Annotated in this window: 48 protein-coding genes (2 of these 48 only partly in view); 29 read left to right on the top strand and 19 right to left on the bottom strand. The window is 70.3% G+C overall.

The window, feature by feature from the left end:
* The 5 genes from EDD27_RS55910 to EDD27_RS34505 all read left to right on the top strand — a co-directional run.
* Nucleotides 1–1,933, top strand: the 3' portion of a protein-coding gene (locus tag EDD27_RS55910; RefSeq protein ID WP_206641788.1) for a serine/threonine-protein kinase. The gene continues 29 nt to the left of window position 1, outside the view; only the last 1,933 of its 1,962 coding nucleotides appear in the window; its start codon lies off the left edge, out of view; it ends in the stop codon at nt 1,931–1,933.
* Nucleotides 1,934–1,949: 16 nt separating this feature from the next.
* Nucleotides 1,950–3,758 (top strand): serine/threonine-protein kinase, encoded by a 1,809-nt coding sequence (locus tag EDD27_RS34520; protein WP_127936113.1) that lies wholly within the window; start codon nt 1,950–1,952, stop codon nt 3,756–3,758.
* A gap of 103 nt (nt 3,759–3,861) precedes the next feature.
* A complete protein-coding gene (locus tag EDD27_RS34515) occupies nt 3,862–5,058 on the top strand; it encodes a serine/threonine-protein kinase (RefSeq protein ID WP_127936112.1) in 1,197 nt (398 codons plus the stop codon).
* A gap of 246 nt (nt 5,059–5,304) precedes the next feature.
* A complete protein-coding gene (locus EDD27_RS34510) occupies nt 5,305–6,084 on the top strand; it encodes an electron transfer flavoprotein subunit beta/FixA family protein (protein WP_127936111.1) in 780 nt (259 codons plus the stop codon).
* Nucleotides 6,085–6,102: 18 nt separating this feature from the next.
* Complete coding sequence (locus tag EDD27_RS34505) at nt 6,103–7,056, top strand: electron transfer flavoprotein subunit alpha/FixB family protein (protein WP_127936110.1); 954 nt, start codon at nt 6,103–6,105, stop codon at nt 7,054–7,056.
* Between the two features lie 185 nt (nt 7,057–7,241).
* Here the strand turns inward: EDD27_RS34505 and EDD27_RS34500 are convergent, their stop codons facing one another.
* From EDD27_RS34500 to EDD27_RS34470, 7 genes are all read right to left on the bottom strand, one after another.
* Nucleotides 7,242–7,436 carry a hypothetical protein gene (locus EDD27_RS34500; RefSeq protein ID WP_164903914.1) on the bottom strand — a complete coding sequence of 65 codons (195 nt, stop codon included), beginning with the start codon at nt 7,434–7,436 and terminating at the stop codon, nt 7,242–7,244.
* Between the two features lie 345 nt (nt 7,437–7,781).
* Nucleotides 7,782–9,224: a sensor histidine kinase gene (locus EDD27_RS34495; protein WP_127936108.1), complete on the bottom strand. Its 1,443-nt coding sequence runs from the start codon at nt 9,222–9,224 to the stop codon at nt 7,782–7,784.
* Entirely contained in the window at nt 9,221–9,925 is a 705-nt protein-coding gene (locus EDD27_RS57110; RefSeq protein WP_127936107.1) for a response regulator transcription factor, read from the bottom strand. The genes EDD27_RS34495 and EDD27_RS57110 overlap by 4 nt, the downstream gene beginning before the upstream one ends.
* Nucleotides 9,926–9,948: 23 nt before the next feature.
* Nucleotides 9,949–10,713 carry a hypothetical protein gene (locus EDD27_RS57105; protein ID WP_127936106.1) on the bottom strand — a complete coding sequence of 255 codons (765 nt, stop codon included), beginning with the start codon at nt 10,711–10,713 and terminating at the stop codon, nt 9,949–9,951.
* A complete protein-coding gene (locus EDD27_RS34480; protein ID WP_127936105.1) occupies nt 10,710–11,609 on the bottom strand; it encodes an ABC transporter ATP-binding protein in 900 nt (299 codons plus the stop codon). The genes EDD27_RS57105 and EDD27_RS34480 overlap by 4 nt, the downstream gene beginning before the upstream one ends.
* 127 nt (nt 11,610–11,736) lie before the next feature.
* Nucleotides 11,737–12,978, bottom strand: coding sequence for an MFS transporter (locus EDD27_RS34475; RefSeq protein WP_338324677.1), 1,242 nt, complete (start codon nt 12,976–12,978; stop codon nt 11,737–11,739).
* 108 nt (nt 12,979–13,086) lie between these two features.
* Nucleotides 13,087–13,596, bottom strand: coding sequence for a TetR/AcrR family transcriptional regulator (locus tag EDD27_RS34470; protein WP_127936103.1), 510 nt, complete (start codon nt 13,594–13,596; stop codon nt 13,087–13,089).
* 53 nt (nt 13,597–13,649) lie between these two features.
* Between EDD27_RS34470 and EDD27_RS34465 the strand changes: the two genes are divergently transcribed.
* Nucleotides 13,650–14,813, top strand: coding sequence for a cysteine desulfurase family protein (locus EDD27_RS34465; protein ID WP_127936102.1), 1,164 nt, complete (start codon nt 13,650–13,652; stop codon nt 14,811–14,813).
* Nucleotides 14,814–14,828: 15 nt separating this feature from the next.
* Here EDD27_RS34465 and EDD27_RS34460 read toward each other — a convergent pair whose 3' ends face one another.
* A complete protein-coding gene (locus EDD27_RS34460; protein WP_127936101.1) occupies nt 14,829–15,890 on the bottom strand; it encodes a DUF695 domain-containing protein in 1,062 nt (353 codons plus the stop codon).
* Between the two features lie 67 nt (nt 15,891–15,957).
* On the opposite strand from EDD27_RS34460, the gene mnmA reads away from it, so the two are divergent.
* Nucleotides 15,958–17,046 (top strand): tRNA 2-thiouridine(34) synthase MnmA, encoded by a 1,089-nt coding sequence (gene mnmA, locus EDD27_RS34455; RefSeq protein ID WP_127936100.1) that lies wholly within the window; start codon nt 15,958–15,960, stop codon nt 17,044–17,046.
* Here mnmA and EDD27_RS34450 read toward each other — a convergent pair.
* Nucleotides 17,039–17,671, bottom strand: a complete 633-nt coding sequence (locus EDD27_RS34450) for an MBL fold metallo-hydrolase (protein ID WP_127936099.1) — start codon at nt 17,669–17,671, stop codon at nt 17,039–17,041. The genes mnmA and EDD27_RS34450 overlap by 8 nt on opposite strands.
* A gap of 24 nt (nt 17,672–17,695) precedes the next feature.
* On the opposite strand from EDD27_RS34450, the gene EDD27_RS34445 reads away from it, so the two are divergent.
* From EDD27_RS34445 to EDD27_RS34415, 7 genes are all read left to right on the top strand, one after another.
* On the top strand, nt 17,696–18,688 hold the full coding sequence (locus EDD27_RS34445; RefSeq protein WP_127936098.1) for a methionine synthase: 993 nt from the start codon (nt 17,696–17,698) through the stop codon (nt 18,686–18,688).
* A gap of 67 nt (nt 18,689–18,755) precedes the next feature.
* Nucleotides 18,756–20,948, top strand: a complete 2,193-nt coding sequence (gene ligA / locus EDD27_RS34440) for an NAD-dependent DNA ligase LigA (RefSeq protein WP_127936097.1) — start codon at nt 18,756–18,758, stop codon at nt 20,946–20,948.
* 543 nt (nt 20,949–21,491) lie between these two features.
* Nucleotides 21,492–23,567, top strand: coding sequence for a putative bifunctional diguanylate cyclase/phosphodiesterase (locus EDD27_RS34435; RefSeq protein WP_127941152.1), 2,076 nt, complete (start codon nt 21,492–21,494; stop codon nt 23,565–23,567).
* A 141-nt stretch (nt 23,568–23,708) separates the two neighbouring features.
* Entirely contained in the window at nt 23,709–24,008 is a 300-nt protein-coding gene (gatC, locus tag EDD27_RS34430; RefSeq protein ID WP_127936096.1) for an Asp-tRNA(Asn)/Glu-tRNA(Gln) amidotransferase subunit GatC, read from the top strand.
* On the top strand, nt 24,005–25,495 hold the full coding sequence (gene gatA, locus EDD27_RS34425; RefSeq protein ID WP_127936095.1) for an Asp-tRNA(Asn)/Glu-tRNA(Gln) amidotransferase subunit GatA: 1,491 nt from the start codon (nt 24,005–24,007) through the stop codon (nt 25,493–25,495). Before gatC ends, gatA begins: the two co-directional genes overlap by 4 nt.
* Before the next feature lie 2 nt (nt 25,496–25,497).
* Nucleotides 25,498–26,985, top strand: coding sequence for an Asp-tRNA(Asn)/Glu-tRNA(Gln) amidotransferase subunit GatB (gatB, locus tag EDD27_RS34420; RefSeq protein ID WP_127941151.1), 1,488 nt, complete (start codon nt 25,498–25,500; stop codon nt 26,983–26,985).
* A gap of 143 nt (nt 26,986–27,128) precedes the next feature.
* Nucleotides 27,129–28,472 (top strand): MFS transporter, encoded by a 1,344-nt coding sequence (locus tag EDD27_RS34415; protein ID WP_241564415.1) that lies wholly within the window; start codon nt 27,129–27,131, stop codon nt 28,470–28,472.
* Here EDD27_RS34415 and EDD27_RS34410 read toward each other — a convergent pair.
* The 3 genes from EDD27_RS34410 to EDD27_RS34400 are packed head-to-tail and all read right to left on the bottom strand — an operon-like array spanning nt 28,456 to nt 31,445.
* Nucleotides 28,456–29,964, bottom strand: a complete 1,509-nt coding sequence (locus EDD27_RS34410) for a tripartite tricarboxylate transporter permease (protein ID WP_127936094.1) — start codon at nt 29,962–29,964, stop codon at nt 28,456–28,458. The two genes, EDD27_RS34415 and EDD27_RS34410, sit on opposite strands and share 17 nt — an antisense overlap.
* On the bottom strand, nt 29,965–30,450 hold the full coding sequence (locus EDD27_RS34405) for a tripartite tricarboxylate transporter TctB family protein (protein WP_127936093.1): 486 nt from the start codon (nt 30,448–30,450) through the stop codon (nt 29,965–29,967).
* The gene (locus EDD27_RS34400) at nt 30,450–31,445 is read right to left on the bottom strand and encodes a Bug family tripartite tricarboxylate transporter substrate binding protein (RefSeq protein ID WP_241564414.1); all 996 of its coding nucleotides are present in this window, start codon (nt 31,443–31,445) and stop codon (nt 30,450–30,452) included. The genes EDD27_RS34405 and EDD27_RS34400 overlap by 1 nt, the downstream gene beginning before the upstream one ends.
* 130 nt (nt 31,446–31,575) lie before the next feature.
* Between EDD27_RS34400 and EDD27_RS34395 the strand changes: the two genes are divergently transcribed.
* The 3 genes from EDD27_RS34395 (at nt 31,576) to EDD27_RS34385 (ending at nt 35,894) form a co-directional block, all read left to right on the top strand.
* The gene (locus tag EDD27_RS34395) at nt 31,576–33,132 is read left to right on the top strand and encodes an ATP-binding protein (RefSeq protein WP_241564413.1); all 1,557 of its coding nucleotides are present in this window, start codon (nt 31,576–31,578) and stop codon (nt 33,130–33,132) included.
* Complete coding sequence (locus EDD27_RS34390; RefSeq protein ID WP_127936091.1) at nt 33,129–33,791, top strand: response regulator; 663 nt, start codon at nt 33,129–33,131, stop codon at nt 33,789–33,791. The genes EDD27_RS34395 and EDD27_RS34390 overlap by 4 nt, the downstream gene beginning before the upstream one ends.
* 330 nt (nt 33,792–34,121) lie before the next feature.
* On the top strand, nt 34,122–35,894 hold the full coding sequence (locus tag EDD27_RS34385) for a VanW family protein (RefSeq protein ID WP_127936090.1): 1,773 nt from the start codon (nt 34,122–34,124) through the stop codon (nt 35,892–35,894).
* Nucleotides 35,895–36,137: 243 nt separating this feature from the next.
* On the opposite strand, the gene EDD27_RS34380 is transcribed toward EDD27_RS34385, so the two are convergent.
* Entirely contained in the window at nt 36,138–37,217 is a 1,080-nt protein-coding gene (locus tag EDD27_RS34380; protein ID WP_127936089.1) for a PQQ-dependent sugar dehydrogenase, read from the bottom strand.
* A 38-nt stretch (nt 37,218–37,255) separates the two neighbouring features.
* Here EDD27_RS34380 and EDD27_RS34375 point away from each other — a divergent pair, with 38 nt between their 5' ends.
* From EDD27_RS34375 to EDD27_RS34350, 6 genes are all read left to right on the top strand, one after another.
* Nucleotides 37,256–38,164, top strand: a complete 909-nt coding sequence (locus EDD27_RS34375) for a 2-hydroxyacid dehydrogenase (protein WP_127936088.1) — start codon at nt 37,256–37,258, stop codon at nt 38,162–38,164.
* A 235-nt stretch (nt 38,165–38,399) separates the two neighbouring features.
* Nucleotides 38,400–41,012 (top strand): sensor domain-containing phosphodiesterase, encoded by a 2,613-nt coding sequence (locus EDD27_RS58000; protein ID WP_277750773.1) that lies wholly within the window; start codon nt 38,400–38,402, stop codon nt 41,010–41,012.
* A gap of 206 nt (nt 41,013–41,218) precedes the next feature.
* Entirely contained in the window at nt 41,219–42,958 is a 1,740-nt protein-coding gene (locus EDD27_RS34365) for an acetolactate synthase large subunit (protein ID WP_127936087.1), read from the top strand.
* Entirely contained in the window at nt 42,951–43,475 is a 525-nt protein-coding gene (gene ilvN, locus EDD27_RS34360) for an acetolactate synthase small subunit (RefSeq protein ID WP_127936086.1), read from the top strand. The genes EDD27_RS34365 and ilvN overlap by 8 nt, the downstream gene beginning before the upstream one ends.
* Nucleotides 43,476–43,498: 23 nt before the next feature.
* Nucleotides 43,499–44,482, top strand: a complete 984-nt coding sequence (gene ilvC, locus EDD27_RS34355; protein WP_127941147.1) for a ketol-acid reductoisomerase — start codon at nt 43,499–43,501, stop codon at nt 44,480–44,482.
* A gap of 237 nt (nt 44,483–44,719) precedes the next feature.
* Nucleotides 44,720–45,643, top strand: coding sequence for a hypothetical protein (locus tag EDD27_RS34350; protein WP_127936085.1), 924 nt, complete (start codon nt 44,720–44,722; stop codon nt 45,641–45,643).
* On the opposite strand, the gene EDD27_RS34345 is transcribed toward EDD27_RS34350, so the two are convergent.
* Nucleotides 45,628–45,987, bottom strand: coding sequence for an ArsR/SmtB family transcription factor (locus EDD27_RS34345; protein ID WP_127936084.1), 360 nt, complete (start codon nt 45,985–45,987; stop codon nt 45,628–45,630). The genes EDD27_RS34350 and EDD27_RS34345 overlap by 16 nt on opposite strands.
* A 78-nt stretch (nt 45,988–46,065) precedes the next feature.
* On the opposite strand from EDD27_RS34345, the gene EDD27_RS34340 reads away from it, so the two are divergent.
* Complete coding sequence (locus EDD27_RS34340; RefSeq protein ID WP_421916244.1) at nt 46,066–48,054, top strand: heavy metal translocating P-type ATPase; 1,989 nt, start codon at nt 46,066–46,068, stop codon at nt 48,052–48,054.
* Here the strand turns inward: EDD27_RS34340 and EDD27_RS34335 are convergent.
* Nucleotides 48,047–48,676: a class F sortase gene (locus EDD27_RS34335; protein ID WP_206641786.1), complete on the bottom strand. Its 630-nt coding sequence runs from the start codon at nt 48,674–48,676 to the stop codon at nt 48,047–48,049. The two genes, EDD27_RS34340 and EDD27_RS34335, sit on opposite strands and share 8 nt — an antisense overlap.
* Before the next feature lie 289 nt (nt 48,677–48,965).
* Between EDD27_RS34335 and EDD27_RS34330 the strand changes: the two genes are divergently transcribed.
* The 3 genes from EDD27_RS34330 to EDD27_RS34320 all read left to right on the top strand — a co-directional run bounded on the left by EDD27_RS34330 (nt 48,966) and on the right by EDD27_RS34320 (nt 52,049).
* Nucleotides 48,966–50,009, top strand: a complete 1,044-nt coding sequence (locus tag EDD27_RS34330; RefSeq protein WP_127936082.1) for a glycosyltransferase family 2 protein — start codon at nt 48,966–48,968, stop codon at nt 50,007–50,009.
* A gap of 280 nt (nt 50,010–50,289) precedes the next feature.
* The gene (locus EDD27_RS34325) at nt 50,290–51,129 is read left to right on the top strand and encodes a hypothetical protein (protein ID WP_127936081.1); all 840 of its coding nucleotides are present in this window, start codon (nt 50,290–50,292) and stop codon (nt 51,127–51,129) included.
* 35 nt (nt 51,130–51,164) lie between these two features.
* A complete protein-coding gene (locus tag EDD27_RS34320; RefSeq protein WP_127936080.1) occupies nt 51,165–52,049 on the top strand; it encodes an alpha/beta fold hydrolase in 885 nt (294 codons plus the stop codon).
* Here the strand turns inward: EDD27_RS34320 and EDD27_RS34315 are convergent.
* Together EDD27_RS34315 and EDD27_RS34310 are read right to left on the bottom strand one after the other, a co-directional pair.
* Nucleotides 52,042–52,890, bottom strand: coding sequence for a hypothetical protein (locus EDD27_RS34315; RefSeq protein ID WP_127936079.1), 849 nt, complete (start codon nt 52,888–52,890; stop codon nt 52,042–52,044). The two genes, EDD27_RS34320 and EDD27_RS34315, sit on opposite strands and share 8 nt — an antisense overlap.
* A 1-nt stretch (nt 52,891) precedes the next feature.
* The gene (locus EDD27_RS34310; protein ID WP_127936078.1) at nt 52,892–53,392 is read right to left on the bottom strand and encodes a SigE family RNA polymerase sigma factor; all 501 of its coding nucleotides are present in this window, start codon (nt 53,390–53,392) and stop codon (nt 52,892–52,894) included.
* A 169-nt stretch (nt 53,393–53,561) separates the two neighbouring features.
* Here EDD27_RS34310 and map point away from each other — a divergent pair, with 169 nt between their 5' ends.
* Both map and EDD27_RS34300 read left to right on the top strand, forming a co-directional pair.
* A complete protein-coding gene (gene map / locus EDD27_RS34305) occupies nt 53,562–54,329 on the top strand; it encodes a type I methionyl aminopeptidase (protein ID WP_127936077.1) in 768 nt (255 codons plus the stop codon).
* Nucleotides 54,330–54,545: 216 nt separating this feature from the next.
* Nucleotides 54,546–54,794: a hypothetical protein gene (locus tag EDD27_RS34300; RefSeq protein WP_127936076.1), complete on the top strand. Its 249-nt coding sequence runs from the start codon at nt 54,546–54,548 to the stop codon at nt 54,792–54,794.
* 405 nt (nt 54,795–55,199) lie between these two features.
* On the opposite strand, the gene dacB is transcribed toward EDD27_RS34300, so the two are convergent.
* Together dacB and EDD27_RS34290 are read right to left on the bottom strand one after the other, a co-directional pair.
* A complete protein-coding gene (gene dacB / locus EDD27_RS34295) occupies nt 55,200–56,744 on the bottom strand; it encodes a D-alanyl-D-alanine carboxypeptidase/D-alanyl-D-alanine endopeptidase (protein WP_127936075.1) in 1,545 nt (514 codons plus the stop codon).
* Nucleotides 56,745–57,159: 415 nt separating this feature from the next.
* A protein-coding gene (locus EDD27_RS34290) for a DUF1707 and FHA domain-containing protein (RefSeq protein ID WP_127936074.1) crosses the window boundary here: on the bottom strand, nt 57,160–57,671 show its 3' portion. Its footprint extends 43 nt past the window's final position; 512 of the gene's 555 nt are visible here — the last part of the coding sequence; its start codon lies off the right edge, out of view; its stop codon occupies nt 57,160–57,162.

The following is a 57,671-nucleotide window of genomic DNA, read 5'->3' as shown; positions in this document are numbered from 1 at the left end:
GCTGCTCAGGCGGCTCGGTGAAGGCGGGATGGGCGTTGTCCACCTCGCTGTCGACCCGCAGGGTCGGCAGGTGGCGGTCAAGGTCCTGCGCGCAGAGGTCGCCGGCGACGAGGTCGCCAGGCGGCGGCTTTCGCGCGAGGTCGAGACCATGCGCCGGGTCCGCAGCAAATACATCGCGGAGGTCGTCGACGCCGACGTCACCGGTCATCGCCCGTACATCGTCACCCGTTTCGTGCCCGGCCGCCCCCTCGACGAGATCGTCAAGGACGACGGCCCGCTCGACCTGCCCGCGCTGATCAGGGTCGCGCACGGGGTGGCGTCGGCGCTGGCCGCCGTGCACTCGGTAGGCGTGATCCACCGCGATCTCAAGCCCGGCAACGTCATGATCCTGGACGGTGACCCCGTCCTGATCGACTTCGGCATCGCGCAGGCGGTCGACGCGACCAGGCTGACGCAGACGGGCATGTTCATCGGCACGCCCGGCTACCTCGCGCCCGAGATCATCGAGGGGCAGGAGGCCGGGCCCGAGGTCGACGTCCACGCGTGGGCGGGCACGCTGCTGTTCGCGGCGACCGGCCAGCCGCCCTTCGGCAAGGGCACGCTGGAGATGATCTTCTACAACATCACCGCGGGCAAGGCCGAGGTCAGCGCCGCCCCGGCGACGTTGCAGCCGCTGCTCAAGGCGGCCTTCCAGCGCAGCCCGGGCAAACGTCCCAAGGCGGCCGAGCTGGCCGAGCAGACGGCCAGGATGTTGCCCAAGGCGCCGCCGGTCGGCACGCCCGACGAGATCTCCACTGTGCCGCGCTCGTCGGAGCTGCAGCCGCCGCCGCGGGTGACGGACAAGCCGGCCTATGACATCTCGACGCCGCCGGTGACGCCCAGGCGGCTGCTCGAAAGCCAGGAGCAGCCCGCCGTGCCGCCGCAGGAGCAGCCGTACGTCTCGCTGCTGCCCAACCAGGCCGACCCCTATCCGACCCGCCGGGTGACGCCCGAGGAGTTGCGGCAGATCCAGCGCGAGGGCGCGGCGGTGCCGCCCAGCCAGCCGTGGCCGCAGCAGGCCGGCAACCACCTGGCCGCGCCCGGCGAGACCGACCTGCCGACCAGGCGCGTGCGCCCGGACTCGCCGGATTACGGCAGGCTCAACGCCAACCCGGGTCCCGTCCCGCCCGCCCCCGACATGGGCCGGGTGGGCCATGGCCCTGACGTGCCGGACTACGGCAGGCCCAGCCCCATGCCGGTCCAGCCGCCTCCTTACATCCCGGCGCAGCCGCAATACCCGCCGGACCGGATGGCCAGGCATGAGCCGTACATCCCGGCGGGGGCGCCGGGCAAGGCACTGCAGCGTTCCAGGGCCTACGGGGTGGCGAGCGCGATGTTGCTCGTCCTCATGACCGTGGCGGCCGTGCTGGCGCCCGTGCTCGTGGCCGTCGTGGCCATCCCGATCGCGGTGCTGCTGCGCGCGGCCGACCTGGCGCAGCCCCAGCTGACCGCCCGGCGCGCCGCCGGGGCCGCCGCGCTCGACGTGATCAGGGTGTTCGCCTTCCCGAAGGCGCTGGCCAAGTCGGTGGGCATCACGCTCGCCCTGGTGCTCTACGCGCTCATCCTCGGACTGCCGGTGACGCTGCTGCTCACGGTGGTGGCCAGGATGGACCCGGCCAACGCCCTGGCCTGGGGCGCCGCGGTGGCGTTGTGGACCGTTTGCGCCGGTCCCGGAGTGGAGGGTCCTGGCAAGCAGATGCGCAGAACGCTCTCATCGCTCGTACCCTCGAGAACAGCGGCGATGGTGATGTCGGGAGTCCTTGCGGCGGGTGCCGCGCTCTCGCTGATCCTCGCTTATGGCACGTTCGGGGACAACGCAAGGGGGGCCGTATGGACTCCGCTGAACGTCGATCCAGTGGTGGAGCTGCTCGAGGAGCTGAAGGACGGGGGATGATACGGGGAAGGCGGCGATGAACACCGAAGCACCAGAGCGCCTCGGCCCGTACCGGCTCGTCAGGAAGATCGGCGAAGGCGGCATGGGGGTTGTCCACCTCGGTCTCGACGGCGAGGGCCGTGAGGTCGCCATCAAGGTGCTGCACCCGCACGTGGCCGCGGACCTCAAGGCACGTGACCGGCTGACCCGCGAGGTCGAGACCATGCGCCGGGTGCGCAGCCCGTTCGTGGCCGAGGTCATCGACGCCGAACTCGTGGGCGGCCAGCCCTACGTCGTGACGCGTTTCGCTCCCGGCCGCACGCTGGAGGACACCGTCCTGACCGAGGGCGCCCTCTCGGCGCGCGAGGTCATCAAGCTCGCCCAGGGGCTCTGCCAGGCGCTGGTGGCCATTCACGCGGCCGACGTGATCCACCGCGACTTCAAGCCGTCCAACGTCATGCTGGTCGACGGCGAGCCGCTGGTCATCGACTTCGGCATCGCCCATCTGGTCAATGCCACCAGGCTGACGCAGACGGGCATGTTCGTCGGCACGCCCGGCTACCTGGCGCCGGAGATCATCCGCGACTCGGACATCACCCAGGCGGCCGACGTGCACGCCCTGGCCTCGACGGTGTTCTTCGCCGCGACCGGCGCGCCGCCGTTCGGCACGGGAACGTTCGAGGCGGTCTGCTTCAACATCATGGAGGGGCGGGCGCAGCTCGACAAGGCGCCCGCGTGGCTGCACGGCTGGCTCAGCCGGGCCCTGCAGGTCGATCCGGCGGCCCGGCCCGGCGCTCACGAGCTGCTGCGGATGGCCAGGGCGCTCGACCCGTCGGTGACCACGTTCAACGAGACGTCCTCCTTCGACGGGCCGACGGGCACCAAGCGCATGGGCAGCGGCACGCGGGTCATGGACTCGTACTCCGACCTGCTGCCTCCGGTCGAGTACGCCAAGCCCACGCCGCCGCCTCCGGCTCCGCCGCGGGAGAAGAAGCGGCGCGAGGAGAAGCGTCGTGAGGAGAAGCCGCCGCCGTACGTGCCGGCGCCGATCTCCGCCCGGCCGACGCCCCCGCGTGCCGACCAGCGGGTCGCCGGTTACCCGGCGCCGCAGCCACGCCCGGCCCCGCCGCCACCGGCGCCTCGATACACCCCGCCGCCCCAGTACACTCCGCCGGCCGAGCGTAGGAAATATCTGTTCGGCAGCCAGTTCACGGGGTTGTTGCTGCTGATCACGCTGGTCGCGCTGACCGTCATGATGCCGGTCATGGTGGGCGCGGTGGCGGTCGTGCTGGCGGTGGTGTTGCGGCTCGGCGAATACCTGTTCGGCGACCTGGTCAAGCGGCGGCAGATCCGCGGGAGCAGCGGATCCGACCCGCTGCTCGTGGTGGTCGGCACGCCGTGGGCGCTGGTGAAGTCGGCGCTCGTGACGGCCGTGCACGTGCCGCTGGCGCTGCTGTTCGGCGTGTGCGTGTGGGGTGTGCTGCACTGGGCGGGCCGGATGGGCGTCAACGAGGCGGCCGCCTACGCGGCGGGAGCGTTCGCCGCCGGCCTGTTCGTGTTGCCCGGCGGCGGTGCGCCGCGCAAGGCCGTGACCCGTTCGCTCACCGGCGTCCTGCGCACGCCGGGTGCGGCGCTGGTCGCGGTCGTGCTGGTGGGCACGGCGGCGTTGTTCGCGGTGATGTTCGCGCTGGGCCAGGAGCCGGTGTGGTCGCCGTGGCGGGCGCCGGAGTCGGTCATCGACGACCTGGCCAGCGAGGCCAGGCAGAGCACGATCGGGCTGATCACCGGATTGATCGGCAGCCTGCTGGACGGCCTCGGGCTGGGCTTCCTGACCAACTGGTCCTGAGGCGTCCCGGCCGGCTGCCGGGGGACTTCGAGGGTGTCCCGGCGGGGCGGCAGGAGGATGGCGCCCGAGTGTCCCGGCGAGCCGTCAGGGGGAGAGTAGAGGTATGAGCGAGCGTCTCGGCCCCTATGAGCTACTCTCCCGGCTCGGGGCAGGCGGGTTCGGCGAGGTGCACCTCGCGCTCGACGCTGAGGGGCGCACGGTCGCCGTGAAGGTGCTGCACCCGCACGTCGCGGCAGACGCAGGCGCCCTCGCCCGGCTGGCGCGCGAGGTGGAGACCATGCGCAGGGTAGGCGGGTCGCACGTGGCGGAGGTGCTCGACGCCTCGCTGGAGGGGGCAAGGCCCTATCTCGTGACCCGTTATGTCCAGGGCCGTCCGCTCAGTGCCCTGCCCGCGCCCGTGGACGACCTGCGCAGGCTCGCCTCCGGGCTGGCCGCCGCGTTACTGGCCATGCACGAGGCCGGGGTGATCCACCGCGATCTCAAGCCGGCGAACGTGATGATGGCCGAAGGGGATCCCGTCGTCATCGACTTCGGCATCGCCAGCGCCCTCGACTCGCTGTCGGTCACCGCCTCGGGCGCGGTGGTGGGCACGCCCGGCTATCTGGCCCCTGAGGTGCTGGAGGGCAAGCAGGCGGGCATGGAGGCCGACGTGTTCTCCTTCGGGGCGACGCTGGCGTACGCGGCGACCGGGCGGCAGCCGTACGGGCAGGGGCCGGCCTCCGCGGTCGCATACCGGGTCGTGCACCACCCGCCCGACCTGGAAGGCGTGCCCGAGTGGCTGGCGCCGTTGTTACGGGAGTGCCTGTCCGCCGATCCGGGCGCGCGGCCGACGGCCGCGGAGATCTGCGCCAAACTGGGCGTCGCCCATCTGCCCTCCGTTCCCCGCCGTCCCTCGCGTGCCGTCGACGACGCGATGACCATGGAGTGGCGGCCGGGCAAGGAACGCCCTCGTCGGTCGGTGGAGGAGGCCAGGGCCCGGCATCGGGAGAAGGTGCGCAGGCGCTGGGTGATCGGCTCGGGGCTGTTCGTGTCGTTACTGGCGGCGGCCGCATGGGTGCCGCTGCCCGAGGTCTCGCTCTTCCTGCTGGCGGCGTACGCGCTGGGTGTGGTGCCGGACGCCGGGGTGGCGTTGTTCTCGCGCAGCCCTTACCGGCGTAGTCGCATGATCACCGATATGGTGAGCGTTGCGGGGGCCGCCGGGCTGTGCTTCGGGCTGGCGGCGGCGTTCAGCACGTTCACACTGGCGTTGTTCGCGGGCACGGCGCTGGTGGTCGGGATCGTGTTCCTGCTGTCGGCGTGACGTTCGGGGGCGAGCCGGCCGGTGCTGGGCCTGGTGGCCGCCAACAGAATTAAGCTCGGTATGGTGGCTATCGTGTCGTCCGCGCCCGCGGCGGTTTGCGCGTAAGCTACTCACGGGTAACATGACCGCGACAAGCCACCCTCTGCCGGGAGCTCGGAAGGCACCTGGCAGTCTGGACAGCATTGCATCCGGCGCCCATCGCAGCGATGCGGTGGCGCACGCGAAACGGGAGGTCGGCCACCGGCCATGAACATCGTCGTCTGCGTGAAGCAGGTCCCCGACACGGCGACCGAGCGCAAGCTGCGGTCCGATGACAAGACGCTCGACCGCGACGCCGCCGACGGCGTGGTCAACGAGCTTGACGAGTACGCGGTCGAGGAGGCGCTGAAGCTCAAGGAAGCCCACGGTGGCGAGGTCACCGTGCTCACCATGGGCCCAGGCAAGGCCACTGAGACCATCCGCAAGGCCCTGGCCATGGGCGCCGACAAGGCCGTGCACCTGACCGACGAGGCCCTGCACGGCTCCGACGCGCTGTCGACTTCTTACGCGATGGCCCAGGTGCTCAAGAAGATCGGGTTCGACCTGGTCGTGCTGGGCTCTGAGTCCACCGACGCCCGCACCGGCGTGCTGGCCGCGATGCTGGCCGAGCGCCTCGGCACGCCGCAGCTCACGCTGGCCAACAAGGTCGACATCGAGGGCTCCTCGATCAGGATCCAGCGCCTCACCGACTACGGCTTCGACAAGGTCGAGGCCACGCTGCCGGCGGTCGTGTCCGTGGTCGAGAAGATCAACGAGCCGCGTTACCCGTCGTTCAAGGGCATCATGGCGGCCAAGAAGAAGCCGGTCGAGACGCTCGCCATCGGCGACGCCTCCATCGACGCCGCCCAGGTCGGCCTGGCCGCTGCCTGGTCCGAGGTCGTCGACTTCGCCGCGGCCCCGCCGCGCGCGGCCGGCACGGTCGTCAAGGACGAGGGCGACGGTGGCGAGAAGGCCGCCGAGTTCCTCGCGTCGAAGAAGTTCATCTGAGAACGGGGGCTTACTGAAATGTCGGAGATTCTCGTTCTCGTCGAGCACGTCGACGGCGAGGTCAAGAAGGTCACGCTGGAGCTGCTCACGCTGGCCCGCACCCTCGGCACCCCCTCCGCCGTCTGGGCCGGCCCCGGCATCACGCCGGACGCCAAGGCCAGGCTGGCCGAGTACGGCGCCGAGAAGATCTACGTCGCTCCCGCCGGCGACATCGTCGAGTACGTCGTGGCACCCAAGGCCGAGCTGCTGGCCCAGCTGGTGGCCGACAAGTCGCCGTCGGCCGTGCTGGTCGCCGCCACGGCCGAGGGCAAGGAGATCGCCGGCCGCCTCGCGGTCAAGACGGACTCCGGCGTCATCACCGACGCCGTGGGCCTCGGCGAGGGCTTCGTGGCCGACCAGTCCATCTTCGGCGGCGGCATCAACGTGCAGTCGAAGGTCCGCAAGGGCACCCCCATCGTCGCCGTACGCCCCAACTCCACGGCCCCCGCGCCCGCCGCGGGCGCCGGAGCGGAGGAGGAGATCTCGGTGGCGCTGTCCGAGGCGGCCAAGGCGGCCCGCATCGTGGAGCGCGTCAAGCAGGAGAAGGGCGCCCGCCCCGAGCTGACCGAGGCCGCGATCGTGGTCTCCGGCGGCCGCGGCGTCGGCTCGGCCGAAAACTTCTCCATCATCGAGGAGCTCGCGGACGCGCTCGGCGCAGCCGTCGGCGCCTCGCGCGCAGCCACGGACGCGGGCTGGTACCCGCACCAGTTCCAGGTCGGGCAGACGGGTAAGACGGTGTCGCCGCAGCTGTACATCGCGGCGGGCATTTCCGGGGCGATCCAGCACCGGGCCGGCATGCAGACCGCGAAGACGATCGTCGCGATCAACAAGGACCCGGAGGCGCCGATCTTCGAGCTGGCCGACTATGGCGTGGTGGGCGACCTCCACCAGGTCGTGCCCCAGCTCACGGAGGAAGTCAAGAAGCGCAAGTGAGGTAGCGCGGGGGCAAGCACGGTCTTCGCTAAGGAGCGCTTCGCGCTGAGGAGCGCAGGCTGTGACATTGGGGGGCGCAGCCCCCCAAACCCCTGCTCAAAGCCGCTTCGCCGATTCGGCGGCCGATTGCGTCGTGCCCCACACCGGCTGGCACGTCGTCCTTTGTGAATGTGGAAGGCCAGCGCCTACACCCTCAGCCAGTCCACCGGCGGACCGTCACGCAGCTCCGTAGCCACCGAGCACAGCTTCGGAATGTGGGTGCCGTCGCTGGAGGCCACCTTGGCGGCTCCGCTCGCGCCGACTGCAGTGGCCACGACAATGGCGTCGACGGCGCAGTCGTGACCGGACAACCCTGTCGCGACCAGCAAGCGCGCCGCCAAGTCCGCCACCTCTGAGGTCACGTCGATAACACTCAGCTTGGACCGGCTTGAAGCGCAAACGCTGCCCGGCCTGCCTGCCCCGTGCGGTCTCGACGATCGTCGCGGCGCTGGTGATCGTGACGAAGCCCTTCTCCTGCGCCAGGGTGATGCGGGCGCGCATGCGCTCATCGTCTTCAGCAGAAGCCGACGCTCGTGTCCTCGTCGAGGGTGACGGTGAACATGCCGCGCCCCGGCTGTGGTTGGCGCCGTCGTTCCAGGGTCTCGGGGGCGATTGGACCGCCCAGATAGCGGCGGATGCCCGGGTCCAGCCATTCCTACTCCATGATCGCCCCAAGATGGCCGGTTTCACTGAGGGGCGGCGGCTGGGAGGTGGATCTGGAAGGCGGCGCCCTTGCCGGGTTCCGAGTGGACCTCCACCCGCCCTCCGTGGGCCGTGACGATGGAGCGCACGATGGCCAGCCCTAATCCCGCGCCCCCCGTCGTACGCGCCCGTGAGCTGTCCGCCCGGTAGAACCGGTCGAACGCCCTGGTGGCTTCCTCCGCGCTGAGCCCTGGGCCCTCGTCCTCGATCACCAGCACGGCCTCCGATCCGGAGGTGCCCACGCCGATCCGCACCGGGGTGCCGCCGGGCGTGTGGGTGACGGCGTTGCCGACGAGGTTGCTGACCACCTGCCGGAGCCGGGCCTCGTCGCCCAGCACCGGGGCGCTCGCCGCCGGGCCGCCGAAAGGCCCGGTGAACGCGACGGGGCGGGACGGGTCGAGGGCGGCGAAGTCATGGCGGGCGTCGGCGGCGAGGGTGCGGAGGTCCATCGGGGTGAGGTCCAGGGCGGGGCCGTCGGTGTCGTCGAGGCCGGCGAGCAGCAGCAGGTCCTCCACCAGCCGTGCCAGCCGCCCGGACTCGCTCTCGATGCGGGCCAGCGCGGGCTCGGCCTCTGTGCCGCCCATGCGGTAGAGCTCCGAGAAGCCCTTGATGCCGAACAGCGGGGTACGGAGCTCGTGGCTGACGTCGGCGACGAAGCGGCGCATGCGGGCCTCGGACTCCGCGCTGGCCGCCACGCCCTGCTCGATCTGGGCGAGCATCTTGTTGAGCGAGCGGGCGAGGCGTCCGACCTCGGTGTTCGGCGGGCCAGGCTCGGGTACGCGCCTGGACAGGTCGCCGTCGGCGATGGCCGCGGCCGTCTCCTCGACGCGGCGCAGCGGCGCCAGCCCCGCCCTGATCGCGATGCCGCCCAGCAGCGCGAGCAGCGCCAGCAGCACGGAGCCTGCGATGAGGCAGGCGGCGCGGAGCCGGGCGATCGTTGACTGCATGGCCTCCAGCGAGACGGCCCCGACGACGCTGGCGTGGTCGGAGCCGCCCGTGGCGGCGCGCGGCAGGGCCACCGCCCGCCACTCCTCGCCGTTCGGTCCCTCCACGGTGAACGGCTTGCCCGCACGAGCCGACACGGTGGCGGCGTCGAGCCGGGGCAGATCGGGTCCCACCGGGTCGCCCATCTCACGGACGACCGTGCCGTCGGCCGACAGGTACGCGGTGTACGCCTTCTCGATCAGGTCGAGTTGTGCCGCTCCCAGCGGCGCCCGGTCCGCCTGCCGCTGCATCCTGGCGATGAACTCGGGCGGGATGGCCGACAGCGCCGTGCCCATCGGGGCCAGTTGCGCGTCCACGCGGGCCAGGAGCTGGGTCTCCAGTTGGCGCAGCACGATCGAGCTGATCGCCACCAGGCCGGCCACGAGCAACGCCACGGTGATGGCCAGCAGGCGGGTCCGCAGCGACAGGCGGGCGATCATCATTGCTTCGGCTTGCGGAGCACGTAGCCGATCCCGTGGACGGTGTGGATCAGCTTGGGCTCGCCGCCGGTGTCGAGCTTGCGGCGCAGGTAGCTCACGTACGTGTCCACGATGCTCGTGTCGCCGGCGAAGTCGTAGCGCCAGACGTGTTCGAGGATCTGGGGCTTGGGCAGCACGTGGCCGGCGTTGAGCGCCAGGTGGTGGAGGAGCCGGAACTCCGTCGGCGACAGGCGTACCGGGCGGCCGGCTCTGGTCACCTGGTGGCCGTCGGGGTCGACCTCCAAGTCTCCGACGACGATCGTGTGGTCGTCGGGGATCGCGCCCGTGCGCCGCAGGATGGCCCGGATACGGGCGAGCAGCTCCTCCAGGTCGAACGGCTTCGTCACGTAGTCGTCGCCGCCCAGCCGGAGTCCGTTGATCTTGTCGGCCGTCGTGTCGCGCGCGGTCAGGAAGAGCACGGGTACGGGACCCGGCCGCCCGCCCGCCCGAGGCAGACTCCGCAGCCGGCGAATGACCTCGAAGCCGTCGAGGTCGGGCAGCATGACGTCGAGCAGGACCAGGTCGGGCGGGTCGCGCCGGGCCGACTCCAGTGCCTGGGCACCGCTCTCCGCCGAGCTCACCGTGAAGCCCGCGAACCGCAGCGTCGCCGACAGCAGCTCCTTGACGGTGGGCTCGTCGTCGACCACCAGCAGTCTCTCGCCCACGGCACCTCCCCGGTCCAGCGTAGTCAGGCGTCGCTGTTGTTGAACTGGACGAATGCGGTAATCAGCATGACCGCCACGAAACCGACGAGAATGCCGGATCCCGCCCAGGCCGGGAGCTCGGATGTTCCGGAGACGGTCTGGAAGGCGGCCATGTTCGGCCAGTAGGTGGAGATGAAGTGCCGCACCGGGCCGGGCGAGGCCGTGGCGAGGATCGGCAGCAGGAGGAAGGCCGTGCTGACGTTCACGGCGGCGGCCGTGCCGCGCAGCAGGAAGCCGAGCGCCAGCCCGAACAGGGCCAGCAGCGTGAACACCAGCGGCCCGAGCAGCAGCATCCGCAGTGCGGCCGGGTCGCCGGGCATGGTGTACGGCGCGCCGCCCGTCGCCAGGGTCGTCTGGCTCGCCACGTACATCAGCCATATCCCTGCCACGCTCACCGGCAGCGCCGTCAGTGCGGTCAGCCCCGCCTTGGCGGCCACCAGGCGGCCCCGCCTGCCCACGGCGGCGACGCTGGCCCGCATCGTGCCCGAGCCGTACTCGGAGGAGGCGACCAGCACGCCCAGCGCCGCGATCAGCAACTGCATGATGAACAGCCCGCGCATGCCCATGTCGAGAGGCTGGAAGTCCAGTCGTTCCTGTGGCGTGGCGGACGCGTATTGGTTGGCCGCCGCGCTGCTGAACAACCACCCGAACGTCCCCGCCACCGCGACAGTAGCCAGCGACAACACCATGGTGGCCCTGATGCTGCTGAACTTGGTCCACTCAGCCCTGAGCACTCCTGCGTCGATCATCGTGCCACCCCGAACTCGACGCTCTCACGAGTCAGCTCCATGAACGCCTCCTCCAGTGATGCACGCCGCGGGGTGAGCTCGAACAGCGGCACCCCCTCGGCCGCCGCCAACCGCCCGATGTCGGGCGCCGTCATGCCGGTCACGATCAGCTCGCCGTCCCGGCCCTCCTGCACGTGCGCGCCAGTCAGCTCCAGTCGCCGGGTGAAGGAGGGGGCCTCGGGCGTGCGTACGAGCACCGCGGCTCCGCCCTCGGTGAACTCGCCGATGTCCGACTCGGCGATGAGCCGGCCCTTGCCGATCACCACCAGGCGGTCCGCGGTCAGTGCCATCTCGCTCATCAGGTGGCTGGAGATCAGCACCGTACGGCCCTCGGCGGCCAGGCCCCGGAGGAGCGTGCGGATCCACAACACGCCTTCCGGGTCCAGGCCGTTGACCGGCTCGTCGAGCAGCAGCACCGGTGGGTCGCCGAGCAGGGCGGCGGCGATGCCCAGCCGCTGGCTCATGCCCAGCGAGAAAGCGCCGGCCTTCCTGTCCGCCGCGTCCGTGAGCCCGACCAGGTCGAGGACCTCGTCGACGCGGGCCCGAGCGAGGTCGTTCGTCTGGGCCAGGTAGAGCAGATGCTTGCGGGCGGTGCGGCGCGGGTGCACGGCTTGCGCCTCCAGCAGTGAGCCGACCTCGCGCAGCGGGTGCGGGAGGTCCTGGTGGCGGCGGCCGTTGATGGTGGCGGTGCCGGAGGTGGGCAGGTCGAGGCCGAGGATCATGCGCATGGTCGTGGTCTTGCCTGCGCCGTTCGGGCCCAGGAAGCCGGTGACCAGTCCCGGCCGTACCGTGAAGGTGAGATCGTCCACGGCGAGCACCTCGCCGTGGCGTTTGGTCAATCCGCTGAGCTGGATCATGCGTCCAGGGTGAGGCGGCGGGCTGGAGGTGTTCCGTGGGGATCTGTGAGTTCTCTGTGAGCGGGGCCCCGCCACGCGGGTGACTCCGGCGCGACGGGGGCCCATCCACAGAAAACTCTTAGATCGGTCAGGCGGCGACCTCAGCGGGTTGCCGGTCCGGGAGCGGCATCCGGCTGACGGCGGCCGGTTCGGTGCGGGGGAGGAAGCGGGAGGCCAGGGTGATCAGCACGCCCAGGACGACGCCGATGCCGAGCGCGGTACGCAGGCTGGTGGCGTCCGACAGGAAGCCGATCACCACGGGGCCGAGCAGCAGGCCCGTGTACCCCATCGCGCCCGCCTGGGCGATCGCCGGACCGGGGGTGTCGGTCGCGGTCCCGGCGAGCGACAGCGTCAGCGGTGAGATCGTCGCCACGCCGAGGCCGACGAAGAACATCGCGAACACCGCCACCAGCGCCGCGGGAGCGAGCAGCACCACCGCGAAGAACCCGGCCGTGGCCAGCCCGGAGACGGTCAGCATGCCGCGCACGCCGAACCTGGTTCGCAGCCGGTCGCCGGTGAGCCTGGCGATCAGCATGCCCGCCTCGAACACCGGGTAGCCGAGCGCTGCCAGGGCCTCAGGGGCGCCGAGCTCGTTGCGCATGTACAGGCCGTTCCAGTCGGCGACCGTGCCCTCCACCATGAACGCGAAGAACATGATCGCGCCGAGCAGGTAGACGATCGGCGGCATGCGCCGACGGGTCGTCGCGGTGGCCCTGGCGGCCGGCGACTCGGGCAGGTACGTGCGGCCGAGCAAGATCATGACTGGTAGCGCGGCCAGGCCGATCAGCGCCACGTTGGCGGTGAACGACAGCCCTAGGGCGATCGACAGGCTGCCGACGGCGCCTGCCGCGATCGCGCCGACGCACCAGCCCGCGTGCATGCCGTTCATCAACGGACGGCCGTACGCCTGCTCCACGGTGGAACCCTGGGCGTTCATGGCGATGTCGACCATGCCGAACCCCAGACCGAACACCGCCACGGCGACCATGAGCCACGGCAGATCCGGGGCGAAGGCCACGGCCACGAGACTGAGCGCGGTGAGTGGGCCGCCGACCCGCAGGACCGCCCTGCTGCCCGCGCGGGCCATGATCCCGCGCATGGCCTGCATGGTCACCAGGGCGCCCAGGCCCCAGACCAGCAGGATGGCGCCGACCGTGGACTCGGACAGGCCGAGTTTGTCGGTCAGCGCCGGGATGCGCACGGTCATCGTGCCCACCATCAGGCCGCCAAGGACGAAGGTGAGGACCGCCCCATAGCGGGCACTCCTCAGGTTGCGGGTCATACGGCAACACCCCCATGAAGTCGTTGTTGTCAGCGTTTTTGGGCGCATGGCACCGCATCGGGTCATCCCGAAGGGGGTCCACGCAGTCGTAACCCCGGCACGCGAAGAAGGGCGCGCCGAGGTGTCAGGGTGAAAGGGCTGGAGAAGGGGCGGGGCTCAGGCAGGTTTGAGGATGGCTCTCATGCGGCTCTCCAGGGCCCGCAGGTCATCCTCGCTGTTCAGCTCCGGATCGTGGCTGGCCACGTCCCAGAGCCCCTCACACGCGAGCCGTACGATCTGCGACGCCCGCTGATCCGGCTCCTCGCTCAACCCCTCCCGATGCCATCGGGCCATGGCGTCGCGGAGCGGCGCCAGCAGGAAGAGGTTGCCCGACGCACCTGTGACGACCGCCCATCGTCGCAGCCGCCCCGATCGGACGGCGGCCAGCGTCGCACCCAGGTAGCGCTCGGTGTAGGTTTCACCAGGCTGAGCGGCCATCAGCTCGTCGAAGTCCTCGATCAACCGTTCGACCATGCCTTTGATCAAGGCTTCCTTGGAGCCGTAGTGATAGAGGAGGCCGCCCTTGCTCACGCCGGCTCGCTCTGCGACGGCCGACAGCGTGAGCGCGGTCGAGCCTTGGTCGCAGAGGAGCTCCTCCGCCGCGTCCAAAAGCTCGTCCCTTCTCATGCCTCTACTGTACCGTCCGGACGGTACAGTAGCAAACGAGATACCCTGAGCACGTGACCAGACCGTCGGCCTATCTTGATCATGCAGCGACCACGCCCATGCTGCCCGAGGCGATCGAGGCCATGACGGAGCAACTGAAACGCGTCGGCAACCCTTCCTCGCTGCACGCGGCGGGTCGCCAGGTGCGCAGGGTGGTCGAGGAGTCGCGTGAGACGATCGCCGACGCGCTCGGCGCCCGGCCCAGTGAGGTCGTGTTCACCTCGGGGGGCACCGAAGCGGACAACCTCGCGATCAAGGGTCTTTACTGGGCACGGCAACCGCGCCGGCGCGTGCTGATCAGCTCCGTGGAGCACCACGCCGCGCTCGACCCGGCCCATTGGCTGGCCACCAGCCAGGGCGCGGAGGTCGAGCTGCTGGAGGTGGACCCGTACGGCCGGGTGCACCCCGACACGCTGCGGGCGGCGATCGAGCGCGACCCCGGCAGCGTGGCGATGATCAGCATCATGTGGGCCAACAACGAGGTCGGCACCATCCAGCCGGTGCGCGTGCTGGCGGCCATCGCCCGTGACCACGGCATCCCGTTCCACACCGACGCGGTGCAGGCGATCGGGCAGTTGCCCGTGTCGTTCGCCGAGTCCGGGGCCGACGCCCTCACGCTGACCGGTCACAAGGTCGGCGGCCCGATGGGGGTCGGCGCGTTGTTGCTGGCCAGAGGGCTGACTCCGGTGTCCGTGCAGCACGGCGGTGGCCAGGAGCGCGACGTGCGCTCCGGCACGCTGGACGCGCCCGCCATCGCGGGGCTCGCGGCCGCCGTCAGCACCGCCGTCAAGCATCAGGAGACACAGAGCCGCCGTCTGACGGCGCTGCGCGACGAGCTCATCGAACGTGTCCGCCAGGCCGTGCCCGACGTGATCCTCAACGGCGACCCGGCCAACCGGCTGCCCGGCAACGCCCACTTCTCCTTCCCCGGCTGCGAGGGTGACGCGCTGCTCATGCTGCTCGATGCCAAAGGCGTGGAGTGCTCGACGGGCTCGGCCTGCTCGGCGGGGGTGGCTCAGCCGTCTCACGTGCTCCTGGCCATGGGGGCCGACGCGGCCGCGGCGCGGGGCTCACTCAGGTTCACGTTGGGCCACACCTCGACCCGCGAGGACGTCGACCGCCTGATCGAGGTGCTCCCGGCCGCCGTCGAACGGGCGCGGCGGGCCGGCCTGAGCTGAGGCCGGCCCGCGTGGTCAGCTGAGGAAGGGCGCCACGGCGGTCCAGCCCGCGTCGGTGCCGACGTCGACGCGGGGCTCGCCTTCCTCCCAGCTCACGATGAGCTCCTTGGCGTGGATCGCGGCGTCGCCGGTCGGGTCGGCGTAGACGTGGATGGTCCGCTGCCCCTCGGTGCTCAGATGCGCGGCGAGCACCGCGTCGTCGCGCAGCTTGAGCATGCGAGCGGCCAGCCGCTCCTCGAAGTCGCGCAGCGCCGCCAGCGACTCGCCGATCGGCAGGCCCGCCTCGTCGCGGTGCGCGTACGGCAGCGTGATCGCGATGTGCTGGTCGAACAGCGGATAGTCGACCGGGCGCAGCGGATAGCGGGCCGTGGCCACGAGCGGCGCGCCGGCCGCCGTCTGGCCTTCGAGCAGGATCCACTGCTCCTCTTCGAAGCCGGAGGCCACGTCGGCGACCACGGCGGGCAGGTGCACGGCGGGCACCGCGTCGATCGGCTCGAACGTGACGGCGGTGATCTCACCCACCCACCTGGCCACGTCGTCCTCGCCGAGCAGCCAGTCCAGAGCCAGCAGCGCGGTGTCCATCCTGGAGTCCTCGTCGAGCTCGCCGAAGATCGGATGGTACGCGGCCACGTCCACTCGCGGCGTGTCCCGGGGCGCCCGCAGGCCCAGCATCAGCTTGTCGAGCGCGAACTCGAAGCCGCCGACGTCCAGGGTGAGCTCCAGCGCCTGCGGATTGGCCTGCCGCGACGGGTGGAACTCCCACAGCAGGTCGGCGGGCGGCGCGCCTTTCGCCCAGCGGTGCGCGAGCGGGCGCAGCTCGGCGTCGCCCGCCGCGGTCACCACCAGGGTGTGCATGGCGTTCCTGCCGGGGGCCACCTCCCAGACCAGGTCGGGATGCACGGCGGCGACGGCCGGTGCGAGCAGGTCCTCCAGCCCTCCGGCATCGCCCTCGGCCACGAGCGAGTCGAGCCGCGGCCTGTTCTCCTCCCACCACGTCCAGAACGTGGAGATGGAGATCTCGTCTCCGCGTGGCTCGCTGTCCTCGTGATCTGCGTCCTTGCGCCCGAACAGTCGCATGCGCTGAATACTCCCAGATCCCCGCCATGGTCGCGCACTCCCCGCCGGACAGTACGCTGGAAGCGTCATGGGACTGCGTGTGCTTGCCGCCATGTCGGGCGGCGTCGACTCTGCCGTGGCCGCCGCTCGGATCGCCGAGGCGGGCCACGACGTCACTGGTGTGCACCTCGCCCTGTCCTCCAACCCCCAATCCCACCGCACGGGAGCCCGGGGGTGCTGCACGATCGAGGACTCGCGGGACGCGCGCCGCGCCGCCGATGTGATCGGCATCCCTTTCTACATCTGGGACATGGCCGAGCGTTTCCAGCGCGACGTGGTCGAGGACTTCGTGGCCGAATACGCGGCGGGCCGCACGCCCAACCCGTGCCTGCGCTGCAACGAGAAGATCAAGTTCGCGGCCGTGCTCGACCGGGCGCTGGCCCTCGGCTTCGACGCGGTCGCGACCGGTCACCACGCCAGGCTGGTCGACGGGGTCCTGTCCAGGAGCGTCGACGCGGGCAAGGACCAGTCCTACGTGCTCGGCGTGCTCACCCGCGATCAGCTCGGCCACGCGATCTTCCCGCTGGGCGACTCGACCAAGGCCGAGGTGCGCGCGGAGGCCGCCAGGCGCGGCCTGACCGTCGCCGACAAGCCCGACAGCCACGACATCTGCTTCATCGCCGACGGCGACACGCGCGGCTTCCTGGCCAAGCGGCTCGGCTCGGCGCAGGGGCCCATCGTGGACGAGAGCGGCGAGGTGGTCGGCAGCCACCAGGGCGCGCACGGGTTCACGATCGGCCAGCGCAAGGGCCTGCACATCGACCGCCCGGCGGCGGACGGCCGGCCGCGCTACGTGTTGTCGATCGAGCCGGTGTCCAACACGGTCACGGTCGGGCCGCGCTCGGCGCTGGAGGTCACCTCGATCACCTGCGGGCGCCCGATCTGGAACGGCCCGTCCCCGGCGCGGCGCCGGGAGGGTGGGTCGCACCGCCACGACGACCTCACCGTGCAGTTGCGGGCGCACGGGGAGGTCTACCCGTGCCGGTTCGAGGAGGCCGACGGCGGGCTCCGCATCGACCTCGACCGCCCGGCCACGGGGGTCGCCGCAGGTCAGGCGGCCGTGCTCTACTCCGGTGACACGGTGATCGGCTCGGCGACCATCGTCTCCGCTAGCTGAGCGTGACCGACTCGCCGACGTGCAGGCGGCGGATGTCGGTGCCCTGCTTGTCGGATTCCATCTTCAGCCAGTTGTCCACGATGCCGAGGCCGTTGTCGTTGAGCAGGCCGTCATGCGTGGAGTACGCCCGCGCTGCGCGCACCGTGCGTAGATAGTCCACCATCTCGGACATCTTCAGCCACGGCGCGTTGGTGGGCACCAGTAGCGTGGGCACCTCCACCTCGGGGACGGTGAGCGCGTCGCCGGGGTAGAACACCTCGTCGTCCAGCAGGAAACCGACGTTCTGCACGATCGGCATGTCCGGGTGGTTCTTCGCGTGCCACTCGCCGAACACCTTCACCCGGAAACCGGCCGTCTCGAAGTCGTCGCCGTGCCGGATCACGTTCACCTTGACCGGCACGTCGGACAATTCGCCGGCGACGCCCTCACAGGTCCAGATCTGCACGCCGGGCGGGGCGGTCTCGAGCTTGGCCGGGTCGACATGGTCGAAGTGCTGGTGCGTGATCAGAATCGCGTCGGCGCCGTCGAGCACCGGGTCCTCGGTGAACGCCCCCGGGTCGATGACCAGGACCTTGCCGTTCTTCTCCAGGCGTACACACGCGTGGCCGTATTTAGTGAGTTCCACTTCGCAGAGCCTACGCTTGTCCCCATGTCAACGTGGGAAGCCACCGGGGTCGGATCGCATCCTGGAGAAGACCATCTCGAGGCGGTCCGGGTCGTGTTCGGCGAGGTGCCCGGGCTGCCGTACCTGCCGGAGCTGCCGGCCAGAGGCGTCGGCGCCGACATGATCGGCAGGACGGCGGCGTTGCTGATCGATCTGCCCGTCGAGGTGCAGCCGTCCGGGTGGCGGCTGACCGACCGGCCGGGACGCGATCATCAGCGGGCCGTCGATCATCTGCGGTGGGACCTGGACGGGCTCGAGGAGATCGGGCACGACTATGCGGGGCCGCTGAAGCTGCAGGTGTGCGGGCCGTGGACGCTGGCCGGCGCGATCGAGCTGAAATACGGGGACAAGGTGCTCGCCGACGCCGGAGCCGTTCGTGATATGACGGCCTCGCTCGCCCAAGGCGTCGCGGACCACTGCGCCGAGGTGCGGCGGCGGCTGCCCGGGGTGACGGAGATCGTGTTGCAGCTCGACGAGCCGGGGTTGCCCGGGGCGCTGGCCGGGACCGTGCCGACGGCCTCCGGGTTCGGGCGGCTGGCCGCCGTGGAGGAATGGCGGGCCGAGGAGTCGCTGCGGCTGTTCGAGGATCCGGTCGTGCACTGCTGCGCGCCGTCCGTGCCGTTCGGCGTGTTGCGACGGGCCGGGGTGCGCGGGGTGTCCGTGGACGCCTCGCTGCTGCGGCGGCGGGACGAGGAAGCGCTGGGGGAGCTTATCGAGGCCGGGGCGATGTTCTTTCACGGCGTCGTGCCGGCCAGGGACGTGCGGTTGCCTGACGTGAAGGTGATCGCCAAGCCGGCGGTGGAGCTGTGGCGGCGGCTCGGGTTCCCGCCGGACAAGCTGGCCGGGCAGGTCGTGCTGACGCCGGCGTGCGGGCTGGCGGGGGCGTCGCCCGCGTACGCGAAGGCGGCGCTGAGGGCCTGTAAGAAGGCCGCTCAGGTGCTCAGGGAGGATCCGGCGAGCGGCATGCAACAGGGCTGAGCGTGGGAGGCGTCTTGTCGGTGCTCGGCGGTAGCGTTTGCACAGGTCCTGGACGAGAGGAGATCGCGTGAGCAGCGAGTCGACTGAGGTCGGGGGCGTGCCCGTGGCCGCGCTCAAGCGGCATGCCGAGCTGAGCGAGCTGGTGGAGGACGCTCGCTGGCGCTATTACGTGCTCGACCAGCCCACGGTCAGCGACGCCCAGTTCGACGAGTGGTTCAAGGAACTGCTCGCGCTGGAGGAGGCCCACCCGTCGTTGCAGACGCCGGACTCGCCGACGCAGAAGGTCGGCGCGCCGGTCTCGGGCGACTTCGCCAAGGTCCAGCACCTGGCCAGGATGGAGAGCCTCGACAACGCCTTCAACGCCGAGGACATGACGGGGTGGGCGACGCGTGCCGAGCGGCTGGCCGAAGGCGATCCCGGGCCCTATCTGTGTGAGCTGAAGATCGACGGGCTGGCGATCGCGCTGGTCTACCGGGACGGCAAGCTGGAGCGCGGGGCCACCCGAGGCGACGGGCGCACCGGCGACGACGTCACGGCCAACGTCCGCACGATCAAGGGGGTCCCGCACCGGCTCAAGGGCGACGACGTGCCGAGCCTGGTCGAGGTGCGCGGCGAGGTCTACATCCCGGTCGAGGACTTCAAGAAGCTCAACGAGCAGCTCGTCGAGCAGGGCAAGCCGCCGTTCGCCAACCCGCGCAACTCGGCGGCGGGCACGCTGCGGCAGAAGGACCCGCGCATCACGGCCCAGCGGCCGCTGCGGATGCTGGTGCACGGCATCGGCATCTGGGAGGGCGCGACGGTGCCGCGGGCGCAGTCGGAGGTCTACGACCGGCTGCGCGAGTTCGGACTGCCGGTGAGCGATCTCTACAGGGTGGTGCCGGACCTCGACGGGGTCAACGCCTACATCGAGCACTACCGCGAGCACCGGCACGATCCGGCTTACGAGATCGACGGGGTCGTGGTCAAAATCGACGACTTCCGTACGCAGCGGGAGCTGGGCTCCACCTCGCGGGCGCCGCGGTGGGCGATCGCGTACAAATACCCTCCGGAGGAGGTCAACACCAAGCTGCTCGACATCCAGGTGGGGGTGGGCAGGACCGGGCGGGTCACGCCGTACGCGGTGATGGCGCCCGTCGTGGTGTCCGGCTCCACCGTCGAGCGGGCGACCCTCCACAACGCCGCCATCGTCGAGAAGAAGGGCGTGCTCATCGGCGACACCGTCGTCCTGCGCAAGGCGGGCGACGTGATCCCCGAGATCGTCAGTCCTGTGACGGCGCTGCGCGACGGGTCCGAGCGGAAGTTCGTCATGCCGACGCACTGCCCGGAGTGCGGGACGGAGCTGGCGTACGAGAAGGAGGGCGACGCCGACCTGCGCTGCCCCAACACGCGCAGCTGTCCGGCGCAGATCCGCGAGCGCATCTACTTCGCGGCCGGGCGGCGGGCGCTCGACATCGACGGGCTCGGCTACGTCGCGGCCACCGCGCTCACCCAGCCGCTGCCGCCGCAGGAGCCGGTGGTGCGGACGGAGGCCGACCTGTTCGACCTGACGCTGGAGCAGCTGCTGCCGATCAAGTCAGTGGTCCGCGACCAGGACACCGGCCTGCCCAAGATCGATCCCAAGACCGGTGAGCAGAAGGTCGTCTCCTTCTTCTCCAACATCAACGGCGAGCCGAGCGCCAACGCCCGGCTGCTCGTCGAGGAGCTGGAGCGGGCCAAGCAGGTCCCACTCGCGCAGCTGCTGGTCGCCCTGTCGATCCGGCACGTCGGCCCGCCCACGGCCCGCGACCTGGCCAATGCCATGCGCTCGATCGACGCCATCATGAACGCCTCCGAGGAGGAGCTGGCCGCGGTCGAAGGCATCGGGCCCAGGGTGGCGGCGACGATCAAGGAATGGTTCGAGGTCGACTGGCATCGGGAGATCATCGAGCGGTGGCGGGCCGCCGGGGTGCGGATGGAGGACGAGCCGGCGCCGGAGAAGGGACCGCAGACCCTTGAGGGGCTGACGTTCGTGGTGACTGGGACGCTGGAGGGCTACACGCGGGACTCGGCCTCGGAGGCGTTGGCGAGCCGTGGTGGGAAGGTGGCGTCCTCGGTGTCGAAGAAGACGTCGTTCCTGGTCGCGGGAGAGAACGCGGGGTCGAAGTACGACAAGGCGGTGAGCCTGGGGGTGCCGATCCTGGACGGGGCCGGGTTCGAGGTGCTGCTGAACGACGGTCCCGAGGCGGCGGCCCAGGTGGCGGTCAAGCCCGAGGAAGCGTAACGGCGCCCGGGCCGGACTGTCGGGCCGGGCCCCCATCCGGGCACCCCAGCCCGGCCCGACCTGGGGGGCCGGGCACGGGAGGCCGCCTGGCGCGGCTTGGGCGCCAGCCCCACGGCCGCCGGCGGGTCGCGGCCGGCTTGGCACCGACCCTTGGCGCCTCACCGACCTGACGCCCGGCATGTTCCACGCGTTCGCATCCGGCGAGGGCGCCGAGGCGATGGCGGCGACCGGGTTCCACGCGTTCGCGTTCGGTGAGGGCGCCGAGGCGATGCCGGCGACCGCGCTCGCGTGGAACGCGGGGGCATGGGCGTGCCCTGGACCGCCGCGGCGCCGTGGCCCGCCGGAGACGAGCGGGCTCCGGATGGGACCCGCAGTCAGGGTGTTGTGGCGCGGGCGCACATACGGATGGCTGAACGTTTGCTACGGAGGGTGGTTTTTGGGTATATGTCGGAAAGGAGAACTACGGACCGTACGCGCTTGGTTTCGCGAAGTGGGGTGAAGGTCGTACCCTCCCATAGTGACCTAATGGGGGTTCTGTTACCGATGACTGACCCAACCGACACTCGCGACACCGGACCACGGGTCGGCACGCCGCTGTGGGCATTTCTCGCCGGCGTCACCGTGGTCGGCTTCACCGCCCTCGTCGTGGCGATGATCAGGCTGGACTGGGTGGCGCTCGTGGAGCTGGCCCGCACGGCACTGTTCTGGGTGCTCGCGGTCCTGGTGATCCTTGGTGAGCTCAGGCCCGTGATGGTGTCGTCCGCCAGCCTGGTGGGCGGCACATATCCGTCCACCATGTTCACCTTCGCCGTGCTGCTGCACTTCGGGCTGCCGGTCGCGGTGTTGATGCAGGCCGTCGCCGTCGCCATCAACGGGGTGGTGACCCGCAAGTCCTGGCATCGGGTCATGTTCAACATCGCTCAGTCGACGTTGGCGCTCACCGCGGCGGCCGTGGTGCTGGGGGCGTTCGGGATCGCGCCGAGCCCGGTCGCGCCGTGGGAGCCGAGCGGCGCTCACCTGCCGGCGATCGCGCTGGCCGGGATCGCGTACTTCGCGACCAGGGCGACCCTGGTCTGCGGGGCGGTCTCGCTGCACGAGCGGCGCTCGATCGTCCGGGTCCTGAAGGCCACCGTGGGACCGCAGAGCCTCGTCTACGCCGCGCTGCTGGGCCTCGCCCCCCTCGTCGTCGTGGTCATGAACCATTCGCCCGGCCTCGTCCCGCTCTTCGTCGCGCCCCTCGCGGCCGTCTACTTCACCGCCACGCTCTCCATGCGCCGCGACCATCAGGCCCTGCATGACGAGCTGACGGGCCTGCCCAATCGCAAGATGCTCATCGTGAGCACCGAGGAGGCGCTCGCCGAGGCCCGCCAGGAGGAGCGGGTCGGGCTGTTCCTGCTCGACCTGGACCGGTTCAAGGAGGTCAACGACACGATGGGCCACCCGGTGGGCGACCGGCTGCTGCAGATGGTCGCGCACCGGCTCACCCATTCCGTACGCCCCAAGGACGTCGTGGCCAGGCTGGGCGGCGACGAGTTCGCCGTGCTGCTGCCCTCGATCAGGGACGCCCACGCGGCCAGGGAGGTGGCGGCCAGGCTGCGCGCGGCGCTGACCGAGCCGGTGCGGCTGGAGGGCATGACCTTCGACGTGGACGCCTCGGTCGGGATCGCGCTCTATCCCGATCACGCGCCGGACTTCGAGCTGTTGCTGCAGCGGGCCGATGTGGCGATGTATCTCGCCAAGGAGGGGCGCACCGGCGTCGAGCTCTACCAGCCGGACAAGGACCGCAACTCGCCCGAGCGGCTCACCTTACTGGGCGATCTCCGCCGCGCCATCGACAACCGCGAGCTGCGGCTGCACTACCAGCCCAAGGTGCGCCTCAGCAGCGGCGCCGTGCACGGGGTGGAGGCCCTGCTGCGCTGGCGGCACCCGGTTCACGGGCCGATCGCGCCCTCCGAATACGTCCCCTTGGCCGAGCAGTCCTACCTGATGCGGCAGCTGACCGCGTACGTCATCGAGGAGGCTCTCGAGCAGGCCGCCTGCTGGTGGCACTCCGGGCTCAGCGTGCAGATCTCCGTCAACATCTCCGCCCGCGACCTGCTCGACTCGGCCCTGCCCGAGCAGCTGGAGGTGGGCCTGGCCAGGTACGGGCTGCCGCCGTCGGCCATCCAGCTGGAGGTGACCGAGCGCATCCTGACCGGCGACCAGGCGTACACGCAGGAGACGATCAAGGAGCTGGCCACGCTCGGCGTGCCGCTGGCCCTGGACGACTTCGGCACCGGCTACTCCTCGCTGATCAGGCTGCAGCGGCTGGCGGTGTCCGAGGTCAAGATCGACGCGTCGTTCGTCCGCAGGATCGCCGACTCCGAGGACGACGACCGGATCGTCCGCTCGATCGTGGACCTGGTGCGCTCGCTCGGGCTGCGTTCGGTGGCCGAGGGCGTCGAGTCGGACGCGGTCGCCCTGCGGCTGGCTGAGATGGGCTGCGACGTGGGACAGGGGTGGTTGTTCGGCAAGCCCATGCCTGCCGCCGACGCCACGGCCTGGCTCCGGGAGCGCTCCGAGGCCGCGGCCGCCCAGGTCGAGTACGGCTACCAGCCCGAAGTCAGCAGCTCCGCCTGACCCGGCGGCACGCCGATCCAGCGCAACACCCTCCGGACATGCGGTGTGTTGCCAGACGGTTAATGGTTCGGGGGCGCTACGTCAAGCCCCCTAGGATGGCAGTGTCCAAAGACTCCATCCACGAAACGGGTTAAACGACTCATGTCCGCCATAACCCGCGACGAGGTCGCACACCTGGCCCGATTGTCCAGGCTGGCGCTCACCGACGACGAGCTCGATCACTACGCCACCCAACTCGATGCCATCATCGAGGCGGTCGCGAAGGTCTCCGAGGTCGCCGCCGAGGACGTGCCGCCGTCGTCGCACGCGCTTCCGCTGACCAATGTCTTCCGCGCCGACGAGGTGCGCCAGTCACTGACCCCCGAGCAGGCGCTCTCCGGCGCGCCCGCCGTCCAGGACGACCGCTTCCAGGTGCCGCGCATCCTCGGGGAGGAGGCATGAGTCTGATCCATAAGACCGCTGCCGAGCTGGGGGCGATGATCGCCGCCGGCGAGGTGTCGGCCGTCGAGGTGGCCGAGGCGCATCTGGATCGCATGGCCGAGGTGGAGCCCAAGGTCAGGGCGTTCCTGCACGTGGACCGCGAGGTCACGCTGGAGCAGGCGCGGGACGTCGACGCCAGGCTCAAGGCGGGCGAGAAGCTCGGAGCGCTGGCCGGCGTGCCGATCGCGCACAAGGACATTTTCACCACCCGTGACATGCCGACGACGGCCGCGTCCAAGATCCTCGAGGGCTGGCGGCCGCCTTACGACGCGACCGTCACCAAGCGGCTGCGCGAGGCCGGGCTGGTCATCCTGGGCAAGACGAACCTCGACGAGTTCGCCATGGGCTCCTCGACGGAAAACTCCGCCTACCACCCGACGCACAACCCGTGGGACCTGACCAGGGTGCCCGGCGGCTCGTCCGGCGGTTCGAGCGCCGCCGTCGCCGCGTACGAGGCGCCGCTGTCCACCGGCACCGACACGGGCGGCTCGATCCGGCAGCCCGCGGCCGTAACCGGCATTGTGGGCATGAAGCCGACGTACGGCGGCTCGTCCCGCTACGGGATCATCGCCTTCGCGAGCTCGCTCGACACGCCCGGCCCGTTCGCCCGTAACGTGCTCGACGCGGCGCTGCTGCACGAGGCGTTCTCCGGGCACGACCCGATGGACTCCACCTCCATCGACGCCCCGGTGCCCAGCGTGGTCGAGGCGGCGAAGAACCCGGACGTCGCCGGCATGCGGATCGGCGTCGTCAAGGAGTTCTCCGGCGAGGGCTACCAGGCCGGCGTGCTGGCCCGTTACCACGAGGTCGTCAAGCTGCTGGAGTCGCTCGGCGCCACGGTCGTCGAGGTCTCCTGCCCGTCGTTCACGACCGCCCTGCCGGCTTATTACCTGATCGCGCCGTCGGAGTGCTCGTCCAACCTCGCCCGCTTCGACGCCATGCGCTACGGCCTGCGCGTCGGCGACGACGGCACCCGCAGCGCCGAGGAGGTCATGGCGCTGACCCGGGCCGCCGGCTTCGGCCCCGAGGTCAAGCGGCGCATCATGCTCGGCACCTACGCGCTGTCGAGCGGCTACTACGACGCCTACTACGGCCAGGCACAGAAGGTGCGCACGGTCATCACGCGCGACTTCGAGGCCGCCTACCAGCAGGTCGACGTGCTGGTGTCGCCGACCACGCCGACGACGGCGTTCCCGATCGGCGAGCGCACCGACGACCCGATGGCGATGTACCTCGCCGACCTGTGCACCATCCCGTCCAACCTGGCTGGCAACGCCGCCATGTCGGTGCCGTGCGGCCTGGCCGACGAGGACGGCCTGCCCGTCGGCCTGCAGATCATGGCGCCGGTCCTGGCCGACGACCGCTGCTACCGCGTCGGCGCCGCCGTGGAGAAGGCCCTGGAGAGCCGCTGGGGCGGCCCGCTGCTGAAGGAGGCCCCGTCGCTATGACCATGGTCTATGACGAAGCGCTCGACCGGTTCGAGCCGGTGCTCGGCCTGGAGACCCACGTCGAGCTGGGCACCAAGTCGAAGATGTTCTGCGGCTGCAAGACCACCTTCGGCGCCCCGCCCAACACCCAGGTCTGCCCGACCTGCCTGGCGCTGCCCGGCGCACTGCCCGTGGCCAACGAAATGGCCATCGAGTCGACGATCCGCATCGGCCTCGCGCTGAACTGCTCGATCGCCGAGTGGTGCCGCTTTGCCCGGAAAAACTATTTCTATCCGGACATGCCGAAGAACTACCAGATCTCGCAGTACGACGAGCCGCTCTGCTTCGACGGCTACCTCGACGTCGAGGTGGGCGGCGAAACCGTGCGGATCGGGATCGAGCGGGTGCACTTGGAGGAGGACACCGGCAAGTCCACCCATGTGGGCGGCGCGACCGGCCGCATCCACGGCGCCGACTACTCGATCGTCGACTACAACCGGGCCGGCATCCCGCTGGTCGAGATCGTCACCAAGCCCATCCCGGGCACCGACCGGCTCGCGCCCGAGGTGGCCAAGGCCTACGTCACCGAGCTGCGCGAGATCATGCGCTCGCTCGGCGTGTCCGACGTGCGCATGGAAGAGGGCTCGCTGCGGTGCGACGTCAATGTCTCGCTCATGCCGCGCGGCTCGTCCGAGTGGGGCACCCGTACCGAAACCAAGAACGTCAACTCACTGCGTAGCGTCGAGCGGGCAGTGCGGAGCGAGATCGAGCGGCAGGCCGCCGTCCTCGCCGACGGCGGGAAGATCATCCAGGAGACCCGGCACTTCCACGAGGACACCGGCACCACCACGTCCGGCCGGTCCAAGGAAGAGGCGCAGGACTACCGCTACTTCCCCGAGCCCGATCTGGTGCCGATCGCGCCGGACACCGCATGGGTGGCCGAGCTGAAGGCGGCGCTGCCCGAGCTGCCGTCGGTCCGTCGCAAGCGGCTGCAGGCGGAGTGGGGGCTGTCCGACCTCGACATGCAGGCCATGCACAACGCCGACGCGTTCGACCTGGTGGAGGCCACGGTCGCGGCGGGCGCGCCGGCGGCGGACGCGCGCAAGTGGTGGATGGGCGAGCTGGCGCGGCGCGCCAACGAGAGCGGGATCCCGCTGGCGGACCTGCCCATCACGCCGGCTCAGATCGCTCGCGTGACCGAGCTGGTGGCCTCGGGGGCGCTCAACGACAAGCTGGCGCGCGAGGTGCTCGAAGGCGTGCTGGCCGGCGAGGGCACGCCCGATGAGGTGGTCGAGAAGCGCGGGCTGCAGATCGTCAGCGACGAGGGCGAGCTGCTGGCGATCATCGACCAGGTGCTGGCGGACAACGCCGACGCGGCCGAGAAGGTGCGGTCCGGGAAGATCGCGGCGGCCGGTGCGTTGGTGGGCGGCGTCATGCGGGCCAGCAAGGGCAAGGCGGACGCGGCCCGCGCCCGCCAGCTGATCCTGGAGAAGCTGGGCGTCGAAGGGTAGGCGCCCCGTCTCACGAGGGCCTCGCCGTTTCGATGGCGGGGCCCCTTTTCCGTGGCGCCGCGCCGGTCCTAGGTCCAATGGCCGGGCCGGACTAGGGCCCCCGCTGGAGGTGCGGAGCCGCACGTCCTCGTAGGTTCGTCGGCATGACGAGGAAAGCGTTGACAGCGGGCCTGGTGGCGATGGTGTCGCTGGTGGCCTTCGAGTACATGGCCGTCGCGATCGCCATGCCGGTCGTGGCCAAGGAGCTCGGCGGTCTGGAGCTGTACGGGCTGGCGTTCAGCGGCGCGATGGCCGCGAGCGTGGTCGGCACGGTCCTCGGCGGCCGGTGGGCGGATGTGCGCGGCCCCCAGGCGCCCCTGTGGACCGGTGCGGTGTTCTTCGCCGCGGGGCTGATGGTCGCGGGGCTGGCGCCGAGCATGGAGGTGCTGATCGCGGGACGGTTCCTGCAGGGGTTCGGCGGGGCGCTGGTCAGCGTGGCGTTGTACGTGGTGGTGGCCAGGGCCTATCCCGAGAGCCGGCATCCCAGGATCTTCTCCTTGTTCGCGACCGCATGGGTGGTGCCCTCGATGGTGGGCCCGGCGATCGTGGGTGTGGTGACCGACACGCTCGGATGGCGCTGGGTGTTCCTGCTGGTGCCGATCCTGACCGTGGCCGCCGGCCTGGTGCTGCTGCGCGGCCTGGCCGGGCAGCCGGTCAGCGGCGGGCAGAGCGAACCTGCTCCCGGTCTGCTGGGCAAGATCGCCTGGGCGGCTGTGAGCGCCGTCGGGGCCGCGCTCATGCAGTACGGCAGCAGCGGCGGACGCTTCCCCTTGCTGATCGCCGGCCTGGTGGTGCTGGCCGTGGCGCTTCCGAGGCTCCTTCCCCGCGGCACGCTCCGCGCCGCCCGCGGGCTGCCTGCCGTGGTGAGTCTGCGCGGCCTGTCGGCCGGGGCGTTCTTCGCGGCCGAGGTGATGGTGTCGCTCATGCTGGTCGCCCACCGCGGCCTGCCCACGTGGGCGTCCGGGCTGGCGCTCATGGGGGGCTCGCTGACCTGGTCGTTCGCCTCGTGGGTGCAGGGGCGCGAGTTCTTCAGCCAGAAGACGAACCTGCGGTTCGGCTCGGCCATGATGGCGCTCGGCATTCTGATCATGGGCACGGTGGCGTTCACCGCGGTGCCGGTGGCGCTGGCCTACCCGTCGTGGATCATCACCGGGTTCGGGATCGGGCTGGTCTACCCGACGCTGTCGGTGCTCACGCTGGAGCTGTCGGCCCCCGGCGAGCAGGGCAAGAACAGCTCGGCGCTGCAGGTGGGCGAGTCGGTGTTCTCGGTGGTGGCGGTGGCCGTCACCGCGGCGCTGTTCACGGCCTCCGGGTCCGGCTACTGGGCGGTGTTCGCGGCCACGCTGGCCATGGCGCTGGCCGGGCTGGCCATCGCGCCCCGATCGATCAAGGACGGTTCCGCCGTGGAGGCGGAACCGTCCCAGGGGTCGCTCATCCGACCCGCGTGACCTCGGCCTTCCGGGCGAAGAGCTTCCTGAACAGGGGCGTGAGCAGGGCCAGGGCCGCCAGCGCCAGCAGCACGGCGGCCACCGGGCTGCGCACCAGGACGGTCACGTCGCCCGCGCCGATGGCCAGGGCCCGGCGCAGCTGGATCTCCGCCATCGGGCCCAGGATCATGCCGATCACCGCGGGGGCGACCGGCAGGCCGAAGCGGCGCATGGCGAACCCCAGCAAACCCAGCAGGAACAGCGCGAACAGATCCACGATGGTGCCGTTCAGCGCGTACACGCCGAGGGCGGCGAAGAGCACGATCCCGGCGTACAGGTACGGGCGCGGGATCCGCAGCACTCTCGCCCACGCCGGCGCGAGGGGCAGGTTCAGCACCAGCAACATCGTGTTGCCGATGAACAGTGACGCGATCATGCCCCACACCAGCGCCGGGTTGTGGTCGAACAGCTGGGGCCCGGGCTGCAGGCCGTACTGCTGGAAGGCGGCCAGCATGATGGCGGCCGTCGCCGACGTGGGCAGACCCAGCGTGAGCAACGGGACCAGGGTGCCGGCCGCGGAGGCGTTGTTGGCCGCCTCCGGGCCCGCGACGCCTTCGATGGCGCCCTTGCCGTACTCCTCCTTGGCCGCGCCCTTGGCCAGGCGTTTCTCGGCCGCGTACGACAGGAACGTGGGGATCTCCGCCCCGCCGCCGGGCAGCGCGCCGAACGGGAAGCCCAGAGCCGTCCCGCGCAGCCAGGGCCGCCAGGAGCGCCGCCAGTCCGCGCGGCCCATCCATGCCCGGCCGACGGGGACCACCTCGGGCGTGGCGTGACGCAGCCGCGAGGCCACGTACAGGGCCTCGCCGAGTGCGAAGAGCCCGACCGCGACGATCACCACATCGATGCCGTCGAGCAGCTGCGGGATGCCCAGCGTGAGCCGCGCCTGCCCGGTCTGCTGGTCGATCCCGACCAGCCCGATCGTCAGGCCGAGCCCCAGGGAGGCCAGGCCGCGCACGATCGAGCGGGACAACACTGACGACACGGCCGTGAACGCCAGGATCGCCAGCGCGAAGTAGTCCTCAGGGCCGAACGAGATCGCGAACGCCACCACGGCCGGGGCCGCGACCACCAGCAACGCGGTCGCGATGGTCCCGGCCACGAACGAGCCGATGGCCGCCGTGGCCAGCGCCTGGGCGGCCCGCCCGCGCCGGGCCATCTTGTTGCCCTCCAACGCCGTGATCATCGACGAGGACTCGCCGGGCGTGTTGAGCAGGATGGACGTGGTGGAGCCGCCGTACATGCCGCCGTAGTAGATGCCGGCGAACATGATGAACGCGCTGGCGGGCGGCACCGTGAACGTGATCGGCAGCAGCAGGGCCACGGTCATCGCGGGCCCGATGCCGGGCAGCACACCGACGAGGGTGCCGAGCGTGACGCCGATGAACGCGTACAGCAGATTGGTCGGGGTGAGCGCCGCGGCGAAGCCGTCGAGCAGGAGCTGCAGTGAGTCCACCTAGATCACTCCCTGCAGCGGGCCGCCCGGCAGCGTGACGCCGAGGCCCTTGACGAACAGCAGGTACGTGGCGATCCCCATGACGGCCGCGACCACGGCCGCGCGCACCTTGTGCTCGGCGCCGAGCGCCACCGACAAGCCGAAGAACAGCAGGCTCGCGCCGATGATCCAGCCCAGCACGTTCAGCAGCGCCGCGAACGCCAGGAAGATCCCGCTGACCAATCCCACGCTGCGCCAGTCCGCGGGCGCGTCCGCGTCCACGTCCTCGCTCTCCTCGGGGTCGCCGTGCCCGCCCCGCAGCACGTCGATCACGTAGAACAGGCCGACGAGCACCATGGCCCCGCCGACCAGCATCGGGAAGAAGCGCGGCCCGATGCCGAGCTGGGAGGCCGCCGCCGCGACGTCCAGCGTCCCGACGAGCACGAACACCCCCAGCCCGAGCACCACGACCGCGAGCCCGAGCTCGGGCCGCCACCAGCGAGCCATCAGGACACGAGCCCCATCTCGGCGATGATGCCCTTGACCCGTGTCTGCTCGGCGTTCAGGTAGTCGGCGAACTGCTGCCCGGTCTGGAAGGAGTCGATCCAGCCGTTCTTGGCCACCGCGTCCTTCCACGGCTGCGAGTCGTGCATCTTGGTGACCAGGTCGGTCAGCGCCTTCTTGTCGGCGTCGGAGAGTCCGCCCGGGGCGACGAAGCCGCGCCAGTTGGCCAGCTCCACGTCGAGCCCGCCCTCCTTCAGCGTGGGCACGTCCAGACCGGAGATCCGCTCACCCGAGGTCACGCCGATCCCGCGCAGCTTGCCGGACTTCACGTGCTCGGCGAACTCGCCGACGCCCGAGATGCCCGCGCTGACCTTGTTGCCGAGCAGCGCGTTCAGCGCCTCGCCGCCGCCCGAGTGGGCGATGTAGTTGACCTGCTTGGGGTCCACCCCCGCGGCCTTGGCCATCAGCCCGGCCACGATGTGGTCCGTGCCGCCCGCCGAGCCGCCGGCGATCGACACCTTCGCCGGGTCGGCCTTCCAGGCCGCCGTCAGGTCGGCCAGCGTCTTGTACGGGGAGTCGGCCGGGACCACGACGATCTCGTACTCCTCGGTCAGCTTGGCGATGGGCGTGGTGTCGGCCAGCGTGACCTTCGACTTGTTCTGCTCGATGGCGCCCACCATGACCAGGCCCATGGTCATCAGCAGGTTGCCGTTGCCCTTCTCGCCGGCGAGCTGCGCCAGGCCGATCGTGCCGCCCGCGCCGGGCACGTTGAACACCTCGACCCTGCGGTCGGGGGCGGCGGTCTTGAGCGCCTGCTCGGCCGTGCGGGAGGTCTGGTCCCAGCCGCCTCCCGGCGCGGCCGGCGCCATGATGCGCAGGGTGCCGGAGGAGGCAGTGGTGCCGTTCTGGCCGCCGCAGCCGGTGAGGGCGGCCAGGGAGAGCGCCGCGAGTGCGGCCAATATGCGCAGGCGCATGATCACTCCAAGGGGGGATTTCACGGTTATAAAACTGCGATGGTGAATCCCCTTTCCGCCCACGTCGAGGCTTTGCGTGCTTGCCGTCATAGTGGTCGTATTGGTCGCGACCTGGGCGTGACCTGGGTTTGTTTCCATGTGCCCTGTGACATGGGTGCGTAACGCTTCCCTCGGGACCCAGCTGTTCGTGCTCCAGATGGTGATCGTATTGCTCGCCGTCGGGGGCACGGCCGGCGTGTGGGCCGGGCACACGCGTGACCAGCTCGACAGTCTGCACCAGCAGCGCGCGCTCGCCATCGCCCAGTCCGTGGCCGCGTTGCCCCAGGTCCGCGATGCCTTCAAGCTGCAGAACCCGGAGACGGTGCTGCAACCGCTCGCCATGAGCGTCCAGCAGCAGACCGGCGCCGACTACGTCGTGATCGCCAACGCCGAGCAGACCCGCTACGCCCACCCCAACACCTCGCTCATCGGCAAGAAGTTGTCCACCGACGGCACCACCGTGCTGCAGACCGGCACGGACTGGGTCGGCACGGAGACCGGCACGATCGGCACCACGGTCAGGGGCAAGACCCCGATCCGCGACGAGTACGGCACCGTGATCGGCCTCGTCTCGGTAGGCGTACTGGAGACCACGGTCATGGGCCAGCTCGGCGCCGCGCTGCCGCCACTGGTGTGGACGGCGCTGGCGGTCATGCTGGCCGGCCTCGCGCTGGCCGCGCTCATCACCGTGCGGGTGCGCAGGCAGACGTTCGGCCTGGAGCCCAAGGAGATCGCCGCCCTGCTGGAGCAGCGCGAGGGCGTGCTGCATGGCGTCAAGGAAGGCGTGCTCGCGCTCGACCTCGAAGGGCGCGTGACGCTGGTCAACGACGCCGCCCGGGAGCTGCTGGGCGACGTCGGCGCGGACCTGGGCCGGATGCCGGTCTCCGACCGCATGCGGGACGTGCTCGGCGGCGCCGACCCGGGCGAGGACCGCGTCGTGCTGCACGGCGAGCGCGTGCTGGTGCTCAACCGCACCCCGGTCTCCGTACGCGAGCAGCACCGCGGGTGGGTGGTCACGCTCAGGGACCGCACCGAGCTGGTCCGCCTGGCCCGCGAGCTCGACGACACCAGCAGCGCGACCGAGGCCCTGCGGGCCCAGGCGCACGAGTTCGCCAACCGCATGCACACCGTCGTCGGCCTGCTGGAGCTCGGCGAGTACGAGGCCGCCATCGGCTTCATCACCCGCACCACCGGCGGCACCTACGCCACCGACCTGCGCGAGCGCGTCCAGGATCCCACCCTGGCCGCCCTGCTGCTGGCCAAGTCCGCCGAGGCGGCCGAGCGCGGCGCCACGCTCGTGCTGGCGGAGGACTCCCTCGTGCCCGAGGGCTTGCTCGGCGACCCGCAGGACGCGGTCCTGGTGGTCGGCAACCTGGTCGCCAACGCCATCGACGCGCTCGACGGCGCGGCGGGCACGATCGAGGTGTCGGTGCAGGCGGACTCCGACGGGCTGCGGGTGCGGGTCGGCGACTCGGGGCCCGGCATCGCCCCCGACCTGGTGGACGAGGTCTTCAGGGAAGGCTTCACCACCAAGGCCGCCCAGTCGGGACCGCGCGGCCTCGGCCTGGCGCTGACCCGGCAGGCGTGCCTGCGCAGAGGCGGCTGGGTACGGGTGGCAAACTCGGGAGGAGCGGTCTTCACCGCGTTGCTGCCGGCAAAGGCGGGCCCATGAGCGACATCCGCGTCCTGGTGGTGGACGACGACTTCATGGTCGCGCGTATCCACAGCGGCTACGTGTCCCGGGTGCCGGGCTTCCAGGTCGTCGCCATGGCGCACAGCGGCGCCGACGCGATTGCCGCGGTGGCCGAGCTGCGCCCCGATCTCGTGCTGCTCGACATCTACCTGCCCGACATGTCGGGCCTGGAGGTGCTCAAGGCGCTCCACGACGTGGACGTCCTCGTGATCAGTGCCGCCCGCGACGTGCCCACGGTCCGGGAGGCCATGCGTGGCGGCGCGGTCAACTACCTGATCAAGCCCTTCACCGCCGCCGCCCTGACCGAACGCCTCCAGCAGTACGCCGACACCCGCAAACGCCTGACCGCCATCGGCGCCGAGGCCCGCCAGGACGACGTGGACCGCCTTTTCGGCAGGCACGCCTCGACCGCCCCCATGCCGAAAGGGTTGTCCGCGGCCACCTGCGCGCTGGTCGCGGATACCCTGCGCGAGGCGGGCCGCGACCTGTCGGCGGCCGAGGCGGCCGAGCTCACGGGCCTGTCGCGGGTCAGCGCCCGCCGCTACCTCGAATATCTGTGCGCGGCGGGTCAAGCCGAGTTGCGGCCGCGTTACGGCACGGCCGGACGTCCGGAACATCGCTACCGGTGGCTAGGTTGACACATTTCCGTAGCCATTTCCCGTGACATATGCGGATCCGCGTGCCTTACTGTTGCCTGAGACTTGGCTGTGGACGCGGGAGGAGATTGAGGCGTGCGAAACGGCGCCGGACCGATCGAATCACCGACCGACCCGTTCGCCTCGGTGCCACTGCCCACGTCGGCAGTCTCCAAGAAGCCGCGGATCGAAGGGTTACCCCCAGGGGTCTCCCGGGACATCTTCGGCCCGCCGGCCCGGCAGGAGCCCCGTCCGGCACAGGGCCCGAGCGCGCAGGGAGGTCCAGCGGGAGGCGCGCTGCCCCCCGTGGCGCCGCCGGCACAGCCATGGCCGATGAAGGACAGGGAGCCGTCGTCTCCGCCCGCCCCCGTCTTCGGAGTGGCCGGCGCACCGGAACGGGCCTCCGCCTTCGACCACACCGACCCGCCGAGGCGGCGCCGGCTCCTGCCGGGGCTGGTGCTGTTCATCGTGGTGCTCGTGGCGCTGGCCTACGTGGTGCCCGCCGTGCTCATGTCAGGGTCCGTGTTACGCGGCACCCACGTGGCCGGGGTCGACATCGGCGGGCTGACCGTGACCCAGGCGGCCGACAAGTTGCGTAACGAGCTGGGCGCCAAGCTCAGCAAGCCGGTCGTGGTCGAAATAGGCGGCAGGAAGGACACCGTCCAGCCTGACGAGGCCGGGCTCGAACTCGACGTCGTGGGCACGATCGGGCAGGCGCCCAGCGGCTTTCCCAGCCCGCAGGAGGTGTGGCAGGGCCTGACCGGCACCACCGAGCTCCAGCCGAAGGTCAGCATCGACTCCTCCCAGCTCACCAGGACCGTCGAAGGACTGGCGGAAGGCGTGGACAAGCCCGCGGTCGAAGGCCGCGTGGTGTTCGCGGGACTGCAGCCGAAGGGACGCGAACCCGCCGACGGGGTGCTGCTCGACCGGGACGACGCGGTACGCCAGATCGGCGACGCCTTCCTACGCGGCGGCGGCACGGTGGTGCTCACGCTGCGGCCCGCCAAGCCCGCCACGACCAGCGAAGCCCTGCAGACCGCTCTGGCCAAGGCACGCAAGGCCGTCGCCGCGCCCATCACGCTGACCCTCGGCGACAAGCAGGCGCAGATCCCTCCGGCGCTGATCGCGGCGAACCTGACGTTCAACCCGGACGGCGACGGCTCGCTGGTGCCGGAGTTCGACGCCAAGGCGGTGCTGGCGAACGTGGAGAGCACGCTGGTCGACGCCGCGCAGCAGCCGCGTGACGCGACATACCAGATCGTGAACGGCAAGCCGGTTCTGGTGCCTGCCCGCACCGGGCGCGGCGTGAACGACAAGCTGCTGGCCAGGGACGCCGAGAAGGTGTTCGACACCGGTGGCGAGCGGACGATTCCCGTGCGGCTGGGGGTCGTCGAGCCGGCCGTCAGCACGCAGCAGGTCCGCGGGCTCGGCATCAAGGAGATCGTGGGCTCGTTCACCACGACGTTCGACTGCTGCCAGCCGCGCGCGAAGAACATCCAGCGCATGGCGCAGCAGCTCGACGGCCATCTGGTGAGGCCGGGGCAGACGTTCTCGATCAACGAGGTCGTGGGGGAGCGGACCGTCGAGGACGGCTACGTCGAGGCCGGACAGATCGTCGGCGGGCGCATGGTGAACATCGTCGGCGGTGGAGTCTCGCAGTTCGCCACGACCATGTACAACGCGGCCTTCTTCGGCGGGTTCGACGACGTGGAGCACCAGCCGATGGACTACTACGCGTCGCGTTATCCCGCCGGGCGTGACGTGGCGCTGCTCTATCCGGACACCGATCTGAAGTGGCGCAACGACTCCGAGCACGGGGTGCTGATCAAGACCGCCTTCACCGACACGGCCGTCACGGTCACGCTGTGGAGCACCAAGCGGTACGACAAGGTCGAGCCCGTCACGTCGGAGCGGCGTGACTTCAAGCCGTTCCGGCGCGAGGTCAGCTCCGAGCCTGGCTGTCTGCCGACGGCGGGCGAGCAGGGGTTCACCATCGACGTCACCCGGGTGTTCTACAAGGACGGCAAGGTGGTCAAGAAGGACAAGAAGCTGACCACGGAGTACCGGCCTCAGGCCCAGATCGTTTGCGCCGGCACGGGCCAGTAACGCCCCTGGCTGTCGCCGGCCCGTGGCCGCCCACCCCGCTGCCCGGCCGCCCGTGGCCGCCCACCCCGCTGCCTGGCCGCCCGTGGCCGCCCACCCCGCTGCCTGGCCGCCCGTGCCTGGCCGCCCGTGCCTGGCCGCCCGTGCCTGGCCGCCCGTGCCTGGCACGGACGGCCAGCGGGGCCCGGCAAGGCGGGGGCAGCGGCTCGCGTGCCGCCCCGGGACGGTGGGAGGGCGGCGGAGGCGTCAGGAGGAGGCCGTGACGGAAAGGATGCGGTCGTCGCCCTCCTGGGGCGAGCCCCGGCCGTCCTTGTTGCTGGTGCCCACCCACAGGGCACCGTCGGGGGCGGTGGTGACGGCGCGGATCCGGCCGTACCGATCGGTGAAGTGGGCGACCGGCTTGCCGGCCGCGCCGTCCTCGCCGAGCGGGATCTGCCACAGCCGGGCCCCGCGCAGCGCGCCCACCCAGAGGGAGCCGTTCGCGTACGCCATGCCGGACGGTGACGCCTCGTCCGTGGTCCAGGTGAGGATGGGGTTCACGAACCGCTGGTCGTCGCCCCGCCCCTCGACCTCGGGCCAGCCGTAGTTGGCGCCCGGTTTGATCAGGTTGACCTCGTCGTAGGCGTTGGCGCCGAACTCGGAGGCGTACAGGCGGCCCTGCTCGTCCCACGCCAGCCCCTGCACGTTGCGGTGACCGTAGCTGTAGACGAGCGTGCCGAACGGGTTGTCCGGGGCCGGCTTGCCGTCCACGGTCATGCGCAGGATCTTGCCGCCGAGCGAGTCGCGCTCCTGCGCGAGGCTGCGGTCGCCGACCTCGCCGGTGGTGGCGTACAGGTAGCCGTCTGGCCCGAACGCGAGCCGGCCGCCGTTGTGGATGCCGCCCTTGGGGATGCCCTCGACAAGCACCTCCGGCGAGCCGAGGCGGTCGCCGTTGAACGGGTAGCGGACGATCCGGTTGTCCTGTTCCGCGGTGAAGTAAACGAACACATGCTGGTCCTTGACGGCCACGCCCATGAGGCCGCCCTCGCCGTCCGGACGTACCCCGTCGATCGTCCCGAGCTCGCTCACCTGCCCGGACCGGCTCACCCGCAGCAGCCTGGCCGAGTCCCGCTCGGTCACCAGAGCGTCGGAGCTCGCGCCGCCGGGCAGGAACGCTATCGCCCACGGCACGGCAAGCCCGGTCACCACATCCTTCGGCTGGCCAGGGGCGGCGGCGTCCCCCACGGCGGTGGTCGGGACCACCTCTCCTCCTCCGCCTGCGCGGCCGGAGCTCGCGGAACAGGCGGTGAGCGCGGCCAAAAGTACGATCGTCCAGAGCTTCCTCATGTCCCCCATACTTACCGGCGAGACATAAAGTTCTCCGCATGGAGACCTGGGTTCCGTCCGCTTCTGTGGCCGAAGTTCTGTCCGACCTGCCCGGGGTGGAATGCACTGTCTATGACGGCACGTCCCCCATGCCGGAAAGGATTGAGGAGGTGGAGGTCTGGATCCCGCCGCTCGTCACGGTGTCGGACGTGCCCGGCACGCTGGCAAGGATGAGCTCGTTGCGGCTGGTGCAGACCGTCACCGCGGGGGTGGAGCCGTACCGGCCGCACATGCCCGAGGGCGCGGTGTTGTGCAACGCCCGCGGGGTGCATGACGCGGGCACCGCCGAGTGGGCGGTCGGCGCGATGATCGCGGTGCTCAGGGAGTTCCCCGAGTTCGTGGACGCGCAGCGCAGGGGCGAGTGGACCTACCACCACACCGGCGTGCTGGCCGACTCCACCGTGCTGATCGTCGGGTACGGCTCCATCGGCGCCGCGCTCGAACGCCGCCTGGAGGGCTTCGAGGTCGAGACCGTACGGGTGGCCAGGACCGCCCGCGAGGGCGTCCACGGCATGGAGGAGCTGCCCGGCCTGCTGCCCCAGGCGGACGTCGTGGTGCTGCTGGTCCCCGCCACGTCCGACACCGCCGGCATGGTGGACGCCGCGTTCCTGGCCCGGATGAAGGACGGCGCCGTCCTCGTGAACGCCGCCAGGGGCGGCATCGTCGACACCGACGCGCTGATCTTGGAGCTGAAGAACGGTAGACTACGCGCCGCGCTGGACGTGACCGCGCCCGAGCCGCTGCCGGAGGGCCACCCCCTGTGGAGCGCGCCGGGCGTGCTGATCACGCCGCACGTCGCGGGCAGCACCCCCGCGTCGGGGCGGCGGATGCTCCGTCTGATCAAGGCCCAGCTCTCGCGCTATCTCGCGGGCGAGCAACTGATCAACGTTATCACCGACTCGTACTGAGAGGATCCCGGAACGTGGCTGGTCCGTGACCTTCGGTGCGTACGGTTACGTTTGCGGGGAGCTCCTGACTGCCTGTCAAGGCGCTCTTGGCGGCAATTGGTCTGTGTGGTTATCAGATCGGTGACGACATCGGCGTTGTCACCACCCGCGTGCTCGTGACCGCTCACACTGGCGAAGTGATCGCCGGACTTCGGCGGTCGCAGGTGCAGTGTTCGAGACGGGATGGGCAACGACTGTGATCCGCTGGCGTGATCCACGTGCGCCGCTGACCGCCGCGGTTGCGGCAGGCGTGGTGGTGCTCGCTGCCGCGTTCGTCAAGGACGAACAGGTCCTGATCGCCGGAGCGATAGCCGGAGTGATCGCGGTGCTGGTCGCCGCCGCCTCTTTGCTGGCCGTCTCGCTGAGGTCGGCCGGACACCGCCCGACGGCGGTGGGGGCGCGCTGGATGGGCGGCGGCGCCGTCATCTGGGGCGCTGGGATGGCGCTGCGTCCGTTCACCGAGACTTTCGTCGCCGGCTTCGCCGACATGTTCGTGTTGCTCGGCACCGTGGTCACCGCGGGCGGCGCGTTGATCGCCGCCGACCGCAAACTTCCGGCCAAGGTTGTTCTGCGGCATATCAGCGACGCCTACCTGTGCGCCGCCTCGCTCTTCCTCATCGGATGGGTGGTGCAGTTGCGCCACGTGTACGCCGCGGCCGACCCGCCGGCGTTCACGCTGGTCATGCTGCCGCCGATGGTGGCGCTGCTGGTGACGTGCGCCGTGATCCCGTCCGTGCTGACCAGCAGGTCGTCCTCGTGGCTGCTCGGCCTGGCCGGCACCGGTGTGCTCGCCGCCATGACCGTGGCGGCCCTGGCCACGGGGGTCGCGCGCCTGGACGGCGGTGTGCCGCCGACCTGGACCGTCATGCTGGCGCCCGTCGCGCTCCTGCTGCTCGCCGCCGTTCCGTGGGCGCTGCGGGGCAGGGAGGCGGGCGTGCTCGCCGCCAGGAACGTCGTCGCGATGGTCCCGCTGGCGCTGGTCGCCGTGGCGGCCTGCACGCTGCTGGCCCACCTGGCCGGCGGGCGTGCCGAGCGGCCTGTCAGCGGCGTCGTGGTGGTCGCGGTCTCCGTGGTGCTGCTCGTGCTGGTGCGTCTGTTCGTGGTGTCGGCGGCCAACGTGCGCCTGCGCGGGCTGGTCAGGCTCGGGGAGCGCCAGCTCAGGGAGCTGGCGGAGAGCTCGGGCGACGTGGTGTTCCTGTGCGACTACGCGGGCGTCGTACGCGAGATCGGCCCCGGGGTCGAGGTCACCTACGGCTACCGCCCCGACGATCTGGTCGGCGGGTCGATTTTCGACTACATCCACCCCGAGGACGTGCCCGGCATCCAGGCCGCGCTGCGCGCCATGCACCTCGACGAGGACAACGCCGCCCCTGGCGCCTGCCTGATCGCCTGCCGGGTGCGGGCGGCCGACGGCACCTGGCGCCCGACGGAGTCGGTCGCCACCCGTCACGTCGGCGGCGACGAGCTCATGCTGGTCACGACCAGAGACATCAGCGACGAGGAGGCCCTGCGCAACCAGGTCGCCCACCTCACGTTCCACGACGGCGTCACCGGCCTGCCCAACCGCGCCTACTTCGAGGAGCGCACCCGCGAGGTGTTGACCGGGCGCACGTCCGGCCACGTCGCGGTGATCTTCCTCGACCTGGACGGGTTCACCTCCGTCAACGACTCCGTGGGGCACGCCAGTGGCGACTACCTGCTCGGGCAGGCGGCCCGGCGGCTGCGTGGCGCCGTCCGCGCCGACGACACGCTCGCCCGGTGGGGCGGCGACGAGTTCGCGGTGCTGGTGGAGACCGGCGGCGAGGCTCAGGTCGCGGTGGACCTGGCCGAGCGGCTCGTCCGTGCCGTCTCGCAGGAGCCGTTCCGGGTTGCCGACCGGGACGTGGCGCTGACCGCGAGCGTGGGCGTGGCCTTCACCGAGGACGACACGCCGGCCGGTGACCTGCTGCGTAACGCGGATGTCGCCATGGCGCGCTCCAAAGAGCTGGGCGGGCGCCGGGTGGAGGTGTTCGCCGCCCACATGCACGCCGATGTCGTACGCCGCCTGGAGCTGGCGGCCGACCTGCAACGGGCGCTGATCGAGCAGCAGTTCGCGATCGAATACCAGCCTGTGGTGGACCTGGCCACCTCGCGGGTGACCGCGGTGGAGGCGCTCGTGCGGTGGTGGCGGGGGTCGGTGTTCGTGCCGCCCGAGCAGTTCCTGGGCCCGGCCGAGGACACCGGCCTGATCGTGCCGCTGAGCGAGTGGATCCTGCGTGAGGCGTGCAGGGAGGTCGCCGCCTGGCGGGCCTCCTCCTGGGACATCGGGTTGTCGCTCAACCTGTCGGCCCGGCAGATCACCGCGCCACGTTTCGTCGAGACGGTCGAGGAGGCGCTGGCCGAGAGCGGGTTGCCCGCGTCGGCGCTCACCCTCGAGGTGATCGAGGAGATGCTGGTCGAGGACGCCGAGGAGACGGTCAAGCGGCTGTCGGAGCTGCGGGCGCTCGGCGTGCGCCTGGCCATCGACGACTTCGGCACCGGCTACGCGTCGCTGGCGTTCCTCAGGCAGCTGCCCGTCGACATGATCAAGATCGATCCGTCGTTCGTGGCCGGACTCGGCAGGGACGACACACTGACGCTGCTCACCCGTACGATCGTGCGGCTCGGCCACGACCTCGGGCTGACCGTGGTGGCCGAGGGCATCGAGCGTCCTGAACAGCTGGAGCTGCTGCGGAAAATGGGCTGCACCAGTGGTCAGGGCTTCCTGGTCGCCCGCCCCATGGCGGCGCGCGGGGTCGACTCCTTGATGCGGACGAGTCTCACGGTTTGAGACTTGTGTCCACGAAGTTGACATCAGGGCGCTCGGAGCGGCTATCGTGGACGACATGCTTCGCAGTGAGATTCTCGTAGTACTTCGCCGGCGCGCAGGCCGATAGCGAAGCACTGCGACCTGCGCGCCGCCCCAGACCCACCGCCGCCCGGTGGGAAGGGGCCTTTTTTATGTCCTAAGCGAGTAGCCACGCAAGGAACGAGCCGATGACCGAACGCATGACAGGTGCACAAGCCCTGGTGAGGGCGTTGGAGCACGTGGGAGTCGACACCGTGTTCGGGATCCCTGGCGGCGCCATCCTGCCCGCCTACGATCCTCTCTACGACTCGACCAAGGTCCGGCACGTGCTTGTACGGCACGAGCAGGGCGCAGGGCACGCGGCCGAGGGCTATGCGCAGGCCACGGGCAAGGTGGGTGTGTGCATGGCGACCAGCGGTCCCGGTGCCACCAACCTGGTGACGCCGATCGCGGACGCGTATATGGACTCGGTGCCGATCGTGGCGATCACCGGACAGGTGGCCAGCAAGGCGATCGGTACGGACGCCTTCCAAGAGGCCGACATTTCCGGCATCACCATGCCGATCACCAAGCACAATTTCCTGGTCACCGACGCGGCGGACATTCCGCGCACGATCGCCGAGGCGTTCCACATCGCCTCGACCGGCCGGCCCGGCCCGGTGCTCGTGGACATCTCCAAGGACGCGCTGCAGGCCGACACCACCTTCTCCTGGCCGCCGGTGATGCAACTGCCGGGCTACCGCCCGGTGACGCGGCCGCACTCGAAGCAGATCCGCGAGGCGGCCAAGCTGATCGCCGAGTCCAAGCGGCCGGTCCTGTACGTCGGCGGCGGCGTGCACAAGGCCCGCGCCTCGGCGGAGCTGCTGCAGCTGGCCGAGCTGACGCACATCCCGGTGATCACCACGTTGATGGCGCGCGGCACGTTCCCCGACAGCCACCCGCAGCACATGGGCATGCCTGGCATGCACGGCAGCGTGTCGGCCGTCGGCGCGCTGCAGCAGTCCGACCTGATCATCGGCCTCGGGGTGCGCTTCGACGACCGGGTGACCGGCGAGCTGAAGTCGTTCGCGCCGTACGCGAAGGTCGTGCACGCCGACATCGACCCGGCGGAGATCTCCAAGAACCGGCACGCCGACGTGCCCATCGTGGGCGACTGCAAGGAGGTCATCAATGACCTCATCGCCGCGATCCAGGCGTCCGGGCAGAAGGGCGACTACGCCGACTGGTGGACGCTGCTCAACAGCTACAAGAAGACGTACCCGCTGGGTTACGAGCGGTTCGAGGACGGCTCGCTGGCCCCGCAGTACGTGATGGAGCGGCTGAGCGCGATCGCCGGACCGGACACGTACTACGTGGCCGGGGTCGGCCAGCACCAGATGTGGGCCTCGCAGTTCATCGACTACGAGAACCCCGGCACGTTCATCAACTCCGGCGGCCTGGGCACGATGGGCTTCGCCGTGCCGGCCGCGATGGGCGCCAAGATGGGCCGCCCGGACGCCACGGTGTGGGCCATCGACGGCGACGGCTGCTTCCAGATGACCAACCAGGAGCTGGCCACCTGCGCGCTGGAGGGCGTGCCGATCAAGATCGCCGTCATCAACAACGGTAACCTGGGCATGGTTCGCCAGTGGCAGACGCTCTTCTACGACCAGCGCTACTCCAACACGAACCTGCAGACGACGCGCCGGATCCCGGACTTCGTGAAGCTCGCCGAGGCCTATGGTTGTGTGGGCCTGCGGTGCGAGCGTCCCGAGGACGTGGACGCCGTCATCAAGAAGGCCATGGAGATCAATGACGTGCCCGTCGTGGTCGACTTCGTCGTCCACCAGGACGCGATGGTCTGGCCCATGGTCGCGGCAGGCACCAGCAACGACGACATCAAGATCGCCCGCGACATGGCGCCGAAGTGGGAGAACGAGGATGAGTAGGCACACTCTGTCGGTGCTTGTCGAGAACAAGCCGGGCGTGCTGGCCCGCGTGTCGGCGCTGTTCAGCCGGCGCGGTTTCAACATCGACTCGCTGGCCGTCGGGCCGACCGAGCACGACGACATCTCACGCATGACGATCGTCGTGAGCGTCGAGGACCTGCCGTTGGAGCAGGTCACCAAGCAGCTCAACAAGCTCGTGAACGTGCTCAAGATCGTTGAGCTCGACCCGTCGCAGTCCGTGCAGCGCGAGCTGATGCTGATCAAGGTCAAGGCCGACGCCGAGAGCCGCTCGCACGTGCTGGAGCTCGTCCAGCTCTTCCGCGCCCGCTGCGTCGACGTGGCGGCCGACGCCGTGACCATCGAGGTCACCGGCACACCCGACAAGCTGGATGCCTTCATCAAGGTGCTCGAGCCGTTCGGTATCAAAGAACTTGTACAGTCGGGCATGGTGGCCATCGGCCGCGGCGCCCGATCCATCACTGACCGGTCCCTCAGGGCACTGGACCGTACCGCCTGAAAGGTTTGAAGCAAGTGACCGAGATCTACTACGACGACCAGGCCGACCTGTCGATCATTCAGGGACGCCACGTGGCCGTGCTGGGGTACGGCAGCCAGGGCCACGCCCACGCGCTCTCTCTGCGTGACTCCGGCGTGGACGTGCGCGTCGGCCTGCCCGAGGGCTCCAAGAGCCGGGAGAAGGCGGAGAACGACGGGCTGCGGGTCGTCACGCCGGCCGAGGCCGTCGAGGAGGCCAACCTCACGATGATCCTGGCGCCGGACCACATCCAGCGCCACCTGTACGCCGAGCACGTCGCTCCCAACCTCGTCGAGGGCGACGCCCTGTTCTTCGGGCACGGCCTGAACATCCGCTACGGCCTCATCGAGGCGCCCGAGGGCGTCGACGTCTGCATGGTCGCCCCGAAGGGCCCCGGCCACCTCGTCCGCCGCCAGTTCGAGGCCGGCCGCGGTGTGCCCTGCCTCGTGGCCGTCGAGAAGGACGCCTCCGGCAAGGCGCTGGACCTGGCGCTGTCGTACGCCAAGGGCATCGGTGGCACCCGCGCCGGCGCGCTGCGCACCACGTTCAAGGAGGAGACGGAGACCGACCTGTTCGGCGAGCAGGCCGTGCTGTGCGGTGGCGTGTCCGAGCTCATCAAGGCGGGCTTCGACACGCTGATCGAGGCCGGCTACCAGCCGGAGGTCGCGTACTTCGAGTGCCTGCACGAGATGAAGCTCATCGTCGACCTGATGTACGAGGGCGGCATCTCCAAGATGTACTGGTCGGTCTCCGACACGGCGGAGTACGGCGGCTACACCCGCGGCCCGCGCGTCGTCGGCGACGAGGCCCGTCAGGAGATGCGCCGCATCCTGGGCGAGATCCAGGACGGGTCGTTCGCGCGTGAGCTGGTCGAGGAGTTCGACAGCGGCCAGAAGAAGTTCTCCCAGTACCGCGAGGAGCTGGCCGAGGACCCGATCGAGAAGACGGGCGCCAAGCTGCGCCCGATGATGAGCTGGCTGAAGGCCTAGCTCACCGGGTGGTTCGGGTGGGCGTTTCGCGCGCCCACCCGTACTGTCCGCGGATGGCTACGGAAAGCCCCACCGAACGCAGGCGTCCGGTGGGGCTTTCGCACGGGGACTGCGGCAGCAGCGCGATCATGCTGGTCCCTCCGGGAATGTGGAATCCACGCCGCTTCTTTGTGCGGAGTCTGTGGAGGTTCTGCCGATCGAGCCTTCGGCGAGGGACGAAAACACGACCATGGGCGCATGCGGGACATGACGCCATCGGCGGCATTAGGCAGAGGTGTGCTGGTCGGGCTGGTGGTCGGGGCCGTGCAGGCCGGCATGTGGGCGGCGAGCCCGCCATGGGACGGACACTCGGGCGTGCGCGGTCCTTATTCTTCCGAAATGCTGTTGGCGCTCTTGGTGATCGGCATGGCCATGGCGGCTCAGTTCCTGTCACGCCGCCGGCTCGTCATCGCCTTGGCCGGTGGGCTCGCCACCCTGACCCTGGGTGGCGCCCTGTGGAGCGTCGCGCCCGAGACGACCGACTACGGGTTCGACCGGTCGTTGCTCGGCGGAGTGCACGTGCTGGCGGCGGTGGCCGGATTCGCCGTCGCCGCCTGGGCGCTGACGGCCACGGGGCAGTGGTGGTGCAGGGGCGCCGCGCTCTGCGGGCTCGCCGCCGTCTGCGGGCTGGCGTTCTCCCTCGAGGAGCCGGCCCGGCGCTGGCACCAGGCGCGCAGCTTCGAACTGCTCGGAGTGCCGCTGGTGGCGCCCGACATCTCCGAGCACAGGCTCTACGACGCCCAAGCCCCGATCATCGGCAGCCCGGAGGAGCCGGCGATCTCGCTGGAGTACCGGCGCGGCGGTGCGGAGGCGGTGGGCGGGAGCTTCCTGGGCATCCAGGTGACCGTCCGCCGGGGCTCGGCCGCGAGCGCCGCGGAGGCGTGCACGACGCCGTACGCCGGGTCCTGGCAGGACGAGGCCGGCCCCTGCCGGGCGGCATCCCGGGATCGGTGGGTCCGCTATGGCAAGAACGGACGGATCGGGGTGTTCGCCCATAGGAACGGTGCGTTGCTCCAGCTCGAAAGCCATGGTGCCGGCGAAGAGGCGCTCCTCGCGGCGGTCGAGACGCTCCGGCCGATAGCCGCCGAGACGCTCGCGGAGCACGTTCACCCCGTGCGGTGAGCCGCGTCGGCGGCGGGCAGGCTGTCGCGGTCGATGTGGTCGGCGTGGTAAAGGCCCTCGGTCAGGAGACGGCGCACGTGCTCGTCCGCCGCCCTGTAATACACGAACGTCCCCTCGCGACGCCCCTTGACCAGCCCGGCCAGACGAAGCTTGGCCAGGTGCTGGCTGACGGCGGTGGGGGCGGCGTCGGCGAGCTCGGCCAGGCAGGCGACGGACGACTCACCCTGCAGCAGCGCCCACAGGATCTTGATCCGGGTCGGGTCGGAGAGCAGGCGGAACGACTCCGCCGCCAGGTGCACCTGTTCCTCGTTCGGCATGTCGAAGTCGGGCAGCGACGTGTGCATGCCAGTAGCATAGCCGCCGACCTCTTTACTTGCGTATCTGCGTGAATGCGCATATACGATGCCATGGTGACCACAGATGTGAGAACGCGCCCCGCTGACGCCGTGCCGCCGCCGACCAAGGCCGCGACGTGGTGGCGGACCGGGGCGGGATCGTTGCCCGAGGTCCGCTGGGCGGTGGCCGCCACCGCCTTGTTCGCGGCCGGAGGCATCGCGCAGCTGGCCGGGGCGCCGTCGTGGATGTGGTGGGCGCTCTATCTCGCCTGCTACGCCGCCGGAGGCTGGGAGCCCGGACTGGCCGGACTGCAGGCGTTGCGGGACAAGACCCTGGACGTCGATCTGCTGATGGTGGTGGCGGCGATCGGGGCCGCCGCGATCGGGCAGGTATTCGACGGCGCGCTGCTCATCGTCATCTTCGCCACCTCGGGCGCGCTGGAGGCCGTCGCCACCAAACGCACCGAGGATTCCGTACGCGGACTGCTGAACCTGGCGCCTGAACGGGCCACCCGCGTGACGGAGAACGGCGGCGAGGAGATCGTCGACACCGCCGAGCTGGAGGTCGGCGAGATCATCCTGGTACGGCCGGGGGAGCGGATCGGCGCCGATGGTGAAGTCGTGGCCGGCGCCAGCGACGTCGACCAGGCGACCATCACCGGCGAGAGCCTGCCGGCGGACAAGCGGCCCGGCGACGAGGTGTTCGCCGGGACCCTGAACGGCGTGGGCGTCCTGCGGATACGGGTGACGCGGCCGGCGGCCGGCACGGTGATCGCCCGGATCGTCGCCATGGTCGAGCAGGCCAGTGCCACGAAGGCGCGTACCCAGCTGTTCATCGAGAAGGTCGAGCAGCGCTACTCCGTCGCCATGGTCGCCGCGACCGTCGCGTTGTTCACGTTGCCGTTGCTGTGGGGCGTGCCGCTGCAGGAGAGCCTGCTGCGGGCGATGACCTTCATGATCGTGGCCTCACCGTGCGCCGTGGTGCTGGCGACCATGCCGCCGCTGCTGGCCGCCATCGCCACCGCTGGGCGGAACGGGGTGCTGGTCAAGTCCGCCGTGGTCATGGAGCAGCTGGCCGGCGTCACCCAGGTCGCCTTCGACAAGACCGGCACGCTGACCGAGGGCCGGCCGTACCTGGCCGAGATCCGCCTACTCTCCGGGACGCGAGAGAGCGTCCTCCCGCTGGCCGCCGCGGCGGAGGAGGGATCGGAGCACCCGCTCGGCCGCGCCGTCGTCCAGGCGGCCCGCGAGGCGGGCCTGACCTGGCCCGCGGCGGAGTCGTTCGAGGCGGTGCCGGGGACCGGCGTGCGCGCACGCGTCGACGGGAAGCTGGTCGAGATCGGCAGCCCCACCGCGCTCCTGACACCTGCCCATCCTGGGGACCGGCAGGCCGGCGGGGCGGGCAGCAGCGCGTACGGCTCGGTGGTCGGCGAGCTGGAGGACGGCGGGCACAGTGCCGTGGTGATGCGCGTGGACGGCGTGCCCGTCGCCGTGCTGGCCCTGGCCGATCGCACGCGGCCCGGCGCGGCCGACGCCGTCGCCCGGCTGAAGGCGGTTACCGAGGCCCCGCCGGTGCTGCTGACCGGCGACAACCCGCGCGCGGCCGGCCGGGTGGCCGCCCACGTCGGGATCGACGACGTGTACGCCGGCCTGCTGCCCGAGCACAAGGTGACGGCCGTGCGCGAGCTCCAGGAACGGGGTGCGCGGGTGGCGCTGGTGGGCGACGGCGTCAACGACGCTCCCGCGCTGGCGTCGGCCCACACCGGCATCGCGATGGGCCGGGCCGGGTCCGATCTCGCCCTGGACACCGCCGACGCGGTCATCACGCGGGACGAACTGGCCGCCGTACCGGCTGTGCTCGCCCTGGCCCGGCGGGCCCGCCGCCTGGTCATCGCCAACCTCGCCATTGCCGGGACCTTCATCGCGGTGCTGGTGGGCTGGGACCTGTTCGGGGAACTGCCGCTGCCGCTCGGCGTGGCCGGGCACGAGGGCTCCACCATCATCGTCGGCCTCAACGGCCTGCGCCTGCTCCGCGACGCGGCCTGGCGCCGCGCCGCCGCGCCGGGTCTCAGGTGATCGAGACGAGGTGGCCGTAGGCGATGATGTTGTTCCGATAGTGGCCGCTCGTGCCGTCGAAGTCGCCGCCGCAGGTGATCAGCCGGATGGCCGGGTACGCCACGTCGCCGTAGACCCGCTGAGTGGGGAAGGCGTCCTTGCGTACCGACTCCAGCGCGTCGAGCTGGAACGTGGCGACTCTGCCGTCGGCACGCGTCACCCGTACGCGATCGCCCGGGCGCAGCTCGCCGAGCCGGTAGAAGACGGCCGGGCCGTCTGCGGTGTCCACGTGGCCGACGATCACGGTGGGGCCGGCGGTTCCCGGGGCCGCGCCGCGCTCGTACCAGCCCGTCTGATCGGCCTTCGACAGGGGCGGAACCTCCAGCGTGCCGTCGGAGCCGAGGCCCAGTTTCATGACCTTCGCCCGTACGTCGATCTCGGGGATCTCCACTCGGACCGGGGGTGAGGCCGGGACTCGCGGAATCGCGGCCACCGGAACGGTGGCGGCGATGGCGGGAGCGGGAGCCGGGACGGCGGGCGCCGCGGATCGGGGCCACGAGGACATCGCGATCAGAGCGGCGGCTCCGAGCACGGCGGCGAGGGCGGGCAGCACGATGCCACGGCGACCACGAGATTTGGGCAAAAGGGAACCTAATTCGGATCAAGGAGGAGATGGGTGTTTTTGGTGAGATTCAACTGTATAGGAGTTGATAGGTCCTCTTAAGGGGGTTAAAGAAGGCAAAGAGCATGATAGATTGTCCTTTGCTCGCTGATCTGGGCATTTTCCTCATCAGGCGATAGCTCCGTCTCTTCACCCCACTTCGCCTGAAAGCGCCCACGTGATCACCCCTCAGCGGGCCGTTGCGCGACCGCGACCGACGTCGCACCGTTACGACGGCAAGACAAGCCTGCCCTGGACGCCGATCGACCGGATGCGTGTCACGGCGCTGATCCCCGCCCACAACGAGGCCGAGCAGATCGCCGAGAGCATCGACTCGCTGCGCTTCCAGACCCGGCCACCGGATCGCGTCATCGTGATCGCCGACAACTGCTTCGACGCCACCGCCCACATCGCCCGTCGTTGCGGCGCCGAGGTGTACGAGACCGTGGGCAACGCGCACAAGAAGGCGGGCGCGCTCAACCAGGTGCTCGACCGGCTGCTGCACTTCCTCGGCACCGACGACGTGATCCTCGTCATGGACGCCGACTCGGCGCTGGACCGGGGCTTCGTACAGGCCGGGCTCGAATACCTGGCCGAGGGCCGTTACGCCGCCGTCGGCGGCACCTTCACCGGCAAGGACGGCGGCGGGTTCGTCGGCATGCTCCAGCGCAACGAGTACGTCCGCTACGCCCGCGACGTCCGCCGGCTTCAGGGCAAGGCACTCGTACTGACCGGGACCGCCACCCTCTTCCGCGCGCTCACGTTGCAGCAGGTCGTCGCCGCACGGAGCGCCGGTCGCCTGCCCGGCGCGGCCCACGTGTACGACGTGCGCGTCCTCACCGAGGACAACGAGCTCACGCTGGCCATCCTCCACCTGGGCCTGCGCATCCTGGCGCCCAGCACATGCACGCTGACCACCGAGGTCATGCCCACCTGGCGCGAGCTCTTCCGCCAGCGGTTGCGCTGGAAGCGCGGCGCGCTGGAGAACCTGACCGACTACGGGTGGACGAAGGTGACCCGGCCCTACTGGGGACGGCAGTTGCTCTCGCTCATCGGTGTCGTGGTCGTCTTCCTCTACCTGGGAACCGTTGTGTGGTCCATCGCGGTGGCGGGAGATCTGCGGATCCAGCCCGTGTGGGCCGCCATCACCGTGATCTTCATGGTCGAACGCGTCGTGACCGTACGCGCCCGCGGCCCCCGGCAGATGCTCCTGGCCGGGTTACTGCTCGTGGAGATGGTCTTCGACGTGTTCCTGCAGATCGTCCAGGCGAAGGCCTTCTGGGAGGCGGCCTGGCACAGAGAAAGGAAATGGTGAAATGTACAACAACCTGCCAATCGGGGGTGTGGCGGCTGGTTTCGGGGGTCTCGTGTCCGCTCCATTCGCCGGCTTCAACGCGATCTGGATCGGGCTGGCGATCTTCACGGTCGTCTCCGCGGGTCTCGCCGTCAAGCGGATGATTCCCAAGCGCGAGTCCTGAACCCCTGGAGCGCCTCTCTCACCGAGGGGCGCTCCGCTTTGCTCGAACTAGTTGACTAGCGATCTTAGATGCACAAGATTGTTCGCGTCCCTCTGGACCGTCCCAAGGAAAACGCAGATGAAGCGAACAATCGTCGGTGCCGCCGTGGTGGCGGGCGTGGCCTTAGCGGCCGCCCCCGCGCAGGCGGCCCCCAAGATCGACCCGGTGAAGGAGCTCAAGGCTGAGCTGGCGCCGGGCAAGGCCGTCAATGTCCTGGCCACGGCGAAGGTGACGTACTCGCCGGGCCAGTACGCCACGTCCGAGCTCGATGGCACGATCGGGTTCGGCACGCGGGGCGTGGTCGCCTCCGATGTGGCCCACACCCTGCGCTACAGCCCGGATCTGCTGCGCAGGATGATGAAGGCCGAGCCGGAGCAGACCGAGGCGCTGCAGCAGTCGTCCACCAGGATGATCTCCGCTGGGGACGTGAGCTACGTCTCCGGGCCGGTGGTGGAGGAGGGGTTGCGGCGGGCCGACGCGAGCTGGGTGCGCTATGGAGGGGTGGCGGTGCCCGCCGGCAATCTCCTGCTCGAGGTGTTGGAGCCGGACACGCTCAAGACGCTGCTGGCCGAGCGCACCTCCGCACGCGACGGGGTGGTGAAGGGGTCGATCACGACCAAGAAGCTCGCCTCGGTGTCCGATGCCTTCGCCGAGCGGTTCGGGGCGCCGTCGAAGAAGAGCCGGGTCGGCAAGATCTCCTACACGATCTGGTTCGGTGCCAACGGTCTGATCCAGCGGGTGTCCGCCAAGGGTGTGCTGCCGGTGGGAGACAAGGGTTCGGTCCAGGTCGAGTCGGAGACCAGGTTCATGGACTGGGGGCGTCAGGTCACCGTTCTGCTGCCCCTGGAAGGGGACGTGATCGACAAGAAGGAAGTCGAGGATGACGTTCCCACGGGTGTTCCGGGGATCTGGAACTAGATAACAACCGGTCGTGGCGGGCAGATGCGTACGCCATGACCACAAGCATCATGGCACCGGTCGCGCACAGGACGATCGACGTCGGCGGGATCGAGATCTTCTACCGCGCGGCCGGGCCGCCGGACGCGCCGGTGTTCCTGCTGCCGCACGGTTATCCCTGCTCCTCGTACGAGTTCCGCAACCTCATGCCCGCGCTCGGCGACCGATGGCGGTTGATCGCCCCCGACCTGCCGGGCTTCGGCTACAGCGGAACGCCCGACCGCACCGCCTTCTCCTACACCTTCGACGGCTACGCCGGCTTCCTGGAACGCTTCACGCAGGTCATGGGACTGTCGCGATACGCCGTTTACCTGCACGACTACGGCTCCCAGTTCGGGCTGCGCCTGGCCATGCGCGCCCCCGAGCGGGTCACCGCGCTCGTCATCCAGAACGGCGACATCTACGAGGACGAGCTCGGGCCGAAGTACGGGTGGCTCAAGGAGTTCTGGGCGAACCCGACGCCGGAGGGCCGGGCGAAGCTCGCCGCGAACGTCACGGAGGAGGGTTTCCGTGACGAGTTCGCCGGCGAGCTGCCCGAGCACCTGGCCGTCCGGGTGAGCCCGGACCTGTGGAAACTGCACTGGGCGCTGATGGACACCCCGCAGCGCCGCGAGAACGTCGTCGCTCTCTTCGAGGACCAGGCGACGACGCTCGAATGGTTCCCCAAACAGCAGGCGTACCTGCGCGAGCACCGTCCGCCGACGTTGATCGTGTGGGGCCCGCACGACGGGTACATGCCCGAGGGCGCCGCCAGGGCCTACCTCCGCGACCTGCCGGACGCCGAGCTGCACCTGCTCGACGCCGGCCACTGGGCGCTGGAGACCAGCCTGGGGGAGATCGTCCCGCTCGTCCGCGGCTTCCTGAGCCGGGTCCTCACGTAACCGGGCCGCGCCAGTCGAACGGCACGTACGGCGCGCGGCCCAGGACCTTGCCCGCCGCGTCATAGGCCGTCACGGTGACGCGAGGCGTGTCGACGTAGTCGGCCATCTCTCCATGCTGGTCCTTGCGGGAGACGGTGCCGGCGGGCGTCCTGGCGATGAAGAAGCCGTTGCTCACGACGGCGTCCGTGGGCTTCCCGGCGGACCAGTCGATCACCACCCGCCGCACCGAAGAACCGACCCGGCCGGCGACCACGCGGACGTAGTTGTCCTGGCTCTTGGGGTCCGGGGCCCACCAGTACTGCACGGTGTACCTGTCCACGATGAGCGGATCGGTGGCGCTCGCCAGGTTCCCCGGAGCCTTGTTGCCCCAATAGGTGAACACCGGAGGATCGGGCGTCTCGGCGCTCGGCGTGCACAGGACGAAGCCCTTGGTACTGCCGACAAGGGCGGTGTAGCCGTTCTTGTCCCGATGTTCGGCCAGCACGCGGAAGTCCGCCACCGTGCCGTGTGCGGGGTCGCGCCAGTCGGGGTTGACGTTGACGGACGGGCCTCCGGCGGGCATGCAGGCACGCACGGCCTGGAGCTGCCGCGGGGTGTTCGGCGGCAGTTCGGGGGCGGGCGGAGTGGCGACTTTCGCGGTCATCGGCTCACCGCCGAGTGAGGAGACGACGACGCCCGCGACCAGGACGGCGCAGGCGGCCGCGAGCGTCCACGACAGGCGGCGACGTTGGGACGAGCGGGCGGTCGCGCGGGCGGCGTAGGAGTGGGGGTCCACGGGGCGGGCCTCGCCGGCCATGCGCCGCAGCTCCTCGGCGATGGTGTGTTCGTTGACGGTCGTCATGTCAGGCCTCCAGGGTGACGGGTTCGCCGACCAGCTGGCGCAGCCGGGTGATCGCCTGATGCGTCTGGCTGCGTACGGTGCCTACCGAGCAGCCCATGATCTTGGCGACCTCCGACTCCGAGAGGTCCTCGTAGTAACGCAGCACCAGCACCGCCCGCTTGCGCACGGGTAACGCGCGCAGTGCCTGGCCGAGCGTGATGCGGGTGTCCACCTCGGCGGTGCGGTCGCCGGTCGCCCGCTCGGGCACCACGTCCACCACCCGCTCCCGGCCCCAGCGCGGGCTGCGCCAGCGGCCGACCTGTTCGTGGTACATCACCCGCCGCACGTACGCCTCCGGGTTGCCGCGGATGCGCCGCCAGTGGCCCGCCGTCTTGGCCAGCGCGGTCTGCAGCAGGTCCTCGGCGGCGTGCTGGTCATCGGTCAGGACGTACGCGAGCCTGATCAAGCTGTCCGAGCGGGCGGCCACGAACTCGGCGAAGTCCTGTTGCTGGTCGGGATGCACGAGTCTCCTTGGGAACGAGGTCTCGCCTTGTTTAGACGCGGCCGACACCCAGGATCTATGGCGTACGTTCTCGACTTCCGGCTGGTGGGCCTCGACCGAGTCGGCACGGCGCCAATCCGTGATAATAATACCGGTATAGTTATCGAGCCGGGGGAACGGAGGAATGGCCGTGATCGAGCTGAAGAGTGTCGGGGAGATCGCCGCGATGCGGGAGGCGGGCCGGGTGGTGGCGGCCGTGCACGCGGCGGTGCGGGAGCAGGCTGCCATCGGGGTGTCGCTGGCGCGGCTCGACGAGGTGGCGCGGACGGTCATCGAGGAGGCGCGGGCGGGGGCGTCCTTCCTGGGCTATCACCCGGCGTTCGGCGCCACCCCGTATCCGGGGGTGATCTGCACGTCCGTCAACGGGGTCATGCTGCACGGCCTGCCGACGCCGTACCGGCTGCGCGACGGCGACCTGATCAGTGTGGACTGCGGCGCGTACGTGGATGGCTGGCACGCGGACGGCACGGTGAGCTTCACGGTCGGCGAGCCGCGCGAGGAGGACCTGAAACTGATCAAGGTGGCCGAGGAGACGCTCGCCGCCGGCATCAAGGCGGCCGTGCCCGGCGGCAGGATGGGGGATATCGGCCACGCCATGTCCACGATCGGCCGCGGCGCCGGCTACGGCATGCAGAACGACTTCGGTGGTCACGGCATCGGGCGGGCCATGCACGAGTCGCCGTTCGTGCCCAACGAGGCCCGCGGGGGCCGGGGCCTGCTGCTGCGGCCCGGCCTGGTGATCGCGATCGAGCCGAGCCTGATCGCCGGGGGCGGCGACGGTTACTACATGGCCGACGACGGCTGGTCGGTGTGCTCCGCGGACGGCAGTAGGAGCGTGCACGTGGAGCACACGGTCGCCGTCACCGCTGACGGGCCGGTCGTCCTTACCCTTCCCTAGTGATCGTGGTCATCCGGCGGTCATGAAAGTGGCAGGCCTTTCTCATTCGAGCGCAGGTATTCGCCAAGAAGGATGATCTTTGGCACTTCTTCCGCCACCTGGGGGGTTTTTGCAGGTCAAGAGAGGAATACGGGTGGTTTGTTGAAAGAGGGCATAGGGCAGATCTTCTCGCGATAGCTACGGAGAGTAGTCGAGAGGTATCAAGGAGATTCGACCATGTATAGACAAGGGCTCGTCCTGCTCGGTCTCGTCGGCGGGATGGTCGCGTTCGGCGGCTCCGCGCTAGCTGCGACACCCGCCGTCACCGCCGAGTCCGTCCAGGCAAACATCCTGCCGGACCTCGACGACAACGGAAATGGGCAGGGACTGACCTACATCGGCGAGCGGAACAACTTCGGTGAGGACAACGACCTCGTCGATCTGGGCTTGGGCGATCTCCTCCCCATCAGCATCCTGAGCCGCTGACCCAACGCGTACGGAAGGGGGCCTGCCTGCTGGGGTGGGCCCCCTTCGCCGTGCTCGGCGTTCCGTGTGCTCGGCATCGAAGGGAAGGGCGGGCCCGGCCGCGGTCCGTGTGCGGGGGGAGGCGCGGCCGGGCCCGCTGGGAAGGGAGCGCTGTGGGCGTGCGGTGGGAAACCGGCTCGGGGTGTGGCCGGTGAAGGCCCTGCGCTCCTGTGGCTTTAGCGGGCCAATGCCTGAAGCTGTCTGTGCATTTGGTCCTCCGGTGACGAGCTCGACAGTGCGTCGAACCCGCATTCTGGTCCTCCTTAGTGGGCCATGTCCCGAAAAGTCGCGGCATACCTGGAACTCCAAATGGCCGTTCGGGTAAACCATGGCGGCTCCCTGGACGTCAGGGAGCCGCCATGGCGGCTAGCACTGGACGGGCTTCATCCACGAGCACTCGAGGTCGCCCGCCGGGGCGTCGTTCGCCGAGCGGAGCTGGGCCGTGGTGTTGACCGGGTTGGCGCGGGAGAACTGGGCGAGCCGGACCGCGATCTTGTCCTCGATGTCCTTGGGCGAGCCCGACAGGTACTGGTTCAGCATGATCGAGAAGATCAGCGGCTCGCCGTCGGCGCTCGTGACGTACCCGGACAACGAGGTCACGCCGGTCAGCGAGCCGGTCTTGGCATGGACGTTGTTCGCGGCCGGCGTGTTGCGCATCCGGCTGCGCAGCGTGCCGCCGACGAAACGGTCGGCATTGCCCGCGATGGGCAGTGACTCGTACCAGGTCGGGAACCACGGCTTGCCGCGTACGGCGGTCAGCAGCTGCGCGATCGAGCCGGGCGAGAACCCGTCGCGGCGCGACAGCCCCGAGCCGTCCCGCATGTTGATCACCTGCACCCCGTTGGCCTTGGCGAAGTCGGTGCTGACCTTGAGCCCGGCCGACCACGTGCCCTGGTTCGCGACCTTGCGGCCCATGGCCTTGGTGAGGATCTCGGCGTGGATGTTGTTGCTGAGCTTCATGAACGGCACCAGCAGCTCGCCCAGCGTCATCGACTCGTGCGCGGCGACTTCCTTCGCCCCGTCCGGGGCCGCCGCGGCCGCGGTCGGGCCGAGGACCTTGACGCCGTGCTTGGCCAGGGACTTGCGGAACAGCGAGGAGACGTACGCGGTGGGGTCGTCCACGGCCACCCACTCCTGGTACGGGGTCGCCACCGTGCCGGTGATCACAACCGTCCGCGTGCCGTGTTGCCGCTCGATGAGCACATCCGTCTTCGTGCCCACGGTGGCCTTGTTGACGATCTTCAGGTAGTCGGTCTCCGGTGTGGTGGAGACCTTGACCTTGTCGCCGTCGGCGGCCACCGCCACGACCACCGAGCCCGCGTCGTAGTCCCGGTCCGGCGAGGCGGTCAGCGCGGAGATCGGCGCCGCGTAGTAGGCGGTCTCGTCGTCCCATGACCAGTCGTTGCCGAGCCGCTGGGAGTCGAACCACGTGTCGTCGGCCAGCAGCTTGCCCGTGACGACCTTGATGCCCTCCGCCGCGACCTTCGCGGCCAGCGCGTCGTAGTCCTCGGCCAGCATCGTCGGGTCGCCAGTGCCGCGCAGCACCAGGTCGCCGGTCAGGATCGAGCCGCTCTTACGGCCGGAGGTCAGGACGGAGGTGGAGAAACGGTAGTCGAGGCCGAGCGTCTCCGCTGCCGCGGCCGAGGTGAAGAGCTTGGTGTTCGACGCCGGGATGAGCAGCTTGCCGGCGTCGGTGGCGTACAGCTCCTCGCCGGTCGCGGCGCTCTTGACCACGACGCCCGCTCTGGCGATCGTGAGCCGCGAGTCGCTGAGGATCTGGTTGATGTCCTGGGACAGGTCGGCCACTCCGGCCGAGGGGTCGAGGGCGACGGCGGGGGAGGTGGGACTGGACGCCCACGCGAGGGCCGCGACGAGCGCGCCCGCGACGAGGGATGCTGAGGTGCGCCGCATGGGGTCTCCAAAGGGCTGAGGGATCGCCGTCAGATCATGACCCGGCCCCACCATCCTGCAATCCGCAAATATCCGTATTTCTCCCCGCCGCCCCGCCCATCGCCCCCGTCCGCCCATCCCTCCGTTCTCCGCCCGCAGGCCCGCCCATCGCGCCTGTCACTCCCGGACCAGCGCACGGTCGTCCAAACCCGACGTCGCGCGCACACGATCAACGGCGTGACCCGGCGGCACTCAGCACCAGGGGGCCGGATAAGCGCTGCGCAGCGGGCGGCCGGTGGAGAATGGGACGCCGGTGCACCGCGAACAGAACCCGCGCTTGGACGGCGGCACAGCCAGGCAGTAGCGCCAGGCGTGCGACGGGACGGGATGGGCGCCGAACGCGCTCGCGTATTGAGTCCGTGATGAAGGGCGCGGGTCAGGTGGACGACGGCTGGCCGGAGATCAGGAGGAAGCCGCAGTCGCCGAACGAGACCTCATCGCCGGACCTCACCCGGGCCGGCCCCACGAGCCGCCACCCGTTCAGCCGCGTGCCGTTGAGCGACCCCAGGTCGACCAGCATCCACCCGCCGTCGTCCTCCCGCCGCAGCTCGGCGTGGACCCGGGACACCGTCAGGTCGGACAGCACGAGATCGCAGGCCGACCCCCGCCCCACCACATACCGCAGCCGGTCGTCGTCGGGCAGCGCCAGCCGGGGCAGTCGCGGCCGCCGCCAGGCCGTCTGCAGTTTGGTGGAGAACTCGGAAACAGCGGCGACCGCGTCGGTCAGCCGCTGCCTGATCGTCGGCCGCTTCGGTAAGTCGGCCACCAGCTCGTCGAGCTCCCACTGGTTGCGGGCCCGTAATGCCTGGTCCACGCGCCCCACGAAGGTGTCATGGGAGATCCGGCCCTCGACGGCGCGGACTTTGAGCTCGTCGATCGCACGGTCAC

Source organism: Nonomuraea polychroma, from assembly GCF_004011505.1.
GTDB classification, from domain to species: Bacteria; Actinomycetota; Actinomycetes; order Streptosporangiales; family Streptosporangiaceae; genus Nonomuraea; species Nonomuraea polychroma.
This window is presented reverse-complemented; position numbering and strand designations above follow the sequence as displayed.

Coding starts and splice junctions, on each gene's coding strand:
- gatA (WP_127936095.1), top strand. CDS start 24,005: ATGAGTCTGATCCATAAGACCGCTGCCGAGCTGGGGGCGATGATCGCC.
- EDD27_RS34350 (WP_127936085.1), top strand. CDS start 44,720: ATGCGGGACATGACGCCATCGGCGGCATTAGGCAGAGGTGTGCTGGTC.
- gatC (WP_127936096.1), top strand. CDS start 23,709: ATGTCCGCCATAACCCGCGACGAGGTCGCACACCTGGCCCGATTGTCC.
- EDD27_RS34375 (WP_127936088.1), top strand. CDS start 37,256: ATGGAGACCTGGGTTCCGTCCGCTTCTGTGGCCGAAGTTCTGTCCGAC.
- EDD27_RS34345 (WP_127936084.1), bottom strand. CDS start 45,987: ATGCACACGTCGCTGCCCGACTTCGACATGCCGAACGAGGAACAGGTG.
- EDD27_RS34510 (WP_127936111.1), top strand. CDS start 5,305: ATGAACATCGTCGTCTGCGTGAAGCAGGTCCCCGACACGGCGACCGAG.
- EDD27_RS34435 (WP_127941152.1), top strand. CDS start 21,492: ATGACTGACCCAACCGACACTCGCGACACCGGACCACGGGTCGGCACG.
- EDD27_RS34380 (WP_127936089.1), bottom strand. CDS start 37,217: ATGAGGAAGCTCTGGACGATCGTACTTTTGGCCGCGCTCACCGCCTGT.
- ilvN (WP_127936086.1), top strand. CDS start 42,951: ATGAGTAGGCACACTCTGTCGGTGCTTGTCGAGAACAAGCCGGGCGTG.
- EDD27_RS34445 (WP_127936098.1), top strand. CDS start 17,696: ATGTCAACGTGGGAAGCCACCGGGGTCGGATCGCATCCTGGAGAAGAC.
- EDD27_RS34520 (WP_127936113.1), top strand. CDS start 1,950: ATGAACACCGAAGCACCAGAGCGCCTCGGCCCGTACCGGCTCGTCAGG.
- gatB (WP_127941151.1), top strand. CDS start 25,498: ATGGTCTATGACGAAGCGCTCGACCGGTTCGAGCCGGTGCTCGGCCTG.
- EDD27_RS34300 (WP_127936076.1), top strand. CDS start 54,546: ATGTATAGACAAGGGCTCGTCCTGCTCGGTCTCGTCGGCGGGATGGTC.
- EDD27_RS34470 (WP_127936103.1), bottom strand. CDS start 13,596: ATGAGAAGGGACGAGCTTTTGGACGCGGCGGAGGAGCTCCTCTGCGAC.
- EDD27_RS34460 (WP_127936101.1), bottom strand. CDS start 15,890: ATGCGACTGTTCGGGCGCAAGGACGCAGATCACGAGGACAGCGAGCCA.
- EDD27_RS34495 (WP_127936108.1), bottom strand. CDS start 9,224: ATGATGATCGCCCGCCTGTCGCTGCGGACCCGCCTGCTGGCCATCACC.
- EDD27_RS34405 (WP_127936093.1), bottom strand. CDS start 30,450: ATGGCTCGCTGGTGGCGGCCCGAGCTCGGGCTCGCGGTCGTGGTGCTC.
- EDD27_RS34480 (WP_127936105.1), bottom strand. CDS start 11,609: ATGATCCAGCTCAGCGGATTGACCAAACGCCACGGCGAGGTGCTCGCC.
- EDD27_RS34320 (WP_127936080.1), top strand. CDS start 51,165: ATGACCACAAGCATCATGGCACCGGTCGCGCACAGGACGATCGACGTC.
- EDD27_RS34390 (WP_127936091.1), top strand. CDS start 33,129: ATGAGCGACATCCGCGTCCTGGTGGTGGACGACGACTTCATGGTCGCG.
- EDD27_RS34315 (WP_127936079.1), bottom strand. CDS start 52,890: ATGACGACCGTCAACGAACACACCATCGCCGAGGAGCTGCGGCGCATG.
- mnmA (WP_127936100.1), top strand. CDS start 15,958: ATGGGACTGCGTGTGCTTGCCGCCATGTCGGGCGGCGTCGACTCTGCC.
- EDD27_RS34330 (WP_127936082.1), top strand. CDS start 48,966: ATGCGTGTCACGGCGCTGATCCCCGCCCACAACGAGGCCGAGCAGATC.
- EDD27_RS34415 (WP_241564415.1), top strand. CDS start 27,129: ATGACGAGGAAAGCGTTGACAGCGGGCCTGGTGGCGATGGTGTCGCTG.
- EDD27_RS34365 (WP_127936087.1), top strand. CDS start 41,219: ATGACCGAACGCATGACAGGTGCACAAGCCCTGGTGAGGGCGTTGGAG.
- EDD27_RS34475 (WP_338324677.1), bottom strand. CDS start 12,978: ATGCGCCCAAAAACGCTGACAACAACGACTTCATGGGGGTGTTGCCGT.
- EDD27_RS57105 (WP_127936106.1), bottom strand. CDS start 10,713: ATGATCGACGCAGGAGTGCTCAGGGCTGAGTGGACCAAGTTCAGCAGC.
- EDD27_RS34505 (WP_127936110.1), top strand. CDS start 6,103: ATGTCGGAGATTCTCGTTCTCGTCGAGCACGTCGACGGCGAGGTCAAG.
- dacB (WP_127936075.1), bottom strand. CDS start 56,744: ATGCGGCGCACCTCAGCATCCCTCGTCGCGGGCGCGCTCGTCGCGGCC.
- EDD27_RS34385 (WP_127936090.1), top strand. CDS start 34,122: ATGAAGGACAGGGAGCCGTCGTCTCCGCCCGCCCCCGTCTTCGGAGTG.
- EDD27_RS34325 (WP_127936081.1), top strand. CDS start 50,290: ATGAAGCGAACAATCGTCGGTGCCGCCGTGGTGGCGGGCGTGGCCTTA.
- EDD27_RS34515 (WP_127936112.1), top strand. CDS start 3,862: ATGAGCGAGCGTCTCGGCCCCTATGAGCTACTCTCCCGGCTCGGGGCA.